Below are 57,671 nucleotides of genomic sequence, written 5' to 3' on the forward strand. Positions count from 1 at the left end.
CGGCAAAATGCGCAAGAGCCTTGGCAACAAACGCAACGTGATCAGCGACAAGCAGATCGACGCCATCACCCGGTGCTACGGGGCCTTGGCCGATGGAGGCAAGGAAGTCTTCACCATCGACGGCAAGAGCGAAGCACGGATGGTCAGCAAGGTGTTCCCCAACGCGCACTTCGGCTATCGCAAGATCACCGTGGAGCGCCCGCTGCAACTGAACTTCCGGGCGAGCGCCGAACGCGTTGCGCGGCTCGATGAAGTGAAAGCCTTCGCGAACCTGGCCAGCAGCAAGAAGGTGAAGAACGAAGCCGAACGTCTGAAGGAAATAGAAGCCGGAAAACAACGCCAGGAAGCCATCAAGCGCTTGCTCAGGCGACTACCTGCGGACAAGCTCTACATGGACCGCAAGACCTTCTTGGCCGAACTGAAGAAAGCGGCCAAAGTCGCGGACCTTAGCTTGGATGCTGCCGAGGTAAAAGCCATTGTGACCGCCTTGGGCGAGCGCGACCCCAAGGCTGCGGTGTGCACCGATGCCAAGGGCCGCCCCGAGCCCGATGCCGACCTGCGCGACACCGAGAGCGTGCCGCTGAGCGAGACCATCGAAGCCTACTTCCAGCGCGAGGTGTTGCCGCATGTGCCCGATGCCTGGGTGGACACCACCAAGACCAAGGTGGGCTATGAGGTGCCGTTGACGCGCGAGTTCTATGTGTACACCCCGCCGCGCGCGTTGGAAGAGATAGAGGGCGAGATCGCGGGCTTGGAGAAGGAGATATTGGGGATGCTGAAGGACATTACGGTATGAGCCCTCTGGATGATCTTGCGGAATTGCTGAAGGAGTTGCCGGGGGAAGACTTACCCCCGCGACCAGACCTTTTCTCCATCTCAGGTTATCCTCACTACGAGGATGTGCTGAGCAACTGGTATTCCTTCTTCATGGACCCTAGTGGGCTACACGGACTCGGTACAATGTTCCTTGATACGCTCGTGGATCTTGCGAATGCAGGGAAGAGGGTAAGGGTCGGCAAGAGCATGTCCATCAGAAGGGAGTTCACGACGGAGAAGGGGCTTGCTGTGGACATCATCGCACATGATGGAATTGAAGTCGACGGCCGAATCGGGGGCGCGGAGAATGCTGTGATCATCGAGAACAAGGTCTTCCATGTGCTCAACAATAACCTCGATGACTATTTGACCTCAGTTCCCAATGCAAAGAAGATCGGCATTGTGCTATGCCTAAAAGCAAGACCTGTGGGTCACCCGCAGTATGAATGCATCACTCATGCTGCACTTATGGAGGCTGTGGTCGCACAACTTCCGATAACCTACCCAATGCCGGAACCATACCGGCAGTACCTGATCGACCTGGAACAGAACATACACCTATTGACCGAGAACATGGAGATCACGGACGAAGTGAGATTCTACCTAGAGCATGCCGAGAGGATCCAACGTGTGATCGCCTTGGAAGGCAGTCTTCGCGTCTATCTGACCACGGCTTTGAATACGGCAGCTCAGGCAATGCAAATGCAGTTAACGCGCAACCCGGGTCGTTCTTGGTATATTTCCGTTCACCGCGAGGATCGCGCGTACGTGACCGTCCTGTTGGAGGACGCTTTTACCAAGGGAACAGAGCTGGTCATTGTTGTGGAGGTCCGCGATGAGCATGAATTGAAGAGCAGTGACACCCGATTGGACAGCATCAAAGGGGTTATCGGCACGGAACGTCAAGTCGTCCATAAGGTCGATCCAAATGGGAAGTGGATACAGTTCGCTCCCATTAGAATTCCACTTACGCGTGAACGTGGCTTTGATCTAAGCAAGACTATTGAGGAGCGGATCAAGACAGACCTTCTTCCCGTACTGGATGCAGCACGCTTGGCCTTTCCGCAATGAAGGGAAACGCAGCCACTAAACCCTCCGGCATCCCCTGGCTCGGGGAGGTGCCCCCGGATTGGGAGATGAAGAAAATCCGCTTCCTCTTCCGGTTCCAAAGTGGTGGCACCCCAAGCACTACGAACGAGGCATACTGGGAAGGAACGCTGCCTTGGGTGTCTGCAAAGGACATGAAGAAGATGTGGATCTCTGACACAGAAGACCACATATCGGAGCATGCTCTTACAGAGAGCGCGGCGAACACAGTACCACCGAACAGCCTTCTACTGCTTACGCGCTCTGGCATTCTGCAACACACGATCCCGGTCTGCGTGAACAGCCGACGAATGGCGATCAATCAGGATGTGAAGGGATGCATCCCTGTGGCTGATAATGTGGACGTGCGCTTCTGTGCGTATTTCATACACGGCTCACAAGAGCAACTGCTTCCGCTGTGGCGACAAGAAGGTGCAACCGTGGAAAGTCTGGAGTTCGAGACGGTCAAGAACACCGCCTTCGCCCTTCCCCCCCTCCCCGAACAACGCGCCATCGCGGCCTTTCTGGACGAGCGCACGGCGCGCATCGATGGGCTTATGGCGCGCAAGCAGCGGCTGGTGCAATTGCTTAAGGAGAAGCGCCAGGCCCTTATTACCCGCGCCGTTACGCGGGGCTTGGTTGCGAAAGTGAAGTTGAAGGAGAGCGGGGTGCCGTGGTTGGGGGAGGTGCCGGAGCATTGGGAGGTGAAGGATCTGAAACACATTATCGGCCCGATGGAACAGGGCTGGTCGCCACAATGCGACAACTACCCCGCCGACGAAAGTGAATGGGGTGTGCTTAAAGCGGGGTGCGTGAACGGCACCAGCTTGAACGAGATGGAGAACAAGCGGCTTCCCGATACCGAGGAGCCGATACCCGCGCTGGAGATCAAGCCCGGTGATATTCTCATGAGCCGTGCGAACACTGTGATCCGATCGGAAGTTGTGGATACGTGGACAAGGTTCGGCCGCGACTGATCCTTTGTGACAAGTTGTATCGCTTCCACGCATTACCCGGCGTGAGCAACGGACGCTACCTGGTACACTTCCTTCGGTCACGCGCAGGGCGCTCATACATGGAGCAGAACACATCCGGCGCAAGTGATTCCATGCAGAACATCGGACAGGATGTGGTGCGCAACATCGTGATGCCTTGCCCACCACTCAAGGAGCAAGAGACCATCGTTGCATACATCGAGTCATCGACCATCCGCATCGACGCGCTGATCACCAAGGTGGAGCAAGCGGTGTTGCGTTTGCAGGAGTACCGCACGGCGCTGATAAGCGCGGCGGTAACGGGGAAGGTGCGGGTGGCGACCAACACAATCGTATGACCACCACGGACTACAAGGAGTGGATGCAGCGTGCGTTCCTAAAAGTGGAAGCGGCGCTGAGCGAAGAGCTGATCACGCCAGCATCATTATGTATGACCGAGGATCACATCCGGTCGGCGTTGGTCCGTGGCTTGGCCGCAGCCATGCCCACACATGCACATCGTATTGACACCGAGAAGACAGTCAGTTGGACGAACAATCCTTGCTGGTTAGGCACTAACCGTGTTCCGGAACAAGGACGCCCCATTCAGCATGACGTTTTCATTGCGCCTCACGATGGTGACAACGGGCTCGCTTGCGAAGTGAAGTGGCTAAAGAACGAGAAGGCCGGCGAGGTCCTAAAGGACATCTGGAAGCTCGTGCTATCCAGAGGTATTGCCTCGGAGGGGAGCGCAATGCGCATCTATTTTCTTCTGGGTGGAGAGGGGGAACATTTCAGAGCAACGATCAATGCGCTGTACCACCATACCCCACGCATGGCCGATCTTTCGTGGCAGCGCACGGATCAAGCACTGCCCAACCCCAAGCGGCTCACCATGGCCAATTTGCTTGGAACAGCGAAGGGAAAGAATGCCGTCAGGGATCTACTAAAATGGGGTTCCCCTCCTACCTATCGAACGCCACCATCCTGTAGGAACGAGTTCTACACGGACACACGCGCTACATGGAGACGGCCTCTTGATGGACAAATCAAGAAGAAAGATGGCGGAGTGCTGGTTTGGAATGCCGCGCTCTGGGAGATCACGGCTTGGGGTTTAAGTACCCGCCCCGCATTGAACTGGACAGCGAAGCGCGATGCCATGTTAGCCCCTAGCCCCGACAGCAAGAGTACCGTGCGGCGCTGATCAGCGTGGCTGTCACAGTGAATATGCGGGTGGAGTGAGGTTTCCATCGTTGCATTTCGTTTTCGGAGACCTTGGAACTACCTTTTATCATGAGTACTACACATACCCCCAACAGTGAGCAGCTACCCCCTGGGACCACGTGTAAGCACCCCCATTTTAGGCGCAGCGGTTTGTAAAGGTACTTTTGAGTGTGGTGGTGTTGTGGATGTCCTGTTGAACTGTGGGGAAGTCCGCGCGTGAGCCTGTGTAGTGGGCAGGGAGTTGTCCACATTTCAACAGGAACGCACGGGGCGATAAGCGCAGCAACGACCTGTGCGGGCGCTGGTTGTTATAGCGCCACATCCACTCTTGCGTGATGGTGCGTACTTGGTCCAGGCGTTCGAAGATCCACGCATTGAGCACTTCGGTCCGGTACGTTTTGTTGAAGCGCTCGACCAAGCCGTTCTGCATGGGCATGCCCGGCTGGATGTAGGTGAAGGCGATCCCATTGGATGCGGCCCATTCCTGCATGGCGTGTGCGATGAACTCCGGGCCATTGTCCATGCGAAGGCGTTCGGGCTTACCACGCCAGGCGATCAGCTGGTCCAGCTCACGGATCACGCGTGCAGCAGGCAGAGAGGTGTCGACCGCTATGCACAAGGCTTCCCGGTTGAAGTCATCGATCACGTTGAAAGTGCGGTACTTGCGACCGGTCACCAGCGCATCGCTCATGAAGTCCATGCTCCAAGTGATGTTCGGGCCGATGGGCAGAACGATCGGGTCCTTCACCCGCTCGGGCACCCGGCGCTTCGTACGCCTGCGCAAGTGCAGGTCCGCCTCCTTGTAGAGCCTGTGCACCCGCTTGTGGTTGGCCCCGGTCCCCTCAGTGACCATCTGGTCGAAGGTCAGACCGAACCCCCATGTGGGGTTCTGATCCACCACTCGCATCATGTGCTCGATCACTTCCGCATCGTTCTTCTCCTTGGGCGCATAGCGATACACGCTCGCACTCAAGTTCAACAGCTTGCAGGCCCGGCGTTCGCTGTACTGGCGCTGTTCGACCAGTCGGCGCACGACCTCTCGTTTGTCGTCCGGGCCTACAACTTTCCCTCGATGATCTCCTTGAGCACCTGGCGGTCCATCTGGGCCTCGGTGTACATCTTCTCAAGGCGCGCATACTTGGCCTTCAGCTCCTTGAACTCCTTGAGCTGGTTGGCGTCCAGGCCGCTGTACTTGGCCTTCCACTGATAGAACGTCGGCTGGCTCACGCCATGCTCCCGGCACACGTCCGAAACCTTCTTGCCTGCCTCATGCTCGCGCAGCATCGCAATGATCTGCGTCTCGGTGAATCTGCTCTTTCTCATCCTGATCAAGTTTAGGTGGTTCTACTTCCACCTGCACCTGTTTCAGGGGGTGCTTACACACGGCCATCCTGGTTTTTGACACGAATGCGTACATCGACTTGGCAGAAACGTCCTCCATTGAGGAATGTCGACCCCGCGCTGACGCCATGCGCATCGCCGCCAACCAAAGAGGCGAAGCGATCTTTGCTAGTCCAACGGTCATCTGGGAACTGGTCGCCCATCTGGCCAATAAAGAAGACCGCAGCTACAATAGGAGCATGAAGGCCTTGGTCTTTCTCGCGCACCATGCGGCTGCATGGAGTGCAAACGACCACCGTCTGCAATGCGTGCCCTTCGGTTCGGCCTTGACCTGTCACGCGCTGTTCGGGAAAGCCGCAGAGAACGATACCCGCAATGCGCTAGCACTCTCCCAAATGGCCTACCATGCCAGGCTGCATGCGCCGGATCTCAGCGATAACGCCTTCGTGAAAAACGCCATGGAGTTCGCCGATCAGATGAATGAAAAAGAGCGGGCTTGGGTCATCAGTATGCAACGGCTTGGGTCCTTCAGTTCCTCCGCTGACCAGGGTGCCTTGCAGCGGTTCTTCGCAGATGAGCATTTCTTGCCCTTGTAGTGCCGCGACATTGTGGACCGTCACGCCGCATCCGTACCGACGGAACAGTCTGAAGCGGATGCGCAAGGCCGTAGCAGGTTCCTTCAAGAAAAGTTCGAAGCGAACTACAGGCTGCTCGCCGGACTGATAGGCAAGTTGCGCGCTCCTACAGGGATCAATGTCGAAAGCAAACGGAGGAAATGGTGGAACTTCATTTGGGACGAGGATCTGTGTTGGATGATCGGACCGGCCCATGCCATCGGTAAAGCCCCAGTGCGTTTCGTTACCACCGATGGAGCGTTCCATACTGCTGCGGCCGAAGCGAGCTGTACTGACCGCGTTATGACCCTTGCTTCGTACCTAACGGCAAGCGGCGGTGCCATAGGCGCCGAATAGTGCTCGGAGCCAATGCGAGCGCCAGTAAAAAGGGAAGGTGCGGGCGATACCTCCTCACCGTCGGCTGGACTTTCCTGAGGCCTACTGAACACACCGTGCGGGTCCATCGGAATATTCACCACTTTCATCATCCGCCCCCCCCCAACTCCATGAACCGATCCATACCGTTGCTCCTACTGTCTCTCATAGGTTACAACGCTCATTGTTTTGGGCAAACTTCTGCCTGTGTATCCAACGAGCTCATCGTCCAGTTCAGAAGTGGGGCACCGCTCTTGGGCGCCCAATGCGCCACTTGCACAGGCTTGGAGAGCGTGGACCGTCTGAACTCGGCAATGGGCATTGTGGCCATTGAGCGGATTGTTGCATCAAGGCCGCAGAACGAAATGAAAGCGAGGCCGGAAACGGATGGCCTCCTGCTGTTGCGCTATTCCACGGCCATCGATCCGGACAAAGCGATCGCGCAATACATGGCAACGGGGGAAGTGCAATTCGCCGAACCGAACTACCTGGCGCAAGGCAGCGCGCCACCACCAATAACACCGAATGACCCGCACCATTATCCGCGTCAATGGTCACACTTCAACGATGGAACCTTCAACGGGACCAGTGAGAACGACGCGGACATCGACATGCGCGAGGCATGGGAGATCACCACCGGATCGGTCGGGGTGGTTGCGGCCATCTTGGACTCAGGCTTCAAATTGGACCATCCTGACGTTGCGGGCCGGATATGGAACAACAGCGACGAGATCCCCGGGAACGGCATCGACGATGATGGGAACGGGAGGATCGATGATCACCAAGGTTGGGACTTCGTGAACAACGACAACAGTCCGATGGACGATCATGGCCATGGCACCAACGTGGCCGGGCTGCTCGGCGCTACAGGCAACAATGGTATCGGATATGCTGGCGTCGATTGGAACTGCAAACTGATGATCTGCAAGGTGCTGAACAGTTCCAATTCAGCCACGAGCGCGAACATGACTGCGGCGTTCTACTATGCTGTGGACAACGGCGCGGATGTGGTGAACATGTCGATCGGCGGTAGCGGGTTCTCAGCTGCCATGCAAACAGCCATCAACTATGCCTACGCCAACGACGTGGTCATCGTGGCTTGCATGATGAACTTCAACAACGCGGTGACCTACTACCCCGCAGGGTACAGCAACGTGATCGCCGTGGGCGCCACCGACACGAACGACGAACGCGTAGCGCCTTTCTTCTGGGACCCGACCAGCGGCAGCAACTTCGGTACCCACATAGACCTTGTAGCACCAGGCAACTACATGTACGGATTGAACTACTCGTCGAACACGAACTACAATTCGTACTGGGGTGGCACATCACAGGCGTCCCCCATTGTTTGCGGGGTTGCTGGATTGATCAAGGCACTTGATCCCACATTGGGAGCGGACAGCATCCGGAGCATCCTGATGGCCACGGCCGACGACCAAGTAGGCGACCCCGCTGAAGACACGCCAGGTTGGGACCAGTACCACGGTGCAGGCCGTTTGAACGCCTATGCCGCACTTGATCTGGTGCGGCAACGATTGCCGAAATCCGTGGCGATCAAAGTCTTCTTGGGCGGTCCATATGACACGGGAACAGCACTGATGCACGACAGCCTTCGGGCTGCCGGGCTTGTTCCATTGACGGAGCCGTATTCCTCCCTCGGCTATGTCTTCGAGGGTGAAAGCGGCCAAGCCATCTCACCAACCGTCCTTGCGGTACAAGGCAACAACGCCATCGTTGATTGGGTTGTGCTCGAACTTCGGCCTGGGGATGCCACTACCTCGATTACAGCCTCAGCAGCATGTCTGGTGCAACGCGATGGTGATGTAGTAGACCTCGACGGCTTTTCCGTACCCGGGATACATGCTCCGGAAGGGAATTACCATATCGCCATCAGGCACCGCAATCACCTAAGCGTTCTGAGCCCCGCCCCGAGTTCATTGTCGATGACCGGAACCCTGGTGCACGATTTCACGGCCGGCTCGGCCTTTGGGTCAGCCTCACAGATTGAGGTCTCCGGTATTCACGCGTTATGGCCTGGTAACACAAACGGCGATGGAGAAGTAAAGTACACGGGCGTGAACAACGACCGTGATGTAGTCCTTGTTGAATTGGGTGGAGTACTCCCGACCAATGTGGTTTCTGCCTATGACCGAAGTGATGTGAACTTGGATGGCCGGGTCAAGTACACCGGTATACACAACGACCGCGACCGGATCCTAGTCACGATCGGGGGAACACTACCGACAGCGGTGGTGCATGAGCAATTGCCTTAGTCGTGCAGGAGACTTCCTTGAGTGGAGCCTTTGGTCATTGAAGGAGTGTCGCACATGACATTGTAGGTGTCAAAGGTGCACGGCCCGGGTGGCAGCACCTTCCCATGTACTGGCAGCAACACCACGATGCAATTCTGGAAGGTGCCATGTGGAAGTGAAGCCCCATCCACTGAGGTGCGTTGGCAAGCACGTTGCGCGTGGTCCATCGAGCCGGTTCCGATGCGGGTACTTTTGCCTCATGTACTACCGCCGTCGCCTGCTCTTGGCCCTGCTGCAAGCTTTGGGCGGCCGCGCTGAGAAGATGCGCCTGCATAAGTTGCTGATGCTATACATGGTGCAGCGCGGCAAGGCGGACTATCACTTCGTGCCCTACCGCTTCGGTGCCTTCAGTTTCCAAGCCAATGCTGACCTGGTGGCGTGGACTACCCGCGGACTGATGGCCAACCACGAGCGGGAATGGGAACTGCTGGACAAGGAAGACCACTTGGCCGCACTGAGGCCCACCGACCGCAATGCGCTGGATGCACTGCTTGCCACTTACGGTGCTTTGGATCGCGAGGCGTTGGTGCGCGAGACCTACGTACGCTACCCCTACACGGCCTTGCGCAGCGAAATGGCGGCCCGTTTGCTGACCATTGCGCAGCAACAATCAGTTGTCCAAGCCCTGCCAGCGGCCGGACCGGAAGGCTTGTACACCATCGGTTACGAGGGTCTCGACCTGGACGCCTTCCTGAATAAGTTGCTGAAAGCGCACATCGCCGTGCTGTGCGATGTGCGGCGCAATGCCTTCAGCATGAAGTACGGGTTCAGCAAGAAGCAGCTGCAACATGCCTGCGCAGGCGTGGGGATCCGCTACGAGCACTTGCCCGATGTGGGCATCGCCAGCGATGAACGGCAGGAACTGAACACGCAGGCCGATCGCGATGCGCTCTTCGCACGCTACACGGAACGCACGCTATCGACCACCGCTAGTGCACAAGCGCACATAGCGGCATTGGTAGAACAGCATCGGCGTGTGGCCATTATGTGCTTCGAGCACGAGGTGGGTTGCTGCCACCGCAACGCCTTGTCCAAGGCCGTCGTGCAGCGCCCCGACTTCCACGGCCAACTCACGCATCTGTGAGCCATGGCGCGGATGCGGGTGCTCCTGACGGTGACAACCTACCCGCTGCCGAGCCGTAGCTACGATGAGTTGGTGTGCACCGCAGGTGTCTGCGAGGACGGCACATGGGTGCGCATCTACCCGGTGCCATTGAGCTTCCTCATGCAGATGAAACGCAGCGGCCGAATGCCGGTGCGCAAGTACACCTGGATAGAAGCCGACCTCGAACGCCGCAAGGATGACTTCCGGCCGGAAAGCCACTCGCCGGTGAACCGTGACTTCAACGCCATTGCCGTTGGCGAGCATATCGGCACTGAACGCGCGTGGGCTGAACGAAAGCACTTCTGCCTGCGAAAGGTGTACACCAGCATGGCGCAGCTCATTGCTGCAAGCCAGGAGCCCACCAACGTTTCGCTTGCCACGTTCAAGCCAGCACGGTTCATCAGTTTCGACGTTGAGAAGGATGAGCGCGACTGGAAACCGGTATGGAAGGATCTGCGACAGCAGTTGGACCTGTTCGCGGAGGGAGCTCAGGAAGAGCCCAAGGAGATGATCCCGAAGTTGCCCTACAAGTTCTACTACCGCTTCGTGGATTCCGACGGCAAGGAAAGCCGCATGATGATCGAGGATTGGGAGATCGGCCAGCTCTTCTGGAATTGCCTGCGGGACGCTGAAGGGAATGAAGAAGTGGCAGTAGCCAAAGTGCGCGCGAAATACGAGGGGGCCTTCCTCAAGGAGCATGACATCCACCTCTTTTTGGGCACCACCCAGAAGTTCCACGCCATGCGGGCTGCAAATCCCTTTGTGATCATCGGGGTGTTCTACCCGAAGCGGCTCGACCAGTTGGGCCTTTTTGAATAACCGCCGACGGCTACCTTGCTCGCATGACCAAGGTGACCAGCGAAACCATGTTCGAAGCGAACCTGGAAGACATCCTGCACGCCCGAAGCGGGTGGGAGAAACTGGCCAATACTGGATGGGACAAGGCGAACGCGTACTTCCCGGATGAAGTGGAGGGCTTCATACAAGCCACGCAAGGCGCATTGTGGCAGCAGATGGAAAAGCTGCACGGTGCAGAACTGAAGGCGAAGTTGCTGGACGCTCTGCTGAAAGACCTTGACCTGAAGGGCACCCTGCATGTGCTCAGACACGGCTTCAAGTTCTATGGCAAGCTCTTCCGGGTTGCCTACTTCAAACCCGCGCATGGCTTGAACCCGGAGGTATTGGCGCTGTACGCGAAGAACCGGTTGACCGTGACGCGGCAGGTGCTGTGCCATCCGGGCGATCGCAAAGAGATGGACCTCACCTTCTCCTTGAACGGTCTTCCGGTGGCCACCTGCGAACTGAAAAACCCCGGAACGCGTCAGACTTGGCACGACGCCGTGAAGCAGTACCGGGAGACCCGCGACCCGCGCGCACCGCTCTTCAGCTACCAGAAGCGCGCGCTCGTGCACTTCGCTGCCGATGTGGACGAAGTTCACATGACCACCAAGCTCGAACTGGAGAAGACGTTCTTCCTGCCGTTCAATCGGGGTAGCCACCCCGGTGAGGTGCAATGCGGGGCAGGCAATCCGGAGCACACAAGCGGGTACCGCACGGGCTACTTCTGGGAAGAGGTGTTGCAACGCGACAGTTTCCTGGACATTCTCGGCCACTTCATTTTCACCGAGCACAAGGAGGAGCAGGTGAACGAAGCCGGTGGCAAGAGCCGGATGGTGAAGAAGGAGACCGTGGTGTTCCCGCGCTATCATCAACTGGACGCCGTGCGAACGCTCATCAATGCGGCACGAGCACATGGCCCCGGCAGCAACTACCTGATCCAGCACAGCGCGGGCAGCGGCAAGACCAACAGCATAAGCTGGCTCGCTCACCGCTTGGCCAGTTTGCACAACGAGGGCGACGAGAAGGTGTATGACTGTGTAGTGGTGATAACCGACCGGCGCGTACTCGACCAGCAGTTGCAGGACGCCATCTACCAGATCGAACACGCACAAGGCGTGGTACAGGCCATTGACGACAACAGCAGGCAACTGGCCGAGGCGCTGGTGGACGGCACGAGCATCGTCATTACCACCCTGCAGAAGTTCCCGTGGGTGCTGAAGGGCCTGCTGAACCTCGCAGCCGGTGGCAACTATGATGGGTTATCGGAAACCGAGAAGCAGCTGGCCGCTGAACAAGCCGCCGTGTACGAGACCAAGATCAGCAAGCGCCGTTACGCGATCATAGTGGATGAAGCGCACAGCAGCCAAAGCGGCGATGCTGCCAAGGAACTCAAGGCGATCCTTGGCGCAGGCACAGCGGAGGAAGGCGAGGACATCAGCAGCGAGGACGTGCTCACGAAGGTGATGAGCGCCCGAGGAAAGCAGAAGAACTTGAGCTTCTTCGCGTTCACCGCGACCCCGAAGGGGAAAACCATCGAACTCTTCGGGAAGCCCATCCACCACTACAGCATGCGGCAGGCCATAGAGGAAGGGTTCATCCTCGATGTATTGCAGCACTACACCACCTACAACACGTACTACCGGTTGGTGAAGGCCATCGAGGACGACCCGAAGCTGCCGAAGAAAAAGGCCACCAAGCAGCTCGGCAAGTTCATGAGCCTGCATCCGCACAACATTGAGCAGAAGACCGAAGTGATGGTGGAGCACTTTCGTCTGCATGTAAAACACCTGCTCGGTGGCAAAGCCAAGGCAATGGTGGTCTGCGGTTCTCGTTTGCACGCCACGCGCTACTTCGAAGCTTTCCAGCGCTACATCAAGGAGCACGGTTATGCCGACGTGAACCCCATGGTGGCGTTCAGTGGCAAGGTGAAGGACCCGGTCAGTGGAGCAGAATACACCGAACCATCGCTGAACATCGACGTGGCGACAGGCCGATCGATCAGCGAAGCCCAACTACCCGAACGCTTCGATAGCCCTGACTACAATGTCCTGCTGGTGGCCAACAAGTACCAAACAGGCTTTGACCAACCCAAGCTGCACACTATGTACGTGGACAAGCGCTTGGACGGTGTACAAGCCGTGCAGACGCTCAGCCGGTTGAACCGGCGCTTTCCCGGGAAGGAGCATCCGTTCGTGCTGGACTTCGTGAACAGCGCGGACGATATCTACACGGCCTTCAAGCCCTTCTTCGATGTCACGCAATTGAAGGAAGAGTCGCGTCCGGAACAGCTCGAGGCATTGAAGCATGAATTGGACGGCATGCAGGTGTACCACTTGCACGAAGTGGAGGCCTATGCCGCCATCTATTACCAGCCCGAGCATCGTCACAAAAAGGCCGACCATGAGCGACTGGTCAAGCACATACAACCGGCCAAGGACCGCTTCAAGTCGTTGGAGAACGACGACCACCGGCAACACTTCAAGGACAAGCTGCAAGCCTATGTGAACTTATACGCGTTCATGAGCCAGATACTCCCGTGGGCCGATGCGGACCAGGAAAAGCTCTACTCCTTCGCACGTGAGCTACGCGCACACCTGCATATTGGAAAAGAAACGCGTTCAATGGACCCTACGAGCGATGTTAACCTTCGTTACTACCGCTTGGAGCGTTTGGGTACCGGGGCCATTGACCTCAAAACGGGCGACATCGTACCGATCGGTGGACCAACAGCGGTCGGCACGGGCAAGGAGGATGACCCTGAGGTACCCCTTTTCCACGATCGTGGGTGTCCTCAATGAGCGTTTCAGCACCGAGTTCACGGAAGCGGACCAGTTCTTTTTCGATCAAATACAAGCCGAGGCTGTAGAGGACCAACGAGTGATTGACACGGCTCTGGCCAACCCCGAGGACAAGTTCCTGCTTGGCATCCGTGAGATCATGGACAACCTGATGGTGCAGCGCATGGAGAAGAACGATCGCATCGTCACCAAATACTTGGACGATCAAGCCTTCAAGGACCTCGCTTTCAAGCTGATGGGAAAGGCACTCTATCAGCAAATCGTGGATCAAGCAAGGAAGTAGTCCGAGCTCCGCCTTACGGGATGTTGGACACCTACGGCATCATCTTGTCGCTCCGCGCAATTGAGCCCGAGCATTGAGCGTTCCATCGCCATACCTCACAACCGTGCGCGCTCCGCACCTCTCCCCCGCTGACGTCATAGCCAGGTATACCATAACCGAAGTGGCCCAGCATGTAGGTGCCAGTGAGCAGCTGTTGGCCTGTTGTGCCGAGCACCGGCTACGCACCATGATCCAATTGCGCAAGGCAGCTGAGACAGAAGGAGGGCTCAGCACTGATTTGGGTTGCAGCGCTGACGTGGAAAAGGAACTACTGGCGCTGTTCAGTCCGCCCGGCATCCCCATCCAATGGCCGCCACTTTCCAAGCAAGAGGATCGCATACGGCAGCATTATGCCCACCTTGACGCTCGGTGCCGATCCGTACTCGACACTTGGATCTTCAGCTTCAAAGACGCTGAAGTTGCCCTGCACTACCTGGTGCACAGCAGGGAAGACTTCCGACGCATGCGGAATGTTGGCCCACAGACGTTGACTGTCCTCACCGAGTGGCGCACGCTTTTGCGATCCATCGTTCCACGCCGGGATCCGCTGGTCGATCCGCGGATCAGCGCCAAGTCGCAGCCGGAGCCATTGCTCTCCGTAGTGCACCGCACCCTATCCCTCTTTGCCCTTGAGATCCGGCTGAAGCATTGGTACGGGAAGGAGCGCGAAGCCGTGAGCTATTACGCATTCGCCTACTTGGCCAAAGCTTGCAAGCGCGGCACTGAACTTCACGACCCGGGCCAGATCGCCATCGAAAGCCGCATACCCGGTGGCCCATTGAACGCGAAGAAGGAGGTGTGCAAGGATCTGGCGATCTGGTCCAAGTCCGGTGAGAACTGCTGGGATGAAAAGCACGAGAGCACGCGATACCCGCTGGTCGTCATGGAATGGAAAGCTGGCAGCGATCGTTTCTCCACGTACGATCTCGAACACCTCGTGAGCCTCTGCGGTCAGGCGCCCGGCACGGTGGGCATAGCAGTGACTTTCGTCGTTGGCGAGAAGCCCATGCTACGCGCGACACTTGTTGAGAACGGCACGGTAAACGATGATTGGCTCCAGGTGGGCTAGCGTAGACGCCACTCCACCATCAGAAAGTCCTCGACGGTCATTCCACACGTGAGGGCTGCTTCCAACCAGCGCAACTGCGTGCCGCGCAATCGGTCCTTCTTCTGTTTCTTGCTTTCAGCAAAGACCAGTCTGCCCTCCTTCCACGCGACCACATCCCAGCAGCCTGCGTAGGTGTTGCCATTAGCAACGGCGATCGCGTGCAGCCGTTCGATCACCCAAGGCACTTCAATGGAAACGTGTTCTTGTGCGGCCGGGCCCTCCAGTTTCCATTCGCGCCACAAGGCGGGCTTCATGGCGGGCTTGCCGTAGGTCTCCAGCCAGCGTCCCTCCCACCCCTCTGCTTCAAAGGCACGCAGGATGGCCACCTCAGCGAACTGTGCACGATCGTCCACGAGCACCAGGTCCTTTCCACCGAAGGTGTGGACGTCCTCGGCAGCGATGGCCTTGGTGAATTCGGCTCGATGCACCGCCACAGCGAACCCCGGCACAACTTCCTCCGACCGGTCGAACGTGAAGACTGGGATCATGAAGTGCATGTGCTTCACTCCCGCACCACCCTCACCGCATTCCCGCCGCCTGCTTCGCGCAGGATGTAGAGCCCGGCGGGCAGGTGGTGCAGGTGCACGGTGGCGGTGGGGCCGTTGGTGTGCTGGGTGTGCAGCACGCGGCCGCGGGCATCGCAGAGCAGCACGGTGCGCGGGGCGGCATCGGCAAAGGAGAGGGTGACGCTGCCCGTGGTGGGATTGGGGAAGGCCGTGAAGGCAGTGGTGGTGGGCGCTGGCGCGGCGGTGTTGATGATCTGCACCGGCACGGACGGTGCGCTGGTGCAGCCCAGCGCATCGGTGTACACCACCGTGTAGCTGCCGCTGGTGGGCGCGGTGATGCAGGGCCAGGTGGCGTTGGGCAGCGGCAGGCCATCGAGGTACCACTGCAGCTGCGGGCGCCATGCGGTGCACAGCGTTTGGCCGCTCTGCAGCACGGTGGGCACGGCCGGCACGGTGGGACAGGCCAGCGGAGCGCGGTACACATCGCCGTAGCGCCCCACGGCGATCAGCGCACCGTCGGCCAGCGTGGCATCGCCGATGATGGCGTCGAAGGGTGCGGGCACGATGTTCACCCAATCGTTGCCTCCGTCGGTGGTGCGCACCACCTGGCCGCTCACGCTCACGGCATAACCGGTGTCGGGGTGCGTGAAGAAGATGCTCTTGGTGTACTGGGGCAGTCCGCCGAGGTAGGTCCAGGTGTCGCCGCCATCGGTGGTGCGCAGGCCACCGCCACCGCCTGTGAAGCCCAGGGTGTCGTTGAGGAAGAAGATGCTGTGGATGTCGGCGTTGGTGCCGCTGGCGAGCGGTTGCCAGCTGGCGCCGCCGTCGGTGGAGCGCAAGAGGGTGCCGCCTTCGCCCCCGGCAAAGCCGAGGGTATCGTTCACGAACCAGAGGTCGAAGATGTTGCCGCCGGACGTCTGCGTCCAGGTGGCGCCGGTGTTGGTGGTGCGGTAGCAGCCACCGTTCACGTAGCCGCCGCCCACGATGGCCGTGCTGTCGTTGAAGGCCCAGGTGCAGCGGATGGCGATGTTGGGCCCGGGGTGGTTGGTGCTGGTGGCGAAGAAGTCGGTGGTGCTGCGGTTGGCGCCAACGCCTCCGCCGAGCCAGCCGGTGCCGTCGGCGCGCAGGTGCACGCCCAGCCATTGCGCATTGCCGGCGCTCACGTTCATCCAAGTGCGGCCGCCGGTGGCGGTGCGCAGCACGCCGTTCTGCACACCGCCCGAGGTGAGCCAGCCTGCCGTGGCGCCGTTCTGATCGGTGCCGAAGCTCACCTTGTTGAGCATGGTGTGGTAGGTGCCCGATTGCACGGGCGTCCACGAGGCGCCGAAGTCGAGGGTGCGGTACACGCAGGCTTCGCCGGTGAGCACGCCGATGCCGGTGCTGTCGATCCACACGCTGTAGAGGTCCTGCAGTCCGAGCGACAGCAGCGTCCAGTTGGCGCCGCCGTTGGTGCTGCGCAACAGGGTGCCGTTGTTGCCCGGTGCCAGCAGGATGCTGCCTTGCACGAAGAGGCTCAGCAGGCTGTTGGTGGTTGGGCTGGGCTCCAGCGTCCAGTTGTCGCCGCCGTCGGTGGTACTGATGATCTCGCCACCGAGCCCAAGGGCGATGCCGTTGAGCGGATCGGCGAAGTGGATGCCGCGCAGGTTGTAGTTGATGGGCGTGGTGACCTGGGCCCAGTTGGTACCGCCGTCCACCGTGCGCAGGAGCAGGGCGCCGGTGGCGGCCGCGAAGCCGAGCTGGTCGTTAACGAAGTGCAGGGCCACCATGGCGTTGGTGGTGCCGCTGGTCTGCTGTGTCCAGGTGGCGCCGCCGTCGGTGGTACGCACGATCTTGCCGCTTTCGCTTCCAGCCCAGCCCAGCGTGTCGTTGACGAAGTGCAGCACGGCCATGTTGCCGAAGGTGGGCTCGAAGACGGAGGTGGCCGAGGCCCAGCCGTCGGTGGTGCGGTAGAAGCGGCCCGAGTTGGCACCGATGATGCCGCGCTGGTCGTCCCACATCCACAGCATGCGCGGCTTGTCGATGAGGTTGTAGGGTTGGCGCTGCCAGCTGGCACCGGCATCGGTGGTCTTGAGCACGAAGCCCAGGATACGATCCACGGTGAAGCCGGTGACGGCATCGACCATGTGCACGGACGATAGCTCGCTGTTGTTCTTCACGGGTGTCACCAGTTCCCAGGTCTGGGCAGCGGCGAACAACGGAAGGAAGAGCGGCAGGAGAAAAGAACGACGGAGCTGCATGGTTGCAAAGTAAGTTCGTGGCATGCCCGTGCTGGCCTACGTGCTCTTTGCCGCAGCGGTGCTGTGGTGCATCGGTGCGGTGCATGCGGCCACGCGCAGCAAGGTGTTCACCGCTGCGGTGGTGGCGCTCGGTGCGGTGCACAGCGTGGTGGCATGGCGTGGTACCTACACCAACGCGTTGGCCTTCCCTCCCCCGCAGATGCTGCTGCTGGCGCCGGTGGTGGTGGCGCTGCTTGTGGCGCTGGCCATGCAACGCGGGCGCGCGTGGCTGGGCGGGTTGCCGCTGGTGCCGCTCACCGCCGTGCACGTGCTGCGTTTACCGGTGGAGCTGGTGCTGCACCAAGGGTACGAGGCGGGCCTTGTGCCGCGCGACATGACGTACAGCGGCTTCAACTTCGACATCGCGAGCGGCATCAGCGCGGCCTTGATGCTACTGTGGCTGCGCAGCAAGCGACCACCCGGCAGAGGCGTGCTCATCGCGTGGAACCTTGCTTGCCTGGTGCTGCTCTTCATCGTGGTGGTCACCGCGGTGCTGAGCATTCCGAGCAGCGTGCAGCGCATCAATTTCTCCACGCCCAACGTGCTGGTGACTGCCGTGCCGTGGGTGCTGCTACCGGCCATGTTGGTGCCGGTGGTGCTGTGGGCGCATGTTGCGGCATTGACCGGTTTGCTCGGTGGGCGGAGGCAGTAGTGAGGCAAGCGCAAAAACGAACGCCCGCCCTGTTGTCCAGAGCGGGCGTCGCTGCATGATCGATCAATGCTCAGGGCTGCACCGCGGCCACGGCGGCTTCCTCCTTGGCCTTGCTGCTGGTGCTGATCTCGCGCACGCACTGCCAGCTGTCGCCGCTCTTCTTGAAGATGGCGAAGTAGGTGCCTTGGTCCACCACCGCGCCGGTCTTGTCGGTGTCGGTCCACGAGCCGATCTCGGTCACGTGGTCGGTGCCAGCGAAGACATCGATGACCTTGAAGGTGGGCGTGCGGCCCAAGGTGTCGTTGGCCATCTTATCGGCCATGTCCTGGCGCAGGCTGGCCTTGCCCATGAGGGGTTCGCGGTGCATGCCGTAGCTCACCACATCGTCGGCGTAATAGCTCATCACGGCATCCACGTTCTTGGCGGCTGCGGCTGTGGCATAGGCATCCTCCATGCCTTGGATGGTGGCGGTGAGGGCAGCTGCATCCACGGCGGGCGCGGCCATGGGCTCGCTGGGTGCAGGGCTGCTGCAGGCGGCGAAGAGCGCGAGACCGCAGACAGCAATGGGGAACAAGGTGCTTGTGCGCATGGTGAAGAAGGGGTTGGTTGGGCGAGGGACGGGGAATTCCGCCTTCGTATCAAAGATGATCGTTTATTCCGGACCGATCCCGCGCTGACGCCGTGTGCTCCCGAACGAAGCCATGCAGCGGCGAAGTCCGTCACGCCAACAAGAGCCATGCTGCGGCAGCCAGCAGCACCAGCACCGAAACCGCGAGCAGGAAGCGCGCGGCGGCACGCTTCCACCGCGGTGTGTCGTTGTTGAAGAACCAAGGGTAGAACTGCTTCACGGCCCTGCAAGTTGGCCCTAAGAGCCTGTTTGGGATCCCTTCGAACTCGCTCTCCGGTCTCTTTTCCGCCCATGCTTCGCCGGAAAATAATCCCGTAGGCACCGCTACGCGATGATTTTCCGGATGCGCCTGAACGAAAAATAGCCTCGGAGCCCTTCGTTCAAGAGAGCCCAAACAGGCCCCAACGCCGAAGCCCTGGCAATACCAGGGCCCCGGTGTTGGGCACGACGCGGCTCAGCTGTTCGCCTTCCGCTCGTGCGTGGGCTTGCCCAAGCGCTCGATCAGCTCGTGCACCTGTTCTTTCGTCTGGCCGAGCTTATTCTGCAGGCGGCCGACCAGTTCATCTTCCTTGCCCTCGGCGTAGAGCAGATCGTTGTCGGTGAGGTCGGCGTACTGCTGCTTCAGCTTGCCTTTGATCTCGTTCCAGTTGCCTTTGATCTTGTCCGTTGTAGCACTCATGGCTGTTGGGGTGTTTGGGGTTCGGGCTGTGTGGACCACGGAGCGTGCCACGCGCGGAAAGTCGCGCCGGGCAGGGCATTCGTTCAACTTGGTGTTCCGAGGCGCGGGGTGGTGCGGCCTCGTTCGGGGGCGATCGCGCCACGCGATGGGACTGCACGCTACCTTCCCACCATGAGAACACTTCTCCTCCCCTTCCTCATCGTTGCCGCGGCGCTCAACGCGCAAGTGGTGATCACGCAAACCACGCAATGGACGGTGCCTGCGGGTGTCGATACCGCCACGTTCGAGCTGATCGGCGCGGGCGGCAGCGGTGGCACCAACGGCGGTGGTGGTGGTGGTGGCGGTGGTTACGCGCGACGCACCACTGCGGTGACGCCCGGCACAACGTACAGCATTGTGGTGGGCGCAGGTGGCAGCGGCACGGGCACCATCGTGGGCGGCTTGGGCATGTTCGCCGAGGCCGGTGGCAACGGCAGCAGCGTGCCCAACCCCAACCTGGGCGGCGGCGGTGCTGGCGGCAACGGCGTGGGCGGTCAGGTGAACCGCACGGGCGGCACGGGCGGTGGTGGCTACTGGACCTACTTCGGTGGCGGCGGCGGCGGCGCGGCAGGGCCCACAAGCAACGGCGGCATTGGCGGCAACACGATCGTGTGGAACGGCAACAACTGCCTCACACCCGGTGGTGCTGGTGGCACCAGCGGTGGCGGCCCGTCCGGTACCGGGGGCAAGGGCGCGGGTTTCACCGATAACAATTGCACGGTGACCGACCCTGAGGGCAATGGCGACAACTACGGCGCGGGTGGCGGCGGTGGTAATGGCATCGGTTCGCCCGGCGGCACGGGCAGCGGCGGCGTGTGCATCATCTCTTGGAATTCATCGAGCGCCGTGGCCGAGAGCGGTGCGTTGGAGAGCGTCTCTGCCGTGTTCATTGATGGGCAGCTCTTGGTGCGCAACGCGCCAGCGGGTGCGGTGTGCACGTTGGTGGATGCGCGCGGCGCAGTGATCTGGAGCGGTGCGGCGAATGCGTTTGCAAGTGATGCGGCCCCGGGTGTGTATGCATTGAGCGTGAAGGCGGGGAAGGAAGAGAAGGTGGTGAGGGTAGTTTGGTGAGTGTTTCCACCTTTTCCTTGACGAAAAGGTGGAGCCAAAAGTCAACCACGATCAAAGCCGCAATCCGGCTCGCACGGGCCCGCAGCACGGGCTCCCCGAGCCGGATGCGGCCGCGCTGATCGTGGACACCTCCCCGCAGCTGCCTGCATGGAAGCTCCTTAGTGGGAGGGATCGCACCCTCGTCATCGCGAGGGTCGCATTTGGACCCGAAGCGATCCAGCATGGCATCAGTCCCTGGCTGGATCGCGTCGCTCGCAAAGCCGCGCTCACGATGTTGGAGGTGGAACGTATTGATGGCCGGTTGACCTGTCGCGATACGCCAGCGGGTGCGGCGCGCGTTTTGACAAGCGACGTGTTGACGATACGGACCGGCTTCCCTGTAACCAACGCGGCCTCCGAACGTCCTTTACACAGCCGATGAAACGAACCGCCCCGCTCCTGCTGCTCCTGTCCTCGCTATTGGTGGATGCCACCGCCCAGGACTGTAGCACCGATTTCGTCACCAAGCGCTTCAAGACCACGGTGGAGCGCAACGTGGAGTACAGCAAGGCGCTGAACTACCGCGGCGTGATGGACACCCTGCGCATGAACATCTGGAAGCCGGTGAACGACGGCCTCACGGAGCGGCCGGTCATCATTTTCGCTCACGGCGGCGGCTTCATGGGCGGGCACCGCGCCACGCTCGATTCGCTGTGCATGCAGTGGGCCGCGCGCGGTTACGTGGCGGCCACCATCAGCTACCGGCTGGGCTTCCATGCCCCATGGCCGAAACGTATGCCGTACACCTACGACCGCGCCGAAGTGGTACGCGCCGCCTGCCGCGCCACCATGGACATGCGCAACGCCGTGCGCTTCCTCAAGGCGCGCGCACCCATGTACCGCGCAAGCACCGAGGACTTCTTCGTGGGCGGCTTCAGCGCGGGCGCTATCACGGCATTGCACGCCACGTACATGGACAACGAGAAAGAGATCCCCGTCGAATGCGGCGAGATGGGCATGGTGTACGAGAAGTTGACGCCCTATGCGCGTCCTGACCTGGGTATCCGCGAGCAGGAGCTCTCCCCCATGGCCACCGACGCTTCGGTGAAGGGCTGTCTGAGCTTCTTCGGCGCCATCCTCGACACGCGCTACATCGATGCCGCAGATGACCCCGCGTTGTTCACCTACCACCAGGTGGGCGATCCCGTGGTGGGCTGCGGTTCGCAACCCGCCCTTTGGGGCCTGCGCCTGGAGATGAGCACCAACTATCCCGTGCTGCAAGGCGCATGCGGGATCGATGAGCGCGCCATGGACCTTGACATGTCCGCCGACCATTACCAGACCTACCTGCACAAAGGCCCCGATCATGCGGTGCACAACATGGAGCTAGTGGACAGTCTGGCGGCCGTTTTTGCTGCACAGCAGATCTGCCCGCGCAAAACCTTCAGTATGACGATGCCCGCGAAACCCGCACAGGACGAGGTGCCCCAGATGGGCGACGACAACGACGGTACGCACGCCACCGACAGCCTGGGCCGCCCCACCATCGTGGGCATCGGCGAGCGCTGGTTGCGCCGCTACGTGGAGAAGAAGATCCAGGAGAAGGACGTGGAGGGCAAGAGCATCGGCACGCAGCTGATGAACGAAGGCATCCGTCGCTGGACGGAGAGCATCGTGGAGCCCTGACGCGATCCCGGCTCAAGGCCGGGATGATAGCGTGGAACGGTGCTCCCTGTGGAAACGACAGAGGCCCGGTCCCGCCTCTTGGCCGGGATGACAGACCAGGATGGAGGATGTGGGAACGACAGAGGCCCGGTCTCCCGACCAGGCCTCGTCGTTCAACTGCACCTGCTACCTCACATGTTCCCAAGGTCTGACTGGAACTCCGCCAACGTGGTTGGCGAGAGCTGGATGGTCTGGTTCATGCCCGCCGACACCGTGGTGGTGGTGAACGACGACGAGACCGCTCCATTGATCTGCGAAATGGCAACAATGATCATGTTCATGCCCACCGGCAAAGTGTAGTAGCTGCCTGTCGAGAACACACTGCCCGAAGTGTTGTGCACGGCGGTCATCGCGTTCTGGTCAGGGAACACCAGCCAGACGAAGGTGTTGTCCTCGTTGTGGCCTGCGGGGCACGTCACCTGCACGGAAGTCTGGTTGCCGCCGCCCATGAAGTAGTCGCAGTTCACCCAATCGAGCGTGTCCTCACCGATCACGAAGGCGCTGGAATCAATGCTCAGATCGGGGTTCGCGAACGGATCCCACACGATGGTGCCGTCAGCGTCCACATCGCCGATGAAGAGCCCCATGTTGGGATCAACGCCGTTGGGCGCTGGCACGATCACGGTGGTGCTGCCGGTGGCGAGCCACAGCTGTTCGCCGTTCTGCGTGGCGTTCAAGTAGTACTGCCCACCGCTGATCAGCGGCTTCATCTGCCCGTTGTCATTGCCGAGCGTCTGCTTGTTCAGCCACACCATGTCGGCCACATTGAGCGCTTCGACCAGCACCACTTCCACAGCGCCGGTGGCAACAGTACCGTTCTGGCGCATGAAGGCGTTAGGTGCGAAGAACGCGGTGACACCATCCTGCCCGCTCACCTGGCCGCCCGTTGCAGCCTGCACGGTGAACGTCTGCTTCGCGTCCTCAACATTGTCGCTGAAGATCTGCCGCAACGGGTTCTGCGTGACGGGCGCGGGGCCACCGCTCGATGTTTCCTTCTTGCAACCAACAGCCACCATCGCCACCGCGACGCAGCCGGTCAACATCCACTTCATGCTCTTCATGGTCCGATCCATTTAGGGGTTTCGGATCCATGACGCGGCAGCCGTTGCACCGCGCTGCCCCGGAACACGAACTATTTATTTTCCGGGCTGCACAATACGCCGCGTGCTGATGGCGGCCATGCCGATGTACGTGAGCGCACCGTTCACCAGCAGCGTCTCGAAGCCCATCTTGTAGCCACCGAAAAGACCGGCGGAGTACATGCGCAGCACGAACGTGATGACCGCCGAGGCGATGGTGATGACCGGCACCAGTTCCTCCTTGGGCTTGCCCTTGCCGAAGAGCCCGAAGGCAAAGAGCCCGAGCAACGGCCCGTAAGTGATAGCGGCCAAACCGAAGAGCGTGTTGATGATGGTGGCGTCCTGCCGTCGGAAGAACCAGAGGATGCACAGCATGAACACACCGGCCATGGCCAGGTGCACCAAACGCCGGATGCGGCGCTGCTTGGCTTCGTCCCACCCACGGTCGCGGATGCCGATGAGGTCGATGCAGGTGCTGGCGGTGAGCGCGGTGAGCGCACCATCGGCGCTGGGGAACAGCGCGCTGATAAGGCCCACGATGAAAAGCAAACCGATCCACTGCGGGAAGTGTTCGAGCGCGAGCATCGGGAAGAGGTCATCGCTCTTGGCAGGCGCTTCAATGCCCATCTGGCCGAGCTTCAACCACAACAGAGCACCGAGCAACAAGAACAGCACGTTCACCCCGAGCAGCACCACGCTGAACACCCGCATGTTCTTCTGCGCGCCGTCCACCGTGCGCACGCTCAGGTTCTTCTGCATCATCTCCTGGTCCAGACCGGTCATGACGATGGTGATGAACATGCCGCTGAGCACCTGTTTGAGAAAGAAGCCCTCGCTGCGCCAGTCGGTGTTCCACACATCGAGCATGCCGCTGTCGGAGAGCGCGGTGGACCAATCGGCCATGCCAGCGCTGTTGGTGATGTACACGATGGTGCCCACCAGCGCTGCAAGCATGAAGAGCGTTTGCAGGGTGTCGGTCCATACGATGGTCTTCACGCCGCCATGCAGGGTGTAGAGCACGATCATCAGCATCACCACACCCGCCGTAACCCAGAAGGGCACCTCCATGTCACTCATGGTGAATTGGTGGATCACATTGAGCACCACATAAATGCGCAGCGTCGCGCCCATCAACCGGCTGATGATGAACCACGATGCCCCCGTGCGGTAGCTCACCATGCCGAAGCGCTCGCGCAGGTAGCCGTAAATGCTGGTGAGCTGCATGCGGTAGTAGAGCGGCAGCAGGATGCCCGCCACGATCCAGTAACCGATGGCGAAGCCGATGACCAATTGCAGGTAGTGCCACTTGCCCGCCTGCACCGCGCCCGGCACACTGATGAAGGTGACGCCGCTGAGGCTGGTGCCGATCATGCCGAAGGCCACCACCCACCACAGGCTTTTCTTGTCGCCGCTGTAGAACGCGTGCTCACCAGCGCCACGGCCCGTCCACCAGGCAATGCCCAACAGCACCAGGAAGTAGCCGAACACGATGGAGAGGAGAAGGACCGGGCTCATGCCACGAAAGAAGGCGGGGCGATTAGATGATCAGACGATCGGATGATCAGATGATGAACAGGGCGCGGGGGGTTGTTTCCAATGACCGGACGGTCGCATCACAATCTACCTTTCCGTGCGCCGTTCCAATATCACGTTTCGAGCATGTCAAGACGCTGGTGCATCCTTCCGTCCTTCATTGCCCTTCAGGCGATGTCGCAGTGCGCTACGGTGCTCGATGGTCCAGATTGGAAAGAGATGGTGGATGCGGAACTAACGAATTCTGTGGTGCAAGAATGGGGACTTGAATACACCGTATTGGCACCCTTGCCGATTTCATCAGACACTGCATGGCGGTTGCCCTCCGATCGCGATGACATGAACCTGGTCGCCTTCCATCGTAACGGCAGCCTAAAATTCCGGCAAACGACCAAGCACGATTGGCGGGAGGAGGTTCACTTCGACACGAGCGGAGTTGTTGAGTCTTACAGATTCGTTTCGAAGCGGGCCGGGATGCGCCATGAACGGGACTTGGATCACAGCACCGGCCAACTCACTGAAACCACCCTGCATCGGATCCAGCTACCATCTGGCCGATATGAGACGAAGAAACTTCCTCCCGCCATCACACGAAAAGGAAACAAGCTGTTCGCTCGTCATGAGGTGATCTCAACGCATGACTCGTTGGGAACCCTTATCTCCAACTATGTGAGCAACGACACTACCGAGTCCGTGATCGAATACGCAGCGAACGGAGATACGGTCCGTTACAGCTGCACCCATCGAACGCAGTACGTGGAAGAAGAAAACACAACGATCGATAAGGGTAGTGGAGTCAGACTGCGCCTGGAACCTGACACGCAAGATCCGAGCAAACACGTCTACGTGATTTGGTTGAACGGCGAATTGTATAGGTCCGGGCGCACCGAACTGACCGGATTTTATCCCCCCGGTCTCGTTTCCACCGCGGACGAATTGATGCGCCGTTACAAATGCGGAGAGTTGTAGTGAGAGCGCCCCCTGGATGACCACACATGCGAGTAAGCGCTTGCACAACGCTCTCGCGGGAAAGCCGCCTACAGCGTCACCCGCTCACTTCTTCACCCTGCTCACCGCGTGCACCCGCACTTCCCTCCTGCGCCCTTTCACGGGCAGGATCTTCTCCGGGCCGATGATGAAACGGTCGCTGACGTCGCCCATGCGCTCGAGCAGTTCGGTGCTGATGAGCAGGCGCTCGTCCAGCTCCTTGCAGAGGCCCAGCATGCGGCTCACGGTGTTCATCACATCGCCGCTGTGATCGATGGCCCGTTTGATGTGGCCCACCTGCGCGGTGATGACACGCCCGCCGTGCACGGCCGCGCGGAACTGCGGCACCACGCCGAATTCGTCCTTGAAGAACTGGGCCTCCTCCTGGATGCGGTCGTTGATGTCGAAGCAAAGGTCCAGGCAGTTGTGATGGCGCACGCCCGTGGGCATCTTCCACGTGAAGATGACCTCGTCACCCACGTACTTGTGGATCTCCGCCTCGTTGCGCAGCACGGCATCGCTCATCAGCGAATGGATGAACTTCAGGAAGCGGAAGTACCGCATGTCGCCCATACGCTCGGCCAGTGATGTACTGCCCTGCAAGTCCATGGTGAGGACGATGCGCTCGTGGGCCTTGGGTTTGTCGTACCAACCCAGGAGCGAGCCCAGCAGCATGCGCTTGCCGAAGGCTTCCTCCAACTGCACGGCCACGATGGTGAGCGACGTGATGACCACCGTGCGCAGGAGCAACAAGTAGAACGGCTGCATGCTGAACACCTGGCCCATGCGCACGCCGTCCTCCTGCAGCCAAGGGAAGATCTGCTCGCGGCCCATGGCGAAGGCCAGGCCGATGAGGCCGAGCGTGAGCACGTTCACGAGGAGCACCTTGCCGAACAGCTGCAGCGGGATGGGCAACGCGCGGAACCGCCTTCCGAACAGGAATTCCTCCAAGACACCTGTCCAAACCCCGAGCAACGTGAAGCCGAGGTGGCCGAACACGAGGTCCTCACCCGCGAACACCAGCAGCACGGCCGCGATGAAGCTGCTCATCAAGGCGTACTTGAGCAGCTTACGGAGCTTGTAGCGGGTGATGTTGGCGAGGGCCATGGTAAAAAAGGGGCGCGAAGCTAGGTCCAACCAGGGGTGCATCTTCGCCGTGTGGAAGTCCTCTGGCGCCTGTTGAGCTATGTGTGGCCCGTGCGGTTGGCGCGCTACCAAGGGGCGTTCGGTCCGCTGGACGTGGTGTACGAATACGGGGTGAAAGTGCTGAACACCCCGAACGCAAACCAGAGCCATGGCAGCCTCCACACCATCTGGCAGCGCGTGTTCCGTCAGGTGCTCAGCACCGAAGAGCCGCCCGCGTCGGTATTGCTGCTGGGCTTGGGCGGTGGCAGCGTGGTGAAGATCCTGCGGGACGAGCGGGCGATCAGCGCGCCGATCACTGCCGTGGAACTGGACCCGGTGATGGTGCGGATCGCAACGGACCACTTCGGACTGAAGGGGTTTCCCGATGTGAAGGTGATCATCGGTGATGCGTTCGCCCCGCTGCTCGGACCTGAATGGCCCTTCGACCTGGTGGTGGTGGATGTGTTCGTGGACGACTCGGTGCCAGCCGCCATGGCCGAGCCGGAAGTCATAGACCGGCTGATGTCGCTGACCTCCCGGGGAGGTCAACTGCTGATCAACACGATGGACCGCGGGCCGAAGGAAGCGCGCATGAGCCGCCTGCTGGCCGCCACGTTCCAAGGGAGGAATACCGCCTTCACCGTGCTGGAGCCCATGGAGGGCAACAAAGTGTTCTGGTGGCGACCTGTCGAGCGGGGATGAGCCTTCGTCGCAACGCCCGGGCATCGCAACGTCAACCTCCAACGTCAGCGGTACATTCGCTGGCACTGGAATTGAACAGCGCGCGCCCCGCCCGGACCACCGGTCTGATGCCCATGCTCGGACGCCCCCTCGCACTTCTCTCCTTCGCCCTGATCGGTGCGCAAGCACGGTTGGGTGCGCAGTGCGCGATCGCGCTGGGCAATGATGTGACGATCTGCCAGGGCCAGACCGCCACCTTGAACGGTCCGCCCGGCTTCCCGAACTACAACTGGAGCAACGGTGCCACCACGCAGAACATCACGGTGGGCGCCGCAGGCAACTACACCTGCACGGTTAGCTACCCCACCGGCAACCTCGTGACCAACGGTAACTTCAGCGGGGGCAACACCGGCTTCACCTCGCAGTTCAACTACGCCTTCAACCTGCAGCCCGAGCCCACTTACAACGTGGGGCTCAACGCCAATTGGTACCACCCGCAGTGGCAGGGCACCGGCACCGGCAATTTCCTGTTGGTGAACGCCGGCTGGATGCACGCGGGTTGGAGCGCTTGGTGCCAGACCATCAATGTTTGTCCCAACCAGACCTACACGCTGACCTTGAGCGCCATGAACGTGGCCACCCAAGGCGCACCGCTGCTTGATTGGTCGGTGGACGGGGTGCAGATCAACCAAGGCATGCAGACCGGAGCGCAGGGCGCGTGGAGCACCTTCAACCGCACGTGGACCAGCGGACCGGGGCAGTACAGCGCCACCTTCTGCATTGTGGTGGCCAGTGGCTGGGGCATTGGCAACGACTTCGGCGTGGACAACATCAGCATCAGCAGCAACATCACCCTGAGCGACCAGCAGCAGGTGTTCGTTACGCCGCTTCCGGTGGTGAACCTCGGCCCTGACCAATTGCTGTGCACGGGACAACAAGCCGTGCTGAACGCCACCGCACCTGGTGCCACGTATCTGTGGCAGGATGGAAGTACAGCACCCACCTTCACCGTAACCGGAGCGGGCATTTACGATGTGGACGTAACGGTGAACGGCTGCACGGGCACCGACGCGGTGCAGTTCTGGTACAACCCCTACCCTGCGCTCGACCTTGGCAACGACACTACGATGTGCGTTGGCCAGAACCTACCGTTGAATGTGTTCGTGCCGGGCGCGACCTACCAATGGCAGAACAACAGTCCGGCACCGAGCTATACGGTGACGGGACCTGGCACCTACGAGGTGGACGTGACACTGAACGGCTGCACCGCACAGGACACTATTGTGGTGAACTACAACCCGCTGCCCGCAGTGGCGCTTGGCAACGACACGACGCTGTGCGACGGTGAAGTGCTGATCCTGGATGCAACAACGCCCAACGCGCAATACCTCTGGCAGGACGGCTCAACCAACGGCACGCTGCAAGTGACGGCAGCCGGGGCGTACGATGTGGAAGTGACGGTGAACGGTTGCTCGGGCACCGATGCGGTGAACGTGAACTTCAACCCGCTTCCGCAATTCTACCTGGGCAACGACACGACCGTTTGTCCCGGTGAAGTTGTGTCCTGGGATGCCACGGTGCCCGGTGCAACCTACCTGTGGAACGATGGCAGCACAGCGTCCACACTTACCACATCGGCCACCGGCGTGAGCAGCGTTACCGTTACGTTGAACGGTTGCGAAGCGAGCGATGCCGCCACGCTCGGCAACTTCACCCTGCAGACCGTGAACCTCGGGCCCGACGTAGTGGCTTGTGCGGGCGCAAGCGTGCCGCTGAGCGTTACCGTGCCGGGTGCCACCTACGCGTGGAACAACGGCTCGACGAGCAATGCGATCACCGTGGTCGCAGCGGGCACCTATTGGGTGGAAGCCACGCTGAACGGTTGCCCGGTGCGCGACTCGGTGAACGTCACGTTCACACCACTTCCGCTCGTGGACCTCGGCCAGGACACGACGTTGTGCGATGGCGGAATACTGCTGCTCGACGCCACGTTGGCCAATGCGACCTACCTGTGGAACGACGGAAGTTCCTCTGCGACACTGAACGCGGGCGCTGGAACGTGGAGCGTGGAGGTGACCGCGAACGGCTGCACCAACAGCGATACGATCGGCATCGGGTGGTTCGTGCCGCCCTTCATTGAACTCGGCCCGGACACTACGCTATGCCCCGGGCAAACGATAGTGCTCGATGCGAGCTATCCCGGCGCCACCCATCAATGGCAGGACGGCTCGGCGAACAACACGCTCACGGCTAGCACGGCCGGGAACTACAACGTGCAGGTCACGGACATCTACGGTTGCTCGTACAGCGACGATATTGATGTGGCCTACGCGAGCCCGCAAGCCATCGACCTCGGCAACGACACCACGTTGTGCGCCGGAGCTACGCTTTCGTTGGATGCCGGTGTTCCGGGTGCGACGTACGCCTGGAGCACCGGTGCAACGACATCGGGCATTGTGGTCAGCTCGGCGGGCAATTACAGCGTTACCGTTGCCCAGGGGAACTGCACCGTGAGCGATGGCATCCAAGTATCGTTCGTGGCCAACCCGAGCGTTCAACTCCCGAATGACACGACGTTGTGCGCCGGAGAGACCTTGCTGCTCGATGCAACCACTGCTGGGGTCACCTATACCTGGCAGAACGGATCCACCGCCGCGACCTACCTCGTGAACAGCGCTGGGACTTACAGCGTTACAGTCACCAATGCTGCTGGCTGCACCGACAACGATGCCATCACGGTGAGCTATGCCACGCCGGGCAGCATCGCCTTGGGCAACGACACGAGTTTCTGCGCAGGTGGCAGCGTATTGCTCGATGCCACGTTGCCGGGTTCGACCTACTTGTGGAGCACCGGCGCTACGAGCGCGACGATCACGGCAAACACCATGGGCACATACTGGGTGCAAGCCACACAAGGCAACTGCGCGGTGGGCGATACGATCAACATCACCGTGAACGCCAACCCGAGCGTGCAACTGCCCAGCGACACCACGCTCTGCGCCGGTGAAACACTGCTGCTCGATGCGACTACACCGGGCGTCACTTACGCTTGGCAGAACGGCTCCACCGCTGCGACATTCCTCGTGAACAGCGCTGGGACTTACAGCATCACAGTCACCAATGCTGCTGGTTGCACCGACAACGATGCCATCACGGTGAGCTATGCCACGCCGGGCAGCATCGACCTGGGCAACGACACGAGTTTCTGCGCAGGTGGTAGTGCATTGCTCGATGCCACGTTGCCGGGTTCGACCTACTTGTGGAGCACCGGCGCTACGAGCGCGACGATCACGGCAAACACCATGGGCACATACTGGGTGCAAGCCACACAAGGCAACTGCGCGGTGGGCGATACGATCAACATCACCGTGAACGCCAACCCGAGCGTGCAACTGCCCAACGACACCACGCTGTGCGCCGGTGAAACGCTGCTGCTCGATGCGACCACACCGGGCGTCACTTACGCTTGGCAGAACGGCTCCACCGCTGCGACATTCCTCGTGAACAGCGCTGGGACTTACAGCGTCACAGTCACCAATGCTGCTGGCTGCACCGACAACGATGCCATCACGGTGAGCTATGCCACGCCGGGCAGCATCGACCTGGGCAACGACACGAGTTTCTGCGCAGGTGGTAGTGTATTGCTCGATGCCACGTTGCCGGGTTCGACCTACTTGTGGAGCACCGGCGCTACGAGCGCGACGATCACGGCAAACACCACTGGCACCTACTGGGTGCAAGCCACACAAGGCAACTGCGCGGTGGGCGATACGATCAACATCACCGTGAACGCCAACCCGAGCGTTCAACTGCCCAACGACACCACGCTCTGCGCCGGTGAAACGCTGCTGCTCGATGCGACCACACCGGGCGTCACTTACGCTTGGCAGAACGGCTCCACCGCCGCGACCAACCTCGTGAACAGCACTGGCGCGTACAGCGTCACAGTCACCAACGCTGCTGGTTGCACCGACAGCGATGCCATCACCGTGAGCTACGCCACACCGGGCAGCATCGACCTGGGCAACGACACGAGCTTCTGTGCGGGTAGCAGCGTAGTGCTCGATGCCACACTACCGGGTTCAACCTACTTGTGGAGTACCGGCGCTACGAGCGCGACGATCACGGCAAACACCATGGGCACATACTGGGTGCAAGCCACACAAGGCAACTGCGCGGTGGGCGATACGATCAACATCACCGTGAACGCCAACCCGAGCGTGCAGCTGCCCAGCGACACCACGCTCTGCGCCGGTGAAACGCTGCTGCTCGATGCGACTACACCGGGATCTTCCTACGAATGGCAGGACGGTTCCACAGGACCGACGTTCGCAGCGGCCAACACGGGCGCTTACAGTGTGACCGTCACGGACAACAACGGCTGCGTTGCGAGCGATGCGATGAACCTGTCGTTCGTGAACCCGGCGGCCGTCTACTTGGGAGCGGACACCAGTCTTTGCCCGGGCGGCTCCTTGGCACTGGACGCCGGAATGCCTGGAGCTCAATACGGATGGAGCACCGGCAGCACCAACAGCAGCATCACCGTTGCAAGCTCGGGCACCTACTGGGTGCAAGCCGGCATGCCGGGCTGCATGACGAGCGACACCATCGTCGTCTCTTTCGTGAACATGCCGCTACCGGGCCTCGGTCCCGATGAAACACTTTGTGAAGGCGACACACTGTTGCTGAGCGTGCAACCCGGCGGGGCATCCGTGCTCTGGAGCGATGGATCATCGGGCTCGTCGCTGGCAGTGTCGAACAGTGGCGAGGTGAGCGTTGTGCTTTCATTGGACGGATGCACCAGCAGCGATGCCGTGGACATCGCGTTCGCTGCCGTGGTAGACAGCATCGACCTCGGCCCCGATGTGGTGCACTGCCCGGGCGAGCCGCTTCAACTGGTGGCCCCGATCGCGGGCGCGCAATACAATTGGAGCACGGGCGGAACATCGAACAGCATCGTCATCACCGAACCCGGCTGGTACTGGCTGCATGTGAGCGGTGCATGCACAAACGCTGTCGACAGTATCCTCATTACATCGGGGAACTGCGGACTGTACGTGTACGTCCCCAACACCTTCACCCCCGATGGCGATGGCTTCAACGATGCATTCCAAGCGGTGGTGAACGGAGACATACTGAACTACGCGCTTACTGTTTTCAACCGCTGGGGCGAGCCCGTTTGGCGTGGCAATGACCCTTCGCTCACTTGGGACGGCACGGCCATGGGCATCGCCGCACCGGATGGTGTTTACGTGTGGACCATCGAGTACAAAGCGGACACTCCTGAAGGCATCAAGCAGGAACGCTTGATCGGGCACGTGACCCTGCTGCGCTAGCGGGCGTCGAAGCCCTCCTCCTTCCAGATGGCCTTGCCGTCGGACAGCCGCAGGTAGGCCATGCGGCCGTTGCGCTCCACTTTGGCCAGCGCACCGTCAACGATGGTAATGGCGTCGAACGCAAAAGGCAGTACTTGTTCGCCACGGGAATTGATGAGGCCGGTGCCTGCATCGCTGGTGGCCACGAAATGGTTATTGCGATCGCGCGTGATCGCTGCATAGTTCTGGGCTCCGATGCGTGCGGCGGTGCTGTCCAGCAGGATGAAGCCGTCCGCAGTCTGGGCGATCGACACACCATCCGTCATCTCCGAAACGGAGATGTATTTCGGATCCACCACGACCTTCCCTTTCTGGTTGGCGAAGCCCCACTTGTCCTTCTTCTTCACCGGCACCAACCACGGTGACCATGCCCCGACATCACTGAACTCACAAGGGACCACCAACTTCCCGGACAGGTCGATCATGCCCACCTTGCCCTTGGAGCGCACCACGGCGTGGTCGTTCCGGAAATCGCCCCACGTGCTCGCACCGTCCTGCGCCTCGAACTGCTGGGGCACAACGAACTGCCCTTTGCGGTCCACATAGCCGCACTGGTTGCCATCAACCACCATGGCGCGTCCGTTCTTGAACGCACCGACATGGTCGTGCTCAACAGGCAGCAGTACTTCCCCGAAAGCACCCATAATGCCGACCTTACCGTTGAGGCGAACACGGCTGACACCTTCTGCAAAGCCTTCGACCCAGTCGTACCGGCACCGAACCACCGTATCGCCCTTCGCATTCACCGCACCCTGCTTGCCCTCCACCTCCACCACGGCCAACCCACCGGCGAAAGCTGAAGCATGTTCGAGCGTGAACGGCAGTACCACCGCACCGGCCGCATTGATGAAGCCGTAACGGCCATCCTTTGCTGCTGGTGCGATACCGTCCACGAACGCACCGATCCCGTCGTAGATGAGCGGCACAACGCTCCGCCCCTTGCGGTCCAGCAGCCCGGCCATATCGTCGCGTTCCACCACGAAACCCGCCGCGCCGGCATCCACCACATCGTCGAAGTCGATCGGCACCACGATCACACCTTGCTTGTTCACCGTGCCCACCTTGCCGTTGCGCTCCACGATGGCCTGGTCCTTCACGAAGGGTTCTGCCCATGGGTACACCGCCTTGATCCGCTCCACACCTTGGTCGTCGATGTAACCCCACAAGCTGTCGGCCGCACGCCGGAAAGGCAGCAAGCGCATGCTGGCAACGGTGAAGTCCTGGGCCAGCTCCTCGATGAACGGATAGTCGGGATAAGCCTTGAGGAACGCCGTGATGGACGCGGCTGACAGGTCGCGGGTACTGAGCGCGTAGATGCTGCGCCATGCATCGGGCACGCGCGTGTTCATCGGGTACCGCTTGATGAAGGCCATGAATTCCTCCGTGGTGCCGTGCGGCGTGCTCAACCTGTAGATCTCATCCTCGGCGTTCTTCACGTACGGGCTGCCCGGATGCTCGGCGATGAACTGCTCGTAGGACGCAACGCTGCCATCGACGGTATTCTCCCTGAACACCGCCTCCTGGAGCCTTGTCCTTGCTTCATGCACCTGCCTGGCATCGGGATAGCGGCCGATGAACGCCGAATACGCTTCGCTGCTGTTGGCCGTGCGCGCGTCCTGGAAAGCAAGATGGTCACGGACAAGTTCCGCCTCAGCAGCCCGCGCGCTGTAGGTGAACAAACCCATGTAGCGCTCATAGCCATCAATGGTGTTCAGCTTGGTGGTCTGCGCCCATGAAAGTTCTGCCACGCGATCGCGCTGCGCAGCAATGGCGTCCTGCTCCACCCCGAACCGCTTCACCAGCAAACGCTCCTTGTCAGGCGCAGCGGTGAACGCGGCATCGGCCTTCTGGATGAAGGTGTAGGACGAATCCAGCTGGTAGAAGGGATTGTCGGCACGGCCGGTGATGACGCTGAGGCCGTACCACGCCGCACTGGGGTGGCGCTTGGTCTGATCCTGGAACAAAGTGCGCGCCTTGAAATAGTCGTACACGGCCAAGGCATCGAAGCCCTTCTGGAGCTTGCTCTTGAAGAGCTGGGCGTTCGCCTTGGATGCGAACAGCACGAGCAACAGCGTGCACCACCGTTTCATGCCGCGAAACTACCGGGGCCGCACGCGTTCATCCCCAACTTTGCGCACCGCTGCCGACCGGCCGTTGTTGATGGAAGAGCGCATAGCGAGCATTGAGCGCCGCCTTACCAAGCGCACTGCTCGCTTCGTACTGCTGGCCCTTGCGCTGCTGACGATCCCTGCGCTCGTGGCCGTGCTCCACGTTCGGCTCGACCACGACTTCGAGAAGTTCTTCCCGCAGAACGACCCGGAACTGGACCACTACCTCGACTTCCGTGAGCGGTTCGGTACGGACAACGACTACGTGCTGCTGGGCATCGGCCATCAACCGAGCGTGTTCGACCACGACTTCCTGGTGAAGGTGGACTCGATGGCGGCGCGGTTGCAGCGCGTTCCCTTCATCGCTTCGGTGGCCTCTCCCACCCGGTTGCCGGAGCCACGTATCACGCCGCTCGGGGTCTTCACCGTGCCGTGGATCCGCCTCGAAAGTGACAGCACGCTCATGGCGGACAGCGCGCGGGTCTGGCAGGACCAACGAGTGCGGGAACTGTTCTTCAATGCTGATGGCACTGCGCTGATGGTGCTGCTCACCGCCGAACCAGGATTGAGCAAAGCCCGCACGGACAGCCTGCTCCACGGTATTGATGCGGTGCTGGACAACAGCGGTCTGGAAGTAGCTCGCGCGGGGCGTGTGCATGGCCAGGCGCACTACATCGGCCTGATGCAGCAGGAACTGGTCACCTTCTTCCTCAGTTCGGTGGTGCTGCTCACCGTTTTCCTGTTCATCGCCTTCCGCACGGGCTGGGGCGTGGGTACGCCCATCGCCGTGGTGGGCCTAACGGTGCTGTGGCAGGTGGCCTTGATGACCGCCATGGGCAAACCGCTCAGCATCCTCACCATGCTGCTGCCCACCATCCTCTTCGTGGTGGGCATGAGCGACTCGGTGCACATCATCGAACGGTACATCGAAGCGCTGCGCGAGGGCCACCGGAAGGAGCGCGCATTGGCCATCACACTGGCGGAAACGGGCCTCGCCACCTTCATCACCATGTTCACCACGGCCATCGGCTACGCAACATTGGTCACCAGCGGCATACGGCCGATGAGCGAATTCGGGCTCTACACTTCGCTGGGCGTGTTCCTGGCCTATGCGCTGTCGTTCACCCTGCTGCCGGCCATTCTGTTGCTGGTGCCTACGCCGGTACGGGCCGAGCAGGTGGTGAGGGCGTCACTCTGGGACCGTCGCGTGCACGACTTCCTGCGGTTCACGCTGCGCAACCGGCGGCGCATCCTGGTGGCCTGCATCCTCATCACCGGCGCGAGCGGTGTGCTCCTCACGCGCATCAAGGTGAACAACTTCCTGCTGGAGGACCTGCCGCAGGACGATCCGCACCGCGCGGCCTTCAACTGGTTTGAGCGTGATTTCGGCGGTGTGCGCGGGTTCGAACTGGATGTCGCCGTTGCGGATACGAGCAAGAGCATCTGGGATGCGGATGTGCTCCAACAGATCGAACGCGTTCAACGTTTCGCCGAGCAGGCTTATGGCGTGAAGGCCATCGTTGGTCCGGTGAGCATGATGAAAGCGCTGAACAAGGCCGCCAATGGTGGTTCGGTGGCCTTCGATGTGCTGCCTGAAGACGATGCCATCTGCAGGAAACTGGCCCGCCGTGCCGAGCTCTTCGCAGGGCGGGACGGATTGAAAAGCGTGGTTAGCGCGGATGGCCGCAGCGCCCGGCTCACTGGCCGAATGGTGGATGAAGGCGGCCATGTGCACAAGGGCAAGAACGCGGTGCTCGATGCCTTCATCGCCGGGCACACGGACGCGAGCATCGTCCGCTTCCGGCAAACCGGCATGGCCTATTTGATCGATCGCAACAACGAGCGCCTCAGCCGGCAGATGATGTTCAGTCTTGGCCTGAGCTTCCTGCTCATTGCCGGCATCATGACGTGGTTGTTCCGCGAGCCCCGCATGGTCGTCATTGCGCTGGTCCCCAACGTGGTGCCCATGTTCTTCATAGCAGGGCTCATGGGCGCCTTGGGCATCGACCTGAAGGTGAGCACGGCCATCATCTTCAGCAATGCGTTCGGGATCGCTGTTGACGACACCATCCACCTGTTGGGCAAGCTCCGCATCGAACTGAACAAGGGCAAGAGCCTGGCCTACGCCATGAAGCGCACCTACCTCAGCGGGGGCAAGGCCGTCATCGTCATGAGCATCATGCTCTGCGCCGGGTTCGTCACCCTCATTGCCTCCGACTTCGGCAGTGTTTACTACATGGGCCTGCTCATCAGCATCACCCTGGCGGTGGCACTGCTTTCGGAGCTCTTCCTGCTGCCGGTGCTCATCATGTTCTTCATGAAGCGCAGGGCAAAGGCGTGAAAAACAAAGAGGGGCGCGATGGCCCCTCTCCAAGAACGGTCGTTCAACCCTAGTTCACCTCGTCGTAGGTGAGCTTGAACTCGGGGTCTTCCATGAAGTGGTCCTTGCCCTTGTCGAGCACGGCCTTGGCTTCTTCGCGCATGCCCTTGCCCTTCAGGTAAAGGCTGTAATTGATCAGAGCGGTGGTGAGAAGCTTCTTCTGGTCCTCCGGCAAGCGGCCGATGTCATTGATGCCTGCAAAAGCCTTGTCGAACTCCTTCACGGCCAGGTCGGCTTCCTTGCTCAGGTTGCTGTTGTACTGGCAGAGGGCCAGCATCAGCCATGCGCCGGCATTCTCGGGGTGGTAGCTCGTCATACCGTCGAATAGCTGCTTGGCCTTGCTGTATTCTTTCGCGTCGAAGTGGTTGATGCCCTTCTCCTGGGCCATGGTGTTGAGGTCGGTCCAGTAGTCTTCGTAGTTGGCGAAGAACTCGTTGTTCTTGTCCTTCTTGCGGTACTTCTCGGCATACTTGATGGCTTCGCGGTCGGCCTTTTTGTACTCCTCCATGGCCGTGAACTTCTCGATCTTGCTCATCTCGTAGTAGCACATGGACGCATAGAGGTACGGCATCGGGTCCTTCTTGGTAGCGTCGCTCTCAGTGTAACCGATGGCCTTGAAGAGGCACTTCTCATAGTTCTCGTCCACAAAAGCCTTCAACAGATCTTCATACACGTGTTTCTGGGCCACAGCAGCCTGGAGGGTGAAGGCAAGAACGGAGAGCGTCAAGAGGCGTTTCATGCGTGTATTGTCTGGTTGCAAGGTCCGGTTTCCAAGAACGATGCCGAAGGTACATTGTTCGGCGGGAGACCCGGGAAAGTGCTTGCTGGATCGGGACCGTGATCGGAATAGCTTCGGCCCGCCCCGGGACATGCGCATTGACATCATCACCGCCCTGCCCCGCTTGCTGGACAGTTGGTTCGCCGACAGCATCCTGGAGCGCGCCCAGAAAAAAGGCCTGGTGGAGGTCCACGTGCATGATCTGCGCCAATGGAGCACGGACAAGCACAAGCGCATTGATGACTACGCCTTTGGTGGTGGTGCCGGTATGGTGATGCAGGTGGAACCCATCCACCGGGCCATCCTGGACCTGAAGGTTGCCCGAGCTTACGACGAGGTCATCTACATGAGCCCCGACGGCGTATTGCTGGACCAACCTCTTGCCAACGAACTCAGCCTGAAGGGCGATCTCATCATCCTCTGCGGGCACTACAAGGGGGTGGATGAGCGCGTGCGCGAGCATCTGGTGACCCGTGAAGTCAGCATCGGGAATTACGTGCTGAGCGGGGGGGAGATCCCAGCAGCCGTGCTCTGCGATGCCATCATCCGGCTGGTGCCCGGTGTGCTCAATGATGAGACCAGCGCCCTGAGCGACAGCTTCCAGGACGGGCTGGTGGCCCCGCCCGCTTACAGCCGACCGGCGGAGTACAATGGATGGAAGGTCCCTGACGTGCTCTTGAGCGGTCACCAGGCCAACATCGATGCCTGGCGGCATCAGCAAGCGGTGGCGCGCACAATGGAACGGCGGCCCGGAATGCTGGAACCGGACGATCGGAAAGGCGATCGGCCTGACCCACAAAGACCATGACCCAGGCTTTCATCAGCCCCTGAACACCCTGCAACGATGCTTGACCTCTACTCGAAACTGCTCTTGGCCTGCACCAAGTACCTGCCACTGCCCCAGAAAACGAAGTGGAAAGTGGGCATGCGTGACGAGGTGCATTTCTGGGACAACCATATGAAGCAGCACTACGTGAGGAAGGCGGACGGGACCCTGAGCCCCGAAGCGGATTTCCGGCTGTCCAGGACCACCGAACTGCAACCCCAGTTCGCCGCGCTTTTGCAGCATCTACCCCAAGGCCCATTGCGTTTGATCGATGTAGGGTCGGGGCCGTTCTCGCTGCTTGGCAAAACCCTGCCTGGAAGGGACCTGGAGATCGTTGCGGTGGATCCACTGGCCAAGGTCTACGCGCAGTTGATGGACAAGCATGGGATCATAGCACCACTGATGCCCAAGGAATGCGATGGAGAGCGGCTGACCACCATGTTCGATCCCGGGAGCTTCCACTTGGCCCATGCGAACAATTGCCTGGACCACGCATACGACCCGATCGCGGCCATCGAACAGATGTTCCAACTGGTGAAACCGGGCTGCTCGGTGTACCTCCGCCATGAAGTGGATGTGGCCGTGGGCGCCGACTATGTGGGCATGCACCAGTGGAACTTCAGGAACGAAGGCGGGAAATTCTGGATCAGCAACAAGAACCGCCAGGTGAACGTGTGCATGGACGAGCACTTCGCCGGGCGGGGGGAACTCAGCCTCTCCTACTCCGGTCACATGATGGTGAACATCATACGGAAGCTGGGCTGAGCCCTTGAACGCCTTTGGAATGTTGACGGCAGCTCGGGAACCGGGCACCGGTCGAGCCAAAGTGCACCCGGCCTTTCGGAACCAGCAAGGATCTTCCTTACACTTGCAGCCCGTTTCGCGGACCTTGTTCCGCCCAACCTCCTGACCGCCATGGACATTATCAAGCAACTCGAGAAGCAGATCGCCCCCGTTCGCGAATACCCCGCATTCAAGGCTGGCGACACCGTTACCGTGCACTACAAGATCACAGAGGGCAACAAGGAGCGCATTCAGCAGTTCCAAGGCGTGGTCATCCAGCGCAAGGGGTCAGGCAGTACTGCCACCTTCACCGTGCGGAAGATCAGCAACAACATCGGCGTGGAGCGGATCTTCCCGATCGCCAGTCCCTTCATCGATCAGATCGACGTGAACAAGCACGGCAGCGTGCGCCGCGCCCGCATCTTCTACCTGCGCAGCCGCCGCGGGAAGAGCGCCCGTATCACTGAGAAGCGGCAGGCTGTTGCCGAGGTTGCAAAGTGATCGCTCACAACTGACTTGGGAACCCCGCCGGAACGCGGGGTTTTCCCTTTCCGGTCCCGGTCACTCCGGATGTTCCCGTCCGTGCGCCTCGCGGGCCATGCGGATCTGTTCGTCTTCCGCGGCCAGCACCTTCTTAAGGCTGTCGCTAACCTCCTTCGTTTCAAGTAGCTTCATATCGGGCTGTCCTGCTTCAACCCAGGCGCTGAACCAGAAGCTGCCCACCATGATGATGCTCTCGTTCATGCGCCGCTCCACCATGTTGCCCATGGCCAGCTCATAGGCCTTTGTGAACTCGCGCGAGTACATGCGCATGGTGCCACGACCGCGGTCCTCGAACACGAAGCGGCGGTCCTCCGGCCATTCCTCGGCCAACCGCTTATCGATGCTCAATACACTGTCCACCGCCATGTGGCTGTGGTACACGGCGTTCCACGCGGCTTCCAGTGGGTCTTCGATGTAGCGGGCACGGCCGGTGAAGTGGTCGTAGTCCTCAGCGCTCAGTTCCGGGATGCGGCTCTCCCAGAACGCATGGATACCGTGCTGGCCGGTGAGCTGGCCGTTGTAGTTCTCCGTGGTGTGCAGGGGCACGTGCGCGTCGCCGATGTAGTGCCCGATGTCGGCGGCGTTGTGCAGGATGCGGTCCACATCGCCACGGCGGAAAGCTTCCACCAAGCGGTGGTACATGAGTTGGATGTGCCATGGCACGATGCCGTAGGCTTGCAAGGTGTCCTCAGTGAACTTGGCCACCGCATCGTTCCAACGGCGCGGCACCACCAAAAAGGGGTCCTGATCGCCGTGCGCATAGTGGTCGATATCGATGTAGTGGCGCGGCGCCTCCCCTTGCACGGCATAGCGGCGCCGGTCGGGATCCACCGCATGGTCGCTCACGAAATCGATGTGCTTCTTGAAGAAGGGGAACAGCTCCGGTGGCAGCGTGAAGCACGCCATGCGATTGATGCGTTTGTGGCCATAGAATCCCCACGCCTGTGCATCATCCACCGTTGCGCTAGGCCACAGCACACCGCCGACAGCGACCAGCAATAGGACTTTATGGACCAGCCGCACCACTACAATTTGGGGACTTCGACCGCCATGGGTACCAGCACGCCGTCCTTGAGCACGGGTATCACCGAACTCTGGTCTGGGGTAAGGCAGTACTTCACGTCATCGTTAAGTTTCAGCTTCTCCACCCGGCGCCGGCGCGGCGCGGCCTTCAGGATGCTCATGAAGTTGTCGCGCGCCCCCATGAAGAGGTATTTGGCCGCAATGCTGCTGTCTTCCTCCAGTCCGAATTTCCCGCTCTCCAAGAGCTTGTCCATCACCGCCCCGGCGAAGACACTGTCCTCCAGATTGAACTTGTCCTTCCACCCACTGCAGAGCAGCAGGACGTTCTCGTTCTGGGTAAGCAGCCAGTTGCTCAGGGCCGTCATGTTCACAAAAGAACCGATGACCACCTGACGAGCACCTTGGGCGATACTGATGGCCCGTGTCCCGTTGGTCGTCGTCATTACAATGGTCTTGCCTTCGAGGTCGGCTTGTGCGAACGCGATGGGCGAGTTGCCGAACGGGAAGCCGTCCACCACTTCGCCATCGCGCTCGGCCGCGGCGATGTATCCGGTCCTGCCGATGTACTGCCGTGCCTCTTCGATAGTGCTCACGGGAATGATCCGCTCGCAACCGTGTTCGAAGGCCGCGACCATCGCACTGGTGGCCCGCAGGATGTCGATGACCACCACGATGCCCATGTCCTGCGCGTACAACGGGTACTGCGCAGGCGTGTAGCACACCTCCACACGGAAGCGGTAATCAGGGTTCCTGCTGGCGGGGTTCATCCTTGTTTGTAGAACGGCACTTTCACCACGCGGGCCTTCAATGCCTTGCCGCGCACGTCGATGAAGATATCGCTTCCCTCTTTTGCCAAGGCCGCTGGCACATAACCCATGCCGATGGCCTTGTTGAGCGAGGGGCTTTGGGTGCCGCTGGTCACTTTACCGATCTCTGCACCGGTTGCGTCCACAATGGCGTGGTCATGGCGTGGAATACCGCGGTCCACCATCTCGAAGCCCACGAGCTTTCGGGCCGGGCCGGCTTCCTTCTGGGCCTTCAGGTGTTCGCTGTCGATGAAAGGCTTGGTGAACTTGGTGATCCAGCCCAGACCGGCCTCGATGGGCGAGGTGGTGTCGTCAATGTCGTTGCCATAAAGGCAGAAGCCCATTTCCAACCGGAGAGTGTCGCGCGCGGCCAAACCGGCCGGCTTGATGCCGAATTGCGCACCGCTGGCAAACACAGCATCCCATGCTTTGCGGACCAACGGGTTGGGTGCGTACACCTCGAACCCGCCAGCACCGGTGTAGCCCGTGCTGCTGATGAGCACCAGGCCCACACCTTTCATCTCTGCGTATTGGGCCGTGTAGTATTCCATGGCCCCCAGGTCCACATCGAACAACGGTTGAAGCGTGGCCGTGGCCTTCGGCCCTTGCACGGCCAGCAGGCTCATATGGTCACTGATGTTCTCGAGCTGTGCACCGAAGGTGTTGTGCTGGTTGATCCAATCCCAGTCTTTCTGGATGTTGCTGGCATTCACCACCAGCACGTAGTGGTGATCGTCCTTGTGCTGCATGCGGTACACGAGCAGGTCGTCCACAATGCCGCCTTTGCCATTGGGAAGGCAGCTGTACTGCACCTTGCCCACGGCGAGTTTGCTCGCGTCGTTACTGGTCACCTTTTGGATGAGATCCAAGGCGCCAGGGCCTCGCACCAGGAACTCACCCATGTGGCTCACGTCGAACACGCCTACTCCATTGCGCACTGCCAGGTGCTCATCGTTCACGCCGGTGTACTGCACAGGCATCACATAGCCCGCGAAAGGCACCATTTTGGCGCCGAGTTGCTCGTGCACGGCGCGCAGCGCGGTGCTCTTCAGTTCAGTGGTCGTTTCCATGTGCGGCGAAGATCGTTCGCGGCAGCCAATGCCCCGCAGCGTTCTTCCCGCGACTTTCCGTAGGCCCTTCGCCCCGGATCAGAGCAGCTCGTTCGCCAGGTTCGCCAGCGGACTGCGCTCGCCCTTTTCCAAGGTGATGTGCGAGAACAAAGGATGGCCCTTCGCCTTGTCGATGATGTAGCTCAGGCCGTTGCTCTCCGCATCCAGGTAGGGCGTGTCGATCTGGTGCACATCGCCGGTGAAAACGATCTTGGTGCCTTCGCCTGCGCGGCTGATGATGGTCTTCACCTCCAATGGGGTCAGGTTCTGCGCCTCATCCACGATGAAGAAGATGTTGCTGAGGCTGCGGCCGCGGATGTAGGCCAGCGGCGCGATCTGGATCTTCTCGTTCTCCAGCATCTCATCGATCCGCTTCGGCGTGCCGTCGTGCTTGGTGAAGTTTCCCTTGATGAGCTTGAGGTTGTCCCACAGCGGCTGCATGTAAGGGTCCAGCTTGCTCTGGATATCGCCGGGCAGATAGCCGATGTCCTTGTTGCTGAGCGGCACCACGGGACGGGTAACGAAGATCTGATGGTAGTTGCGGCGCTGTTCGAGCGCGCAGGCCAGTGCCAGCAGCGTCTTGCCGGTGCCCGCTTGCCCCTGGATGGTCACGAGCTTCACTTCGGGGTCCATGAGCGCGGCCATGGCCAGGGTCTGCTCAGCGTTGCGCGGCCCGATGCCGAAGACGTTCTGCTTCTCCACGCGCACCACTTCGCCCGTGCGCGGATCGAACTTGCCCAGCACGCTCTTCTTCTTGTTCTTGAGGATGAAGAAGTGGTTGCCGGTGGGTTTCTTCAATCCGAGGTCCTCGGCCGGCATGCTGCCCTGCTCGAACAGGTCGTCGATGCGGTGCTCGCTCACGTTCTCCACCACGGTGCGGCCGCTGTAAAGGCGGTCCACGTTCTGCACCTTGCCAGTGAGGTAGTCCTCGGCGTGGATGTCGAGGCTCTTGGCCTTGATGCGCAGACAGATGTCCTTGCTCACCAGCACCACCCTGCGGTTCTTGTGCTTGTGCTTGAGGCTCAGCGCCGCGTTGAGGATCTGGTTGTCGTTCTTGTCATCGTCGAAGATCTTCACGGCGTTCACGCCGTTGAGCTCGTGCTTCGCAATGACGGTGAGCTTGCCCTTCTTGGGCCCGTTGATGGGTATCCAATCGCTGAGCAGCTCTCGGCTGGCGATGCCGTCCACGAGGCGGATGAACTCACGCGCCTCGAAGTTGAGCGTGTCGTTGCCCTTCTTGAAGGTGTCGATCTCCTCCAGGACTTGTATGGGGATGGCCACATCGTGCTCCTCGAAGCATTTGATGGCCGAGTGATCGTAGAGGATGACCGAAGTATCCAGTACGAAGATCTTGCGGTTCTTCACCATCGGTTCACAGAACGTTCTGAGCCAAAGCAACGGGCATCGGTGATCGTGTGCCGATCAACGATCGCGCACTTGTGAACGATCGATCGTTACGTGGAAGGGGAAGTTGAACCCGACCACCACACTGAACAGGAAGAGCAGGATCCCTTGCCCATGACGGACCGTTGTGGTGTAAGCACCCCCTGAAACAGGTGCAGGTGGAAGTAGAACCACCTAAACTTGATCAGGATGAGAAAGAGCAGATTCACCGAGACGCAGATCATTGCGATGCTGCGCGAGCATGAGGCAGGCAAGAAGGTTTCGGACGTGTGCCGGGAGCATGGCGTGAGCCAGCCGACGTTCTATCAGTGGAAGGCCAAGTACAGCGGCCTGGACGCCAACCAGCTCAAGGAGTTCAAGGAGCTGAAGGCCAAGTATGCGCGCCTTGAGAAGATGTACACCGAGGCCCAGATGGACCGCCAGGTGCTCAAGGAGATCATCGAGGGAAAGTTGTAGGCCCGGACGACAAACGAGAGGTCGTGCGCCGACTGGTCGAACAGCGCCAGTACAGCGAACGCCGGGCCTGCAAGCTGTTGAACTTGAGTGCGAGCGTGTATCGCTATGCGCCCAAGGAGAAGAACGATGCGGAAGTGATCGAGCACATGATGCGAGTGGTGGATCAGAACCCCACATGGGGGTTCGGTCTGACCTTCGACCAGATGGTCACTGAGGGGACCGGGGCCAACCACAAGCGGGTGCACAGGCTCTACAAGGAGGCGGACCTGCACTTGCGCAGGCGTACGAAGCGCCGGGTGCCCGAGCGGGTGAAGGACCCGATCGTTCTGCCCATCGGCCCGAACATCACTTGGAGCATGGACTTCATGAGCGATGCGCTGGTGACCGGTCGCAAGTACCGCACTTTCAACGTGATCGATGACTTCAACCGGGAAGCCTTGTGCATAGCGGTCGACACCTCTCTGCCTGCTGCACGCGTGATCCGTGAGCTGGACCAGCTGATCGCCTGGCGTGGTAAGCCCGAACGCCTTCGCATGGACAATGGCCCGGAGTTCATCGCACACGCCATGCAGGAATGGGCCGCATCCAATGGGATCGCCTTCACCTACATCCAGCCGGGCATGCCCATGCAGAACGGCTTGGTCGAGCGCTTCAACAAAACGTACCGGACCGAAGTGCTCAATGCGTGGATCTTCGAACGCCTGGACCAAGTACGCACCATCACGCAAGAGTGGATGTGGCGCTATAACAACCAGCGCCCGCACAGGTCGTTGCTGCGCTTATCGCCCCGTGCGTTCCTGTTGAAATGTGGACAACTCCCTGCCCACTACACAGGCTCACGCGCGGACTTCCCCACAGTTCAACAGGACATCCACAACACCACCACACTCAAAAGTACCTTTACAAACCGCTGCGCCTAAAATGGGGGTGCTTACAGTGGCGCAGAGGTGAGCATTGCAGCGGAACGCGGTGGTGATGTTCATCACTGGCCCAAAACAGCGAAGCCGCCCCGGTAACGAGCGGCTTCGCAGAACGATGGTAGGAACTCAGCGGCCGACTTTCACGGCACGCTCCACCAGCAGCTGCCCATCCAGCAGCAGGCTCACGGTGTACATGCCCGGTGCAAGGCTCACTGTGTTCCACTCGTAGGTGAAGGCACCAGCATCCTGCATGGCATCGCGCAGGGTATCGATGTGCTGGCCACGGCTATCGCTCACGCGCAGCATCACACGGCCCGGCGAGGCATTGCGATAACTGATGGTTGTGTGGTCTTCGAACGGATTCGGCGCAATGGTGAGCAGGTCTTCACTGGCCATCCGAGACAGGTCTTGCGTACCCGTGCCCGTGTTGTTGCCTTGGCCTTGGAAGAGCCCACCATCGGTAGGCACACCCACGCAGCAGGCGGCAAGGGCTTGTTGCATGGCGGCGAGTTGGGCTTGTTGCTCTTGAAAACCCGCGATAAGGAGCGGTATCAGTTCTTGGTAGTTCACCGCCATGAACTGCAACGACGGGTGCACCAGAGCGCCTGCCGAGTCATACTCAGCCGGGCGTGTTACCGTTCGGACCAGCTCGGGAAAAACGGCTTGAAGCTCTTGCGCAATAACTCCCATGTGCGAGCCCCCGTCCATACCAACGTACCCATAGTTAGCGGAGTCGGTCTCGTAGGTGTGAGGCGCGATCTGCATCAGCTTTGGGGTAGCACCGGCCAAGGGTTGTACGTTGGATTTGAACATGGCATCCGAGGCGTTGATCAGCGCACCCGTGTGCACAAGATCACCCTCGGCATATACGGCCGCACCGTTGCCCCCAGCGGTTTCAACACCGTAGACCCCGTAGCTCGAATTACCCGGAGGTGGTTGGTCGACCTTGCCGTATACGCCGTACTGCGTATCACCCACATACGTACGCCCCAACACGCCATAAGATTCGCTCACCGTCCCTGTGGAACCAACAGGGTCTACCACCACCCAACCCAGGCTACCGATCGCCCGCCGAGCTGAACAACCCGTCTTCACGAACACATTCCCCTCCGCACCCCAGACTTCCCTCGACTCTGAAGCGATGTGCACGGCACCGCGGGTTCCTACGTTGTCGGTACTGGATGTACCACGCCCTGATTGCAACTCTACGTAGCCGCGCACGCCTGCATTGTACACACTGCCATTGTACGCCAAGGCATGGAGCCCCCAACTTTCAAGACAAGAGGGTGCTAGCCGATTGGTCTCGAAGTAGCCCCTAACACTCTTATCCGCATCACCAGCCATTTCCACCATCAGCGCAGCCTCGTCGTATGCCCCCAGATGGTCGTTATCCTTGATGTGGACCTTGGTGTTGTTCTGAGGAACATCGGTACCTATGCCGACTTTCCAAGTGTTGTTCGGGCAGCCAGCCGGGGCCGATGGGTCCCATGCCGTCGTGACATCCAGACCTGTGCCATCAACAAGCCAATCGCAATCCGGGCCTCCGCCGCCACCGGTCGGAATGTTCTGCCAGCCGACGACACCCGTTAGATCCTCCACCACCATCATTTTCGTCGATGTGGTCATGATCGGATCGGTGGGCAATTGGCGGATACGGACCTTGCCCGTGCGGACATCCAACCGCTGTGTGGGTTGATCAGCCCCAGCGAAGAAATCGCCGATGCCCACGAAGCCTTCAGTAAGTGTCTCCGGCCAAAGCCGCATCAGTTCCAAGCCCTCGACGCTGCTCGCTCCAGTGGTTGCGAGCGCATCGGGGTTCACCGTGTAGAGGAAACGCATTGTCTGCCGATTGGCATTGAGCGCATCATCACCGAACTGCAGCACAGCACTCCCTTGACCGGTGACTTCGGCAGCGCCGCTCAGGCCGTACTTCTGGCCGAGGTACATCTGAAGGCCACGGCCGGTGTACATGACACCGTTGCGCATCCATTGCCGATAGCCATCGCCCTCCGGGGTGATATCCCGAACGTTGTGGACAAGGTGGAAACGGGACCATGGCGTGGCGTTGTTGCCAGCGGTCGTTTGAATTGCCTGGTCCAGATCGCCTATCGCGATGAATCCGAACCGCTGATTCCCGATGTAGCCGTTGCACACGAAGTTGAAGTCGTCCACGAGGCGTAGGCCGTTGCCGTTCGGCTCGTCGTAGTTGATGTCATTTGCCTGTCCCCGTCGGTTCATCAAGTTCAACGAACCTTGAAAGCGCGTCTGTTGGATGTTGAAGCCGTTGTTGGGCTGGGCCAAAGAACCAATATTGTGGAAGATGCGGCCTATCTCCTGCTCGGTGTCCGGCGCCCAAAGCGCAATTCGCCGAAAACGGGTATTGCCGACAGTGCCATTGGCTGAGAAACTGCGGAATGTCTCCCCCGTAGGGATCCCCATTTGGTTTCCCCGGATATTGAAGGCGGAGCCGGTGAAGGGAGCGTTTCCGATGGTAAAACTGCTTGGAGCTGGTGGGGCATTCGTGAGCCAATGGTCACCAACTGCGTTGTTCACAACTTGAGCGAGCGCAGCCTGGCTCAAGACTACTAGGACTATTCCTAGGATCAATGTTCTCTTCGTTCTCATGGCAACTGATTTAGGGTGAAACGACGACGAACTTGAACGCCCGTTCGGCGTCAACTGACGATCGAAAACGGACGGTGTAATGACCAGAAGTGATTGGGGCGACTTCGACTCTGACGGAGCCATCAGATGAAGCATACCGATCTTCAAACATCACCAATCGGCCAAGACCGTCAAATACTAACGCACGGCATGCTGTTCCTGGCCGAAAGCCGCCAACCACTAGCTCCTGCCCTTGAAGATTCCAATGCGGAGATTCAGAAGAAGAGTTCATCGATGGCCATCCATCCGGCAAAAGGCAAACTCCATCCGCCGACGATACGCAAACATCATCCACGAACGCGTACGCGGCCTGATTAAGGGCATTGGGATCGAGCACTGAAGTGCTGGTCGCCGCGTCCGAGTAGAAATTGCCGACCTGAACATAGGTGTACGCTGAATCCGGGACATACGACACACCGAGCGTGACCCACTCAGCAGTATCGAAAAGCACAGTAGCCATATACAATGCCGCTTGATCCGTAATCAAAAGACCCAACGGCGCGGCTTGCGTGCTGAACCGCATTCCAATACCGCTGGAAGCAAGTTGCATGGAGTTGTTGGCATCCAGACCGAAACCACCGGCCGCAACCCTCATCGAGAGATGGACAGGTTGTCCGATCGTAAGCGGCGTGAGGAGCTCGGCTTGGATGCACTCACGGAAGACCGATGACTCTTTATAGGTTGCCAATCCAACATAGCCGATACCGTCCGCCGCGTCCTGGTAACCGATAGCGTTGGCAGGCACATCCGTTGACGTGGTGTCGCTGCAAGCGTTGAAGTAATCCGGTGTCCCGCTGAAAGGAATCCATGATGGTACTTCGCCTATGTCACCTATGGCACTCGGGCAATTCAAGTAAGCCTCAAAGCTGGGGTTCGGCACCAGGTTTTGTGCACACAACCACGCGGGCTGTCCAATCAAGACAAGACCAGAGCCCAATGCTTGCAGCTGGATCTTCATTGTCAGCAACGGTTCATCAGGTTGAGCGAACCTTGGAAGCGGGTTTGCTGAATGTTGAAGCCGAGGTTGGTGGCGGCGCCGTTGCAAAAGATGCGGCCTAGTGGATCATTGCCCCGCCACATCCGCCAGAAGGACGGGTTCGTCGCGTCGCCCCATGTTTCGAAAATGCGGTTCTGCTGGGCCTGGGGCGTATTGGCCGTAACAGGTATCTGATCGGCCCTGATCTGGAATGTGGCGTTGAAGGGGCCTGGCAGGGCGCCTATCGCAACTCCGTTCGTCGCTGGTGGTGCCGGTGTATTCCAGAAACCGAGTCCACCTGGATTCTGAAACTGAGCCGCGCAAACGCCATGGAAGAACAAACAGATTAAAACGGTGTTGGCTCTTGTGCTAGGAAGAGAGGTTCTCATGGTGCTGAGGGTGTTGGGGTTTAGGGTTCGCCTGCCTGTATGACTTTGCGCCATCGTTGACGCTCAGGGCCGTGAGCTTCGATGAGGTATGTACCCGGTCGCAAAGCGGGAAGTGAGCAACGCACGAGTTGGTTGGACGATATGTTCGATCCGGTACCCGTGAACTTTCCGTTCGTATCGAACAACAGGAAAGTCCATTGACCATCCGGCAACCCAGCGACAAACAAGTCACCCACGAACGGCAAGGGAAAGACCACAGGCTCTATCGTCGGTACAAGCGTGATTGAGGAAGGCCACGTACAATCAGAAGGGTCCAGTGCCACACAGACGTCGTCAAAGTAGTAGTAAGCATATCCGTGGGTTCCAGTAGGTTCAATGGAGTCCCACGCGGTCGCTGCGTCATTGAAGAAGTTGCCGAGCGTAAGGAAAGCGTATGCCGAGTCAGCGACGAACGTTCCGGCCACTTCAGTCCAACCTGTAGAATCGGTTACGACGCTGGTCGTGAACACCTGCGCGTAGCCGGGCAAATCATCGAATTGCGTTGAATAGTAAGAGCCGACCGTGAAGAGGGCCCCTAAGTGGTCACATGCAAAAGCAAGCGCTCCGTTCGTTCCACTACCCTGCGTGGTGAGGCTTGTGTGCAGGCGAATATGATAGGTCTGACCAACAATGAGTGCAGAAGTGAGTTCAACACCCATGCACTCCCGCAGGTCAAGTGGGGTGCCGTCATCGGTCGAAAAACAATAGCCACCCGCATACCCCGTTCCTGATCGCGCACCCTGGAATCCGAACCAGTTGAAGGGAACTCCGCAAGTATCCGGGTGTCCGCACACATTGTAGTAGTCGCAGGAACCTCTTCGGCTGGACCAACCCACAGCACGTTCCATCTGGTCCAAGGCAGTTGGACAAATCGTGTACTCCTCAAAGCTCCCATTGGGAACCAAGTTCTGCCCGCTCCCTTGCCCCGCGCCCAACATCAACGCACCCACCAACACGCTATGCAACCAAGTCCTCATGGCTCAGCGGCGGGTGGTTGTTGTTTCCTCCACTCCGCCATGATGCAAGCTAACAGGGCTTGCAGATCGGCCAGCGCGGTGGTATCCACTTCGGTGAGCGCCTCGCGTGGCGCAACTTCAGTGTGGTGCCCCATGCAGCCCTGGTGTTCGCAGCGCGGCGGCATGGGGTTGCAGATGAGTTGTAGCCCGTAGCTGCGGCCGCTGTCCACTTGAAGTGTGGTGTGCAAGCGCTTTGCTTGCTCAAGAGCCTTCAACGCGCCGCAGTCTTGGGCTTCGGCCAAGATGGTAGCCAGCAACGCGAGCACAAGCGCCAGGTGTTTCATGGCGCACGGTGCATGGAAAACACAGTTGGCCGCTCGTTCAAAGCTGCCGTACGCAATACCTTGACCTGTCCTAGTCGGTTGCGCCGTTGCGCCGTTGCGCCGTTGCGCCGTTGCGCCGTTGCGCCTTGCGCCTTGCACCTTGCGCATTCCTCATTCCGCCGCCGAGCAAGCCAACACCGAGGTCTTTGGAGAATAGTTGCACGATCGACCTCATTGGTGGTGTGAACATACTGCCGCCCCCTCCCCCTTCTCCAAATTTTCGGGCGGTTAGTTGTGCACATTTGATCAACCGCCGTTGCGTTGGTGAGGCATTTCCCACGGCAACAACTTCACGCACCGTGCACCAGGCGCAACCCGTATGCTTGGCGGCATCGTGCTCCAGCCCATCGCCAACCGTTCGCCCTTGCCTAGGCAGCACAACGCTGCGCAAGCGCATCTCTTCGGCAAACCCCTTTTGCCCATGCGCACCACTACCCTTTTCGTTCTCTGCTTGCCCTTCGCGGCTTCCGCCCAAACCGCATTACCCTACACGACAGGGTTCGACAATGCGGCGCAGCAACAGGGCTGGCAGCAGTTCCGCACCGGCCACCTGAGCAACTACAGCTGGGGCATCAGCGCCAACGCTGCCGCCAGTGCACCCAACAAGCTCTGGCACGACTACCCGGTGGGCGGCAACGCCACCGACACCGTGCGCGACTGGTACGTATCGCCGCTTCTTGATCTGAGCGGGGGTGCGGTGCTCACATGCAAAGCGAACATCTATGCCATCATGGGCAGCAGCATGCCCAGCGACGCGTGCGGCATCTATCTGCTCACCGGCAACGCCAACCCCGACCTGGCCACGGCGACACCCTTGCAGGACCTGCTGCCGCTCATCACCACCGGCAGCACCTACACCACCACCACGGCCGTGAACATTCCGCCCACGAGCGGGACAGCCCACATCGCGTTCTATTACCAAGCCACCCAGAACTGGCTCACGCCCGGCATCGATGATGTGTCCGTGCAACCCGTGAACGTGGGTGTGGCGGAACACGGTGCCCTCGCCAACATGTCCATCAGCATGTCGCCGAGGGAAGGGCTTGTCACCATCGCGCTCAACGATGCGCGCTATAACGGCGCTATGCTCACTCTTCAACTCTGGGATGCACGAGGAGCGCAGGTCCTTCAGCAGGCGTTCCGCGATCGGGCCGAATTGACGCTTCCGGGCACCGCAGGCCACTACATCTGCACGCTATGCGACGGCGCTGGCAATGTGGTGGCCCGCGCTCCGGTACAGCGGATCCAGTAGATCGATCCCACTACTCCAGCACGAAGCGGTATTGTCGTTTATCTGAATGATCATTGAAGGTCAGCAGGTACATGCCGGGCGTGGCCCCCGACAGGTCGAGCCCGTCCGCTGGCCATGCACCTTCCATGTGCACGCGGCCATCGGCGGCCACCACGCGGAACGGCTCGTTGGTCCGTGCATCGGGCACGCGCAATCGATCGCGCACGGGATTCGGGTATGGTGCCCCTGATGTTGTGATGGCCGGAGCTTCCACCGCGTTGCTCGTTGCCAGATCGAACCCGATGTCCTGCCAAGTGTTCACCACGCTCTGGCCGGTCGGTGAGGTAATGTCGTTCCAATACAGTTTGCGCCCTGCCAGGTTGGTGCTCAACGTGCCGAAATTGGTGGTGAGGCTTCCCGTGAAGCTCAGATCCACCACCAGCGTGAGCGACGCGTCGAACATGAACGTGCTGTCCAACTCCAGCACGAACCAGTCGCCGGTGGTGCCGGGAGCGATGGTGTACGATGCACTGGTCAAAACGGTATCGAGCCCGGTAAAAAAGGTGTTGCCGCCCGCGAACGCCGTTGCCGAGGTCTGTGTCATGCGCACCATGAAGTTGGTAAGCGTATTCCCGTCGGTCTCACCAGTTGTGCCGTACCGGTAGTAGATGCGCGTGATGCCGCCATCGATCGCCCCGGTGAGGTCGCCCGGCGTATAGAGGCATTGGCTATGGTTCGCGGTGCCGAGGTTGCCCAACAGGAAGGTGCTGTTGCTGGTGCCGCAGCATTTCTGAACGGTTTGCGCCTGCAAGGAACCGGCAAGCAACAAGGCCAAGGGTGCAATGGAGCGGTGCATGTGCGGAGGTTGTGGCGACAAGATATGTTCCGCAGCACAGCGCGGATCCATCTTCGCGCTCCACCATGCCAACGGCATACACGGTTTACGTCATCGAACTGGCGCGCAAGGTCTTCACCGAGGACCGGAAATTCCGCGAAGCCAACCCGCAGTACAACGGTGTGCTGGAATGCCTGTACGTGGGCATGACGAGCAAGACGCCGCAGGAACGCTTCGCGCAGCACAAGACCGGCGCGCTGAGCAAGAAGGGCCACAACCTGTCGTCGGCCATCGTGCGCAGGTACGGGCGCTACCTGCGGCCCAGCCTGTACCAGGACATCGGTCCGCTGAGCCGCGCCGAAGCCTTGGAAGTGGAGCGCGGCCTTGCGCTCGAGCTGCGCCGCAAGGGTTACGCGGTGTGGACGAACTGAGCGGCCAAGCGCTTGCGATCGACCCATATTTGGCGCACCAAACCGAACGCCATGCGCCCCTTCGCCCTGTTGCTCGCCGTCGCCCTTGTCATAGCATCCGCCGGTTGCGCCGCCCAGCCTGCCGGTACGATCGGCGCGGCCGCGTTGCAGGCCGAGCTGCGCACCGACACGGTGCAGCTCATCGATGTGCGCACCCCCGATGAATGGTCGCGCGGCCACATTGAAGGCGCCGTGCACATCGATTGGTTCAGCGATGAATTCAAGGCACAGGTGGAGAAGCTCGACAAGAACGCCCCGGTGCGTTTGTACTGTGCTGCCGGTGGCCGCAGTGAAGAGGCGCGCGAGATGCTCCGCGGCATGGGTTTCCGCGATGTGCTCGATCTCGACGGCGGGATCGGTGCGTGGAAAAAGAGCGGTGGCGCGGTGGTGAAGTAGTGCTGCTGCAGGCAGGTGCACGTCGGCGATGACCGGCGGATGCGCATTCCCCAACATTCCTGACGAACATCAGGTGAGGCCCTGACCGGTCTCACCGACCGGCCCTTTGCGCCCCGGCAGTTTCGCAGCGCAAAGCCCGGAACTGATGAGCGTCATCTTCCTCTTGATCGCTGCGAGCACGCTGGTGGCGGGCTTTTTCCTGTTCGCCTTCATCCGCGCCGTGCGCACCGGGCAGTTCGACGATGACAAGTCGCCGGCCGTGCGCATCCTGCGCGACGACTTCCCGCAAGCAAACCAACCTCACCCCCGGCCCCTCCCCCAAGGAGAAGGGAGCAATTCCACCTTCCTATGAACGAGCGATTCCAGTACGACAACCGCATCGTCAAGAACTTCCTGTTCATCACCGTCCTGTGGGGCGTGGTGGGCATGCTGGTCGGTCTCATCATCGCCACGCAGATGGTGGCCCAGAACACGCCACCTGATGCGTGGTACTACTGGATCGTACGGCCCTTCACTTGGCTTGGCGAACAGCAGTGGTTCACGTTCGGCCGCCTGCGTCCGTTGCACACCAACGCTGTCATTTTCGCCTTCGTGGGCAACGGCATTTTCGCCGGGGCCTATTACAGCATGCAGCGGCTGCTCAAGGCGCGCATGTTCAGCGATGTGCTGAGCAAGCTGCATTTCTGGGGCTGGCAGTTCATCATCGTTTGCGCCGCGGTAACCCTGCCGTTGGGCATCACCACCGGCAAGGAATACGCGGAGCTGGAGTGGCCGATCGACATCCTGATCACACTGGTGTGGGTGGTGTTCGGCATCAACATGTTCGGCACCATCCTCAAGCGCCGCGAGCGCCACCTGTACGTGGCCATCTGGTTCTACATCGCCACGTGGGTAACGGTGGCCATGCTGCACATCACCAACAGCATGGAACTGCCGATCAGCTTCCTGAAGAGCTACAGCTGGTACGCCGGCGTGCAGGACGCCCTGGTGCAGTGGTGGTACGGCCACAATGCGGTGGCGTTCTTCCTCACCACGCCCTACTTGGGCCTCATGTACTACTTCATGCCGAAGGCGGCCAATCGCCCGGTGTACAGTTACAAGCTCAGCATCATCCACTTCTGGGCGCTCATCTTCATCTACATCTGGGCTGGCCCGCACCACCTGCTCTACAGCGCGTTGCCCGACTGGGCGCAGAGCCTGGGCGTGGTGTTCAGCGTGATGCTCATCGCACCGAGCTGGGGCGGTATGCTGAACGGGCTGCTGACGTTGCGCGGTGCATGGGACCGGGTACGTGAGGATCCCGTGCTGAAGTTCATGGTGGTGGCCGTGACCTGTTACGGCATGAGCACGCTGGAGGGTCCCTTGCTCAGCGTGAAGTACCTCAACGCCATCGCCCACTTCACCGACTGGATCATCGCGCACGTGCACATCGGTGGCATCGGCTGGAACGGCATGCTGACGTTCGGTATCATCTACTGGATGGTGCCCCGCCTTTACGGCACCAAGCTGCACAGCACGCGCCTGGCGAACGTGCACTTCTGGATCGCCACGTTGGGCATCGTGTTCTATGCGATACCGCTCTATTTCGCCGGGTTCTTCCAAGCCATGATGTGGAAGGAGTTCACGCCGGACGGTTTCCTGGTGTACAAGAACTTCCTGGACACCGTGGTGGAGATCAAGTACGCCTACTGGCTCCGCGCTCTCGGTGGTCTGCTCTACCTCATCGGCGCCTTCATCATGGTGTACAACGTGTGGAAGACGGCCAAGGCAGGCAAGCTCATCGCCAACGAGGACGCCGAAGCACCGGCACTGGAAAAGGTGGCGGTGGTGAACGAAGGCGGTCACTGGCACCGCTGGATCGAACGCCGGCCCATCCAGATGCTCGTTGCGAGCTTGGTGCTGGTGGCGATCGGCGGCCTGTTCGAGCTCGTCCCGACGTTCCTCGTGGAGAGCAACATACCCACCATCGCCAGCGTGAAACCCTACACACCGCTGGAGCTGCACGGGCGCGATATCTACGTGCGTGAAGGCTGCTACACCTGCCACAGCCAGATGATCCGTCCGTTCCGGAGCGAAACGGAGCGCTACGGCGAATACGCGAAGGCCGGCGAGTTCGTGTACGACCACCCGTTCCAATGGGGCAGCAAGCGCACCGGACCGGACCTGTTGCGCGTGGGCGGCAAGTACCCGCACAGCTGGCACTACTACCACATGTACGATCCCACCAGCATGAGCCCGGGCTCGCTGATGCCGCCGTACCACCACTTGTTCAATGATGCGTTGGACACAACAACAACGACCAAGAAGATCGAAGCCATGCTCACCATGGGCGTGCCGTACGACAAGGAGCCTTATGGTCCCGGGTTCGCCCAACGCGCCAACGCCCATTTGGATGAACAACGCGCGGCCATCGTGGCCGGCCTGAAGAAGGACGGTATCGAGGCCAACGCCGACCGAGAGATCATCGCGCTCATCGCCTACCTGCAACGCGTGGGCACCGACATCAAAGCCAAACCCGCCGCCACTGCCGCCGTGGCCCAACCCTGATCAGCCATGCTCAAGTTCATCAAGCACCATCTGTCATCGATCGGAGGCGTGGAGATATGGCCCATGCTCTCGTTCGTGGTCTTCTTCCTCTTCTTCCTGGCCGTGCTCTGGTGGGTGTTCACCGTGCGCCGCACGCACATCGACCACATGGCCGCGCTGCCCATCAACGACGACAACAACGAAACCGAACGCCATGCGCTTTGAACGGATCCTCCGCCCCCTCCTGCCGACCGTTCTCCTGCTGATCACCGGCCCGCTGCTGGCCCAAACCCCTGCGCCCGACCCTAACGCGACTTCCGTGGGCGGCGGCTTGTTCGAAGTCAGTAACGGGCTCATCTATGCCATGCTGGCCTTGGCGATCATGCAGACCATCTTCATCGTGTCCCTGAGCGGCGTTAT

General features: G+C 60.3%; 51 protein-coding genes and 1 pseudogene (1 of these 52 running past the window's edge). 31 read left to right on the forward strand and 21 right to left on the reverse strand.

The window, feature by feature from the left end:
• Nucleotides 1–7: 7 nt before the first annotated feature.
• From IPJ76_00005 to IPJ76_00025, 5 genes are all read left to right on the forward strand, one after another.
• Nucleotides 8–796, forward strand: a complete 789-nt coding sequence (locus IPJ76_00005) for a hypothetical protein (GenBank protein QQR86642.1) — start codon at nt 8–10, stop codon at nt 794–796.
• Nucleotides 793–1,887 carry a PD-(D/E)XK nuclease family protein gene (locus tag IPJ76_00010; protein QQR86643.1) on the forward strand — a complete coding sequence of 365 codons (1,095 nt, stop codon included), beginning with the start codon at nt 793–795 and terminating at the stop codon, nt 1,885–1,887. Before IPJ76_00005 ends, IPJ76_00010 begins: the two co-directional genes overlap by 4 nt.
• A 65-nt stretch (nt 1,888–1,952) precedes the next feature.
• Nucleotides 1,953–2,879, forward strand: coding sequence for a restriction endonuclease subunit S (locus tag IPJ76_00015; protein ID QQR86644.1), 927 nt, complete (start codon nt 1,953–1,955; stop codon nt 2,877–2,879).
• A 41-nt stretch (nt 2,880–2,920) separates the two neighbouring features.
• On the forward strand, nt 2,921–3,235 hold the full coding sequence (locus tag IPJ76_00020) for a hypothetical protein (protein QQR86645.1): 315 nt from the start codon (nt 2,921–2,923) through the stop codon (nt 3,233–3,235).
• On the forward strand, nt 3,232–4,080 hold the full coding sequence (locus tag IPJ76_00025; GenBank protein QQR86646.1) for a hypothetical protein: 849 nt from the start codon (nt 3,232–3,234) through the stop codon (nt 4,078–4,080). Before IPJ76_00020 ends, IPJ76_00025 begins: the two co-directional genes overlap by 4 nt.
• Nucleotides 4,081–4,236: 156 nt before the next feature.
• On the opposite strand, the gene IPJ76_00030 is transcribed toward IPJ76_00025, so the two are convergent.
• Complete coding sequence (locus IPJ76_00030; protein ID QQR86647.1) at nt 4,237–5,133, reverse strand: IS3 family transposase; 897 nt, start codon at nt 5,131–5,133, stop codon at nt 4,237–4,239.
• A gap of 23 nt (nt 5,134–5,156) precedes the next feature.
• Complete coding sequence (locus IPJ76_00035) at nt 5,157–5,423, reverse strand: transposase (protein QQR86648.1); 267 nt, start codon at nt 5,421–5,423, stop codon at nt 5,157–5,159.
• A 146-nt stretch (nt 5,424–5,569) separates the two neighbouring features.
• Here IPJ76_00035 and IPJ76_00040 point away from each other — a divergent pair, with 146 nt between their 5' ends.
• The 6 genes and pseudogenes from IPJ76_00040 to IPJ76_00065 all read left to right on the forward strand — a co-directional run bounded on the left by IPJ76_00040 (nt 5,570) and on the right by IPJ76_00065 (nt 14,876).
• Nucleotides 5,570–6,037, forward strand: coding sequence for a hypothetical protein (locus IPJ76_00040; GenBank protein ID QQR86649.1), 468 nt, complete (start codon nt 5,570–5,572; stop codon nt 6,035–6,037).
• A 758-nt stretch (nt 6,038–6,795) separates the two neighbouring features.
• Entirely contained in the window at nt 6,796–8,703 is a 1,908-nt protein-coding gene (locus tag IPJ76_00045) for a S8 family serine peptidase (protein ID QQR86650.1), read from the forward strand.
• Between the two features lie 238 nt (nt 8,704–8,941).
• Entirely contained in the window at nt 8,942–9,826 is an 885-nt protein-coding gene (locus tag IPJ76_00050) for a DUF488 domain-containing protein (GenBank protein ID QQR86651.1), read from the forward strand.
• Nucleotides 9,827–9,829: 3 nt separating this feature from the next.
• Nucleotides 9,830–10,666: a hypothetical protein gene (locus IPJ76_00055; GenBank protein QQR86652.1), complete on the forward strand. Its 837-nt coding sequence runs from the start codon at nt 9,830–9,832 to the stop codon at nt 10,664–10,666.
• A gap of 23 nt (nt 10,667–10,689) precedes the next feature.
• Nucleotides 10,690–13,768, forward strand: a pseudogene (locus IPJ76_00060) (type I restriction endonuclease subunit R).
• 103 nt (nt 13,769–13,871) lie between these two features.
• Nucleotides 13,872–14,876, forward strand: a complete 1,005-nt coding sequence (locus IPJ76_00065; protein QQR86653.1) for a hypothetical protein — start codon at nt 13,872–13,874, stop codon at nt 14,874–14,876.
• Here IPJ76_00065 and IPJ76_00070 read toward each other — a convergent pair.
• Both IPJ76_00070 and IPJ76_00075 read right to left on the reverse strand, forming a co-directional pair.
• Entirely contained in the window at nt 14,873–15,403 is a 531-nt protein-coding gene (locus IPJ76_00070; GenBank protein ID QQR86654.1) for a hypothetical protein, read from the reverse strand. The two genes, IPJ76_00065 and IPJ76_00070, sit on opposite strands and share 4 nt — an antisense overlap.
• A 14-nt stretch (nt 15,404–15,417) precedes the next feature.
• Nucleotides 15,418–17,658: a T9SS type A sorting domain-containing protein gene (locus tag IPJ76_00075; GenBank protein QQR86655.1), complete on the reverse strand. Its 2,241-nt coding sequence runs from the start codon at nt 17,656–17,658 to the stop codon at nt 15,418–15,420.
• 22 nt (nt 17,659–17,680) lie between these two features.
• Here IPJ76_00075 and IPJ76_00080 point away from each other — a divergent pair, with 22 nt between their 5' ends.
• A complete protein-coding gene (locus IPJ76_00080; GenBank protein ID QQR86656.1) occupies nt 17,681–18,349 on the forward strand; it encodes a hypothetical protein in 669 nt (222 codons plus the stop codon).
• 70 nt (nt 18,350–18,419) lie between these two features.
• Here the strand turns inward: IPJ76_00080 and IPJ76_00085 are convergent, their stop codons facing one another.
• Together IPJ76_00085 and IPJ76_00090 are read right to left on the reverse strand one after the other, a co-directional pair.
• The gene (locus tag IPJ76_00085) at nt 18,420–18,938 is read right to left on the reverse strand and encodes a DUF4440 domain-containing protein (protein ID QQR86657.1); all 519 of its coding nucleotides are present in this window, start codon (nt 18,936–18,938) and stop codon (nt 18,420–18,422) included.
• A 493-nt stretch (nt 18,939–19,431) separates the two neighbouring features.
• Nucleotides 19,432–19,656 carry a CsbD family protein gene (locus IPJ76_00090; GenBank protein QQR86658.1) on the reverse strand — a complete coding sequence of 75 codons (225 nt, stop codon included), beginning with the start codon at nt 19,654–19,656 and terminating at the stop codon, nt 19,432–19,434.
• A gap of 171 nt (nt 19,657–19,827) precedes the next feature.
• Between IPJ76_00090 and IPJ76_00095 the strand changes: the two genes are divergently transcribed.
• Both IPJ76_00095 and IPJ76_00100 read left to right on the forward strand, forming a co-directional pair.
• A complete protein-coding gene (locus tag IPJ76_00095; protein QQR86659.1) occupies nt 19,828–20,766 on the forward strand; it encodes a hypothetical protein in 939 nt (312 codons plus the stop codon).
• Between the two features lie 417 nt (nt 20,767–21,183).
• Nucleotides 21,184–22,431, forward strand: coding sequence for an alpha/beta hydrolase (locus tag IPJ76_00100; protein QQR86660.1), 1,248 nt, complete (start codon nt 21,184–21,186; stop codon nt 22,429–22,431).
• Between the two features lie 170 nt (nt 22,432–22,601).
• Here the strand turns inward: IPJ76_00100 and IPJ76_00105 are convergent, their stop codons facing one another.
• Together IPJ76_00105 and IPJ76_00110 are read right to left on the reverse strand one after the other, a co-directional pair.
• The gene (locus IPJ76_00105) at nt 22,602–23,522 is read right to left on the reverse strand and encodes a hypothetical protein (protein QQR86661.1); all 921 of its coding nucleotides are present in this window, start codon (nt 23,520–23,522) and stop codon (nt 22,602–22,604) included.
• Nucleotides 23,523–23,606: 84 nt separating this feature from the next.
• Nucleotides 23,607–25,064 (reverse strand): sodium:solute symporter, encoded by a 1,458-nt coding sequence (locus IPJ76_00110; GenBank protein QQR86662.1) that lies wholly within the window; start codon nt 25,062–25,064, stop codon nt 23,607–23,609.
• Nucleotides 25,065–25,208: 144 nt separating this feature from the next.
• Between IPJ76_00110 and IPJ76_00115 the strand changes: the two genes are divergently transcribed.
• The gene (locus tag IPJ76_00115) at nt 25,209–26,051 is read left to right on the forward strand and encodes a hypothetical protein (GenBank protein ID QQR86663.1); all 843 of its coding nucleotides are present in this window, start codon (nt 25,209–25,211) and stop codon (nt 26,049–26,051) included.
• A gap of 84 nt (nt 26,052–26,135) precedes the next feature.
• Here IPJ76_00115 and IPJ76_00120 read toward each other — a convergent pair whose 3' ends face one another.
• Nucleotides 26,136–27,176, reverse strand: a complete 1,041-nt coding sequence (locus IPJ76_00120; GenBank protein ID QQR86664.1) for an adenylate/guanylate cyclase domain-containing protein — start codon at nt 27,174–27,176, stop codon at nt 26,136–26,138.
• Nucleotides 27,177–27,227: 51 nt separating this feature from the next.
• Between IPJ76_00120 and IPJ76_00125 the strand changes: the two genes are divergently transcribed.
• Nucleotides 27,228–27,896: a hypothetical protein gene (locus IPJ76_00125; GenBank protein QQR86665.1), complete on the forward strand. Its 669-nt coding sequence runs from the start codon at nt 27,228–27,230 to the stop codon at nt 27,894–27,896.
• Between the two features lie 113 nt (nt 27,897–28,009).
• Nucleotides 28,010–33,211 carry a gliding motility-associated C-terminal domain-containing protein gene (locus tag IPJ76_00130; GenBank protein ID QQR86666.1) on the forward strand — a complete coding sequence of 1,734 codons (5,202 nt, stop codon included), beginning with the start codon at nt 28,010–28,012 and terminating at the stop codon, nt 33,209–33,211.
• On the opposite strand, the gene IPJ76_00135 is transcribed toward IPJ76_00130, so the two are convergent.
• Nucleotides 33,208–35,340, reverse strand: a complete 2,133-nt coding sequence (locus IPJ76_00135; GenBank protein ID QQR86667.1) for a WG repeat-containing protein — start codon at nt 35,338–35,340, stop codon at nt 33,208–33,210. The genes IPJ76_00130 and IPJ76_00135 overlap by 4 nt on opposite strands.
• Before the next feature lie 40 nt (nt 35,341–35,380).
• Between IPJ76_00135 and IPJ76_00140 the strand changes: the two genes are divergently transcribed.
• Nucleotides 35,381–37,699, forward strand: a complete 2,319-nt coding sequence (locus tag IPJ76_00140) for an MMPL family transporter (GenBank protein ID QQR86668.1) — start codon at nt 35,381–35,383, stop codon at nt 37,697–37,699.
• 49 nt (nt 37,700–37,748) lie between these two features.
• Here IPJ76_00140 and IPJ76_00145 read toward each other — a convergent pair whose 3' ends face one another.
• Entirely contained in the window at nt 37,749–38,477 is a 729-nt protein-coding gene (locus IPJ76_00145) for a hypothetical protein (protein QQR86669.1), read from the reverse strand.
• Nucleotides 38,478–38,607: 130 nt separating this feature from the next.
• Here IPJ76_00145 and trmD point away from each other — a divergent pair, with 130 nt between their 5' ends.
• The 3 genes from trmD to rplS all read left to right on the forward strand — a co-directional run bounded on the left by trmD (nt 38,608) and on the right by rplS (nt 40,626).
• Complete coding sequence (trmD, locus tag IPJ76_00150) at nt 38,608–39,324, forward strand: tRNA (guanosine(37)-N1)-methyltransferase TrmD (GenBank protein ID QQR86670.1); 717 nt, start codon at nt 38,608–38,610, stop codon at nt 39,322–39,324.
• A 36-nt stretch (nt 39,325–39,360) separates the two neighbouring features.
• Nucleotides 39,361–40,107 carry a hypothetical protein gene (locus IPJ76_00155; protein ID QQR86671.1) on the forward strand — a complete coding sequence of 249 codons (747 nt, stop codon included), beginning with the start codon at nt 39,361–39,363 and terminating at the stop codon, nt 40,105–40,107.
• Nucleotides 40,108–40,257: 150 nt separating this feature from the next.
• Complete coding sequence (gene rplS / locus IPJ76_00160; protein QQR86672.1) at nt 40,258–40,626, forward strand: 50S ribosomal protein L19; 369 nt, start codon at nt 40,258–40,260, stop codon at nt 40,624–40,626.
• Between the two features lie 60 nt (nt 40,627–40,686).
• Here the strand turns inward: rplS and IPJ76_00165 are convergent, their stop codons facing one another.
• From IPJ76_00165 to IPJ76_00180, 4 genes are all read right to left on the reverse strand, one after another.
• On the reverse strand, nt 40,687–41,574 hold the full coding sequence (locus IPJ76_00165) for a S1/P1 Nuclease (GenBank protein QQR88365.1): 888 nt from the start codon (nt 41,572–41,574) through the stop codon (nt 40,687–40,689).
• A 119-nt stretch (nt 41,575–41,693) separates the two neighbouring features.
• On the reverse strand, nt 41,694–42,458 hold the full coding sequence (locus tag IPJ76_00170; protein ID QQR86673.1) for a 2-phosphosulfolactate phosphatase: 765 nt from the start codon (nt 42,456–42,458) through the stop codon (nt 41,694–41,696).
• Nucleotides 42,455–43,549, reverse strand: coding sequence for a glycine cleavage system aminomethyltransferase GcvT (gene gcvT, locus IPJ76_00175; protein ID QQR88366.1), 1,095 nt, complete (start codon nt 43,547–43,549; stop codon nt 42,455–42,457). Before gcvT ends, IPJ76_00170 begins: the two co-directional genes overlap by 4 nt.
• 96 nt (nt 43,550–43,645) lie before the next feature.
• Nucleotides 43,646–44,974: a PhoH family protein gene (locus IPJ76_00180; protein QQR86674.1), complete on the reverse strand. Its 1,329-nt coding sequence runs from the start codon at nt 44,972–44,974 to the stop codon at nt 43,646–43,648.
• Nucleotides 44,975–45,199: 225 nt separating this feature from the next.
• Between IPJ76_00180 and IPJ76_00185 the strand changes: the two genes are divergently transcribed.
• Both IPJ76_00185 and IPJ76_00190 read left to right on the forward strand, forming a co-directional pair.
• On the forward strand, nt 45,200–45,466 hold the full coding sequence (locus IPJ76_00185) for a transposase (GenBank protein QQR86675.1): 267 nt from the start codon (nt 45,200–45,202) through the stop codon (nt 45,464–45,466).
• 23 nt (nt 45,467–45,489) lie between these two features.
• Complete coding sequence (locus IPJ76_00190) at nt 45,490–46,386, forward strand: IS3 family transposase (GenBank protein QQR86676.1); 897 nt, start codon at nt 45,490–45,492, stop codon at nt 46,384–46,386.
• A 126-nt stretch (nt 46,387–46,512) separates the two neighbouring features.
• On the opposite strand, the gene IPJ76_00195 is transcribed toward IPJ76_00190, so the two are convergent.
• Nucleotides 46,513–48,624 carry a tail fiber domain-containing protein gene (locus IPJ76_00195; GenBank protein ID QQR86677.1) on the reverse strand — a complete coding sequence of 704 codons (2,112 nt, stop codon included), beginning with the start codon at nt 48,622–48,624 and terminating at the stop codon, nt 46,513–46,515.
• A gap of 15 nt (nt 48,625–48,639) precedes the next feature.
• On the opposite strand from IPJ76_00195, the gene IPJ76_00200 reads away from it, so the two are divergent.
• Nucleotides 48,640–48,789 (forward strand): hypothetical protein, encoded by a 150-nt coding sequence (locus IPJ76_00200; GenBank protein ID QQR86678.1) that lies wholly within the window; start codon nt 48,640–48,642, stop codon nt 48,787–48,789.
• 232 nt (nt 48,790–49,021) lie between these two features.
• Here IPJ76_00200 and IPJ76_00205 read toward each other — a convergent pair whose 3' ends face one another.
• From IPJ76_00205 to IPJ76_00220, 4 genes are all read right to left on the reverse strand, one after another.
• A complete protein-coding gene (locus tag IPJ76_00205; GenBank protein ID QQR86679.1) occupies nt 49,022–50,008 on the reverse strand; it encodes a hypothetical protein in 987 nt (328 codons plus the stop codon).
• Nucleotides 50,009–50,010: 2 nt separating this feature from the next.
• A complete protein-coding gene (locus tag IPJ76_00210; protein QQR86680.1) occupies nt 50,011–50,415 on the reverse strand; it encodes a hypothetical protein in 405 nt (134 codons plus the stop codon).
• A gap of 20 nt (nt 50,416–50,435) precedes the next feature.
• Complete coding sequence (locus IPJ76_00215) at nt 50,436–51,113, reverse strand: hypothetical protein (GenBank protein ID QQR86681.1); 678 nt, start codon at nt 51,111–51,113, stop codon at nt 50,436–50,438.
• A 314-nt stretch (nt 51,114–51,427) separates the two neighbouring features.
• Nucleotides 51,428–51,754, reverse strand: coding sequence for a hypothetical protein (locus IPJ76_00220; protein ID QQR86682.1), 327 nt, complete (start codon nt 51,752–51,754; stop codon nt 51,428–51,430).
• Between the two features lie 460 nt (nt 51,755–52,214).
• Between IPJ76_00220 and IPJ76_00225 the strand changes: the two genes are divergently transcribed.
• On the forward strand, nt 52,215–53,045 hold the full coding sequence (locus IPJ76_00225; GenBank protein QQR86683.1) for a choice-of-anchor J domain-containing protein: 831 nt from the start codon (nt 52,215–52,217) through the stop codon (nt 53,043–53,045).
• A gap of 10 nt (nt 53,046–53,055) precedes the next feature.
• On the opposite strand, the gene IPJ76_00230 is transcribed toward IPJ76_00225, so the two are convergent.
• The gene (locus IPJ76_00230) at nt 53,056–53,880 is read right to left on the reverse strand and encodes a T9SS type A sorting domain-containing protein (protein ID QQR86684.1); all 825 of its coding nucleotides are present in this window, start codon (nt 53,878–53,880) and stop codon (nt 53,056–53,058) included.
• Between the two features lie 65 nt (nt 53,881–53,945).
• Here IPJ76_00230 and IPJ76_00235 point away from each other — a divergent pair, with 65 nt between their 5' ends.
• The 6 genes from IPJ76_00235 to IPJ76_00260 all read left to right on the forward strand — a co-directional run.
• Nucleotides 53,946–54,290: a ribose-5-phosphate isomerase gene (locus IPJ76_00235; GenBank protein QQR86685.1), complete on the forward strand. Its 345-nt coding sequence runs from the start codon at nt 53,946–53,948 to the stop codon at nt 54,288–54,290.
• A gap of 51 nt (nt 54,291–54,341) precedes the next feature.
• Nucleotides 54,342–54,725 carry a rhodanese-like domain-containing protein gene (locus tag IPJ76_00240; protein ID QQR86686.1) on the forward strand — a complete coding sequence of 128 codons (384 nt, stop codon included), beginning with the start codon at nt 54,342–54,344 and terminating at the stop codon, nt 54,723–54,725.
• 145 nt (nt 54,726–54,870) lie between these two features.
• Entirely contained in the window at nt 54,871–55,077 is a 207-nt protein-coding gene (ccoS, locus tag IPJ76_00245; protein ID QQR86687.1) for a cbb3-type cytochrome oxidase assembly protein CcoS, read from the forward strand.
• Nucleotides 55,074–57,272, forward strand: coding sequence for a cytochrome-c oxidase, cbb3-type subunit I (ccoN, locus tag IPJ76_00250; protein QQR86688.1), 2,199 nt, complete (start codon nt 55,074–55,076; stop codon nt 57,270–57,272). The genes ccoS and ccoN overlap by 4 nt, the downstream gene beginning before the upstream one ends.
• 6 nt (nt 57,273–57,278) lie before the next feature.
• On the forward strand, nt 57,279–57,476 hold the full coding sequence (locus tag IPJ76_00255) for a CcoQ/FixQ family Cbb3-type cytochrome c oxidase assembly chaperone (GenBank protein QQR86689.1): 198 nt from the start codon (nt 57,279–57,281) through the stop codon (nt 57,474–57,476).
• Nucleotides 57,466–57,671: the start of a c-type cytochrome gene (locus IPJ76_00260; protein QQR86690.1), read on the forward strand. Its footprint extends 985 nt past the window's final position; only the first 206 of its 1,191 coding nucleotides appear in the window; the start codon lies at nt 57,466–57,468; its stop codon lies beyond the right edge, outside the window. Before IPJ76_00255 ends, IPJ76_00260 begins: the two co-directional genes overlap by 11 nt.

It is taken from the genome of Flavobacteriales bacterium, assembly GCA_016699575.1.
Classification (GTDB): domain Bacteria; phylum Bacteroidota; class Bacteroidia; order Flavobacteriales_F; family PHOS-HE28; genus PHOS-HE28.

Bases quoted from the DNA above. Each gene is read 5' to 3' on its own strand.
- IPJ76_00005 (QQR86642.1), top strand. From the start codon at position 8: ATGCGCAAGAGCCTTGGCAACAAACGCAACGTGATCAGCGACAAGCAG.
- IPJ76_00010 (QQR86643.1), top strand. From the start codon at position 793: ATGAGCCCTCTGGATGATCTTGCGGAATTGCTGAAGGAGTTGCCGGGG.
- IPJ76_00015 (QQR86644.1), top strand. From the start codon at position 1,953: ATGAAGAAAATCCGCTTCCTCTTCCGGTTCCAAAGTGGTGGCACCCCA.
- IPJ76_00025 (QQR86646.1), top strand. From the start codon at position 3,232: ATGACCACCACGGACTACAAGGAGTGGATGCAGCGTGCGTTCCTAAAA.
- IPJ76_00035 (QQR86648.1), bottom strand. From the start codon at position 5,423: ATGAGAAAGAGCAGATTCACCGAGACGCAGATCATTGCGATGCTGCGC.
- IPJ76_00040 (QQR86649.1), top strand. From the start codon at position 5,570: ATGCGCATCGCCGCCAACCAAAGAGGCGAAGCGATCTTTGCTAGTCCA.
- IPJ76_00045 (QQR86650.1), top strand. From the start codon at position 6,796: ATGAAAGCGAGGCCGGAAACGGATGGCCTCCTGCTGTTGCGCTATTCC.
- IPJ76_00050 (QQR86651.1), top strand. From the start codon at position 8,942: ATGTACTACCGCCGTCGCCTGCTCTTGGCCCTGCTGCAAGCTTTGGGC.
- IPJ76_00055 (QQR86652.1), top strand. From the start codon at position 9,830: ATGGCGCGGATGCGGGTGCTCCTGACGGTGACAACCTACCCGCTGCCG.
- IPJ76_00070 (QQR86654.1), bottom strand. From the start codon at position 15,403: ATGATCCCAGTCTTCACGTTCGACCGGTCGGAGGAAGTTGTGCCGGGG.
- IPJ76_00075 (QQR86655.1), bottom strand. From the start codon at position 17,658: ATGCAGCTCCGTCGTTCTTTTCTCCTGCCGCTCTTCCTTCCGTTGTTC.
- IPJ76_00080 (QQR86656.1), top strand. From the start codon at position 17,681: ATGCCCGTGCTGGCCTACGTGCTCTTTGCCGCAGCGGTGCTGTGGTGC.
- IPJ76_00085 (QQR86657.1), bottom strand. From the start codon at position 18,938: ATGCGCACAAGCACCTTGTTCCCCATTGCTGTCTGCGGTCTCGCGCTC.
- IPJ76_00090 (QQR86658.1), bottom strand. From the start codon at position 19,656: ATGAGTGCTACAACGGACAAGATCAAAGGCAACTGGAACGAGATCAAA.
- IPJ76_00095 (QQR86659.1), top strand. From the start codon at position 19,828: ATGAGAACACTTCTCCTCCCCTTCCTCATCGTTGCCGCGGCGCTCAAC.
- IPJ76_00100 (QQR86660.1), top strand. From the start codon at position 21,184: ATGAAACGAACCGCCCCGCTCCTGCTGCTCCTGTCCTCGCTATTGGTG.
- IPJ76_00105 (QQR86661.1), bottom strand. From the start codon at position 23,522: ATGAAGTGGATGTTGACCGGCTGCGTCGCGGTGGCGATGGTGGCTGTT.
- IPJ76_00110 (QQR86662.1), bottom strand. From the start codon at position 25,064: ATGAGCCCGGTCCTTCTCCTCTCCATCGTGTTCGGCTACTTCCTGGTG.
- IPJ76_00115 (QQR86663.1), top strand. From the start codon at position 25,209: ATGTCAAGACGCTGGTGCATCCTTCCGTCCTTCATTGCCCTTCAGGCG.
- IPJ76_00120 (QQR86664.1), bottom strand. From the start codon at position 27,176: ATGGCCCTCGCCAACATCACCCGCTACAAGCTCCGTAAGCTGCTCAAG.
- IPJ76_00130 (QQR86666.1), top strand. From the start codon at position 28,010: ATGCTCGGACGCCCCCTCGCACTTCTCTCCTTCGCCCTGATCGGTGCG.
- IPJ76_00135 (QQR86667.1), bottom strand. From the start codon at position 35,340: ATGAAACGGTGGTGCACGCTGTTGCTCGTGCTGTTCGCATCCAAGGCG.
- IPJ76_00145 (QQR86669.1), bottom strand. From the start codon at position 38,477: ATGAAACGCCTCTTGACGCTCTCCGTTCTTGCCTTCACCCTCCAGGCT.
- trmD (QQR86670.1), top strand. From the start codon at position 38,608: ATGCGCATTGACATCATCACCGCCCTGCCCCGCTTGCTGGACAGTTGG.
- IPJ76_00155 (QQR86671.1), top strand. From the start codon at position 39,361: ATGCTTGACCTCTACTCGAAACTGCTCTTGGCCTGCACCAAGTACCTG.
- rplS (QQR86672.1), top strand. From the start codon at position 40,258: ATGGACATTATCAAGCAACTCGAGAAGCAGATCGCCCCCGTTCGCGAA.
- IPJ76_00165 (QQR88365.1), bottom strand. From the start codon at position 41,574: ATGGCGTGCTTCACGCTGCCACCGGAGCTGTTCCCCTTCTTCAAGAAG.
- IPJ76_00170 (QQR86673.1), bottom strand. From the start codon at position 42,458: ATGAACCCCGCCAGCAGGAACCCTGATTACCGCTTCCGTGTGGAGGTG.
- IPJ76_00180 (QQR86674.1), bottom strand. From the start codon at position 44,974: ATGGTGAAGAACCGCAAGATCTTCGTACTGGATACTTCGGTCATCCTC.
- IPJ76_00185 (QQR86675.1), top strand. From the start codon at position 45,200: ATGAGAAAGAGCAGATTCACCGAGACGCAGATCATTGCGATGCTGCGC.
- IPJ76_00195 (QQR86677.1), bottom strand. From the start codon at position 48,624: ATGAACCGACGGGGACAGGCAAATGACATCAACTACGACGAGCCGAAC.
- IPJ76_00205 (QQR86679.1), bottom strand. From the start codon at position 50,008: ATGAAGATCCAGCTGCAAGCATTGGGCTCTGGTCTTGTCTTGATTGGA.
- IPJ76_00210 (QQR86680.1), bottom strand. From the start codon at position 50,415: ATGAGAACCTCTCTTCCTAGCACAAGAGCCAACACCGTTTTAATCTGT.
- IPJ76_00215 (QQR86681.1), bottom strand. From the start codon at position 51,113: ATGGGTGTTGAACTCACTTCTGCACTCATTGTTGGTCAGACCTATCAT.
- IPJ76_00220 (QQR86682.1), bottom strand. From the start codon at position 51,754: ATGAAACACCTGGCGCTTGTGCTCGCGTTGCTGGCTACCATCTTGGCC.
- IPJ76_00225 (QQR86683.1), top strand. From the start codon at position 52,215: ATGCGCACCACTACCCTTTTCGTTCTCTGCTTGCCCTTCGCGGCTTCC.
- IPJ76_00230 (QQR86684.1), bottom strand. From the start codon at position 53,880: ATGCACCGCTCCATTGCACCCTTGGCCTTGTTGCTTGCCGGTTCCTTG.
- IPJ76_00235 (QQR86685.1), top strand. From the start codon at position 53,946: ATGCCAACGGCATACACGGTTTACGTCATCGAACTGGCGCGCAAGGTC.
- IPJ76_00240 (QQR86686.1), top strand. From the start codon at position 54,342: ATGCGCCCCTTCGCCCTGTTGCTCGCCGTCGCCCTTGTCATAGCATCC.
- ccoS (QQR86687.1), top strand. From the start codon at position 54,871: ATGAGCGTCATCTTCCTCTTGATCGCTGCGAGCACGCTGGTGGCGGGC.
- ccoN (QQR86688.1), top strand. From the start codon at position 55,074: ATGAACGAGCGATTCCAGTACGACAACCGCATCGTCAAGAACTTCCTG.
- IPJ76_00255 (QQR86689.1), top strand. From the start codon at position 57,279: ATGCTCAAGTTCATCAAGCACCATCTGTCATCGATCGGAGGCGTGGAG.